The organism is Winogradskyella pacifica, from assembly GCF_013403915.1.
Classification (GTDB): Bacteria; Bacteroidota; Bacteroidia; order Flavobacteriales; family Flavobacteriaceae; genus Winogradskyella; species Winogradskyella pacifica.
In genome coordinates this window covers 115,344-173,014 of the sequence record NZ_JABFDI010000008.1, presented here as the reverse complement: position 1 = coordinate 173,014, position 57,671 = coordinate 115,344, and the positions used below count along the sequence as shown (strand labels likewise).

Below are 57,671 nucleotides of genomic sequence, written 5' to 3'. Positions count from 1 at the left end.
GGTGTCGAATTCTGTTTTTTTGGCTAACATATCTCCTTTTAGAATCCACGATCCGCCGTTGCTATGAATAAACGTTCCGGTGGTCGCATTATACGTGGTTAGTACTTGATAGCCCTCAGTAAAAATAACCACGGTTTTTAACTGGTCTCCACTTTCTGAAGTGCTGTAGTTTTCCCAAGCGCCAACGATACTTTGAGCTTCAACTCCGAAAGAGATTAATGTGCAAATGAGTAATACTATTATGTTTTTCATGATTCTAAAGTTTATGACGTGTTATGATTTTATTTTCAAATTATTTCGGGTGAATTTTATACTAAATTTAGTGAATAAATTGATGATAGCTTATTATGTGCAAATTTGCTAAAGTCCAGTAAGTTTAGCTATTTCAATGGACGGGCTAAATGCAAATGAGGTAGATAATTAGAGTATTGTTAATACATATTTTGTCATTTTGTATTTAGTAATTAATTGCAGTACCATTTAATCAAATTATTTTGTTCTTCGCTAAACCATTTGTTGCCATTATTGTAAATAGTTAATGTAGTGTGAATTGGTTCGTAATCAGTAAAATCGTATTTGGAAAAAATGTCTTTTATATGCTCTAAATAATTCAATTTTATATGTTCTAATGTGTCAATATTTGAAAAATACTCACTCCAGAAATTTAATAAAAAAGCCGACCAATCATAAATTAAGTGGTTCTTGTTATTGTTTTTTGCTTCGTTTATAATTAGATATCCTAAACCATACGGATTCATTTTTTTATAGGTAAAGCTGCTATCCAATTCACTTTTTATAAAATTTCCGGCATCAAATTCATACACTTCTGGTATATTCTCCAAATTCCATACTATGTGTTTTTTTAGTTCAGGATTCAGTTTAGAGTCGCTAATAAGTTCAATACTACTTTTTAAAAGGGTGTCTATTTCCCACATCGCAAATGTGTTGTTTTCGTTTTATTCTTATTATGTCTATCGTGTTTAAGTATTAAAGTTAGCAAATAAAAACGTATGAAAAAATTTGTGAAGAATTTTGTGCGTAGATTAGAATTGGCAATAAATTATATGACTCAAGTTTACAGTGCACTAAATTTAAACAGAGGTAAGAAAGGATAAAGTAGAGGAGTAAGGTTAATATATGGTGTAAACTATAAAAGTACTTTAGTGAAAAATTAATGCGATTTTACTTTTTTTGCCACAGAACTTTGTTTTGATGCTTTTTTATTTTAATCTAAATCTTGATAAAACCTCAAATACTTCACTCGCTTTTTTCTGTTCGTGATAGTTAAAGTGAATATGGTCAAATTCAACGAAACCGCTCATTCCATGATAAGGATAATCAGGAAGGCAAATCAGTAATGGTTCTTTGGGGTTTTGTTGTGTCAAAACGGCTATTGGTTCATTAATAGCTACGCTCCAAGTTGCTTTTCTACCACTTACTTTCGGCAGATAATTAATATTAAAAATATATTTTAAAATTTCAGTTATTGTCCAATTTGGTTCTATTTCAATTTCCAAAAAATGAGGTGCATCAATATCATCCTCCAGCGCGACGCTTTCACGTGTCAATTTAATTTTTTTCATATTCAAATTATGATTTCCGTGAGATTTAAGGTTGTTTTTTCGTTTCAGTCAAATGCGTTACAGCAGTTTTGTATAAGAATAGTTTTGGGTTTACGTACGAGAATTTTTCGCAGTAAAATCAGATGTTACAAACACGTTACGCCCTTTGATTAAGTACTAAATCGCAATTATTTTTATACATTGTTGTCTACCGTTTTTATTCAGTTAGTATTTTTTTTATTTCTTCAATCGGATTTGTATAATCAGACATTTTTCTTCCTTTTCCAATGTGAATTGAACTTGTATTCAGTCGATTGGTCAAATCTTTAATAGGCATATTTTCTAAATTGCCAAACTCACGTTTCCACCAGTCCAAGGATTCTAAATTATGATTTTGAAAACCAGTAGTACTTCGGTCATTATTAGTCGGCAGAAAATCAATTCTGCCAATAATTGAATTCAGATTTTCAAAATTCGTTATTATTCCGTCATAAATTAACTGGCTTAAAAGAGCATCTTTAAAAATTTGTTCAATTTTAATCAGGTCAGATGATTTTATATCAGTCAGAATTACATTGTATTTGGTCAGTCCGTTTGTGATTAACCAGCATTTTTTTCTGTCAACATAAAATACTGTAGCGTTCCACTTTCCAAGAATTCCAGAATCCGTATTTTGGTCAGTTGTGATAAGCTTTTTAACTAATTTCTCTAGTTTTTTAGATGTATGTATTTTGGTTCGTCTCAAATGGTGTGCAATGTTTTTTATAAGATTAGTTGCGGGTTTGTATACGAGGAATTTCCGAAGGAAATTCAGACGTTACAAACACGGAACAACCTTTGATTAAGTACTAAAACCGCAATTATTTTTATACGGTGTTGTGTGCCGTTTTTTCTTCATTATTTTTCAATTCTTTCGATAAAAAATATCCACCAATTATTCCGTGAATTATTCCAAATATTCCGTAAATCCAAAGTTGATAAATCGAATATCCAGCAAGCGATTCCAAAATTCGTATTCGCTCAAATTCAAATGAATTTATTATTCCGATTACTAATGCTTTAAAGTATAATATTAAAATCCACGAAGCAAAAAGAGCAAAAAATGATATTCCGAAATATTTTTGTTTTTCTTTTCCAACATACTTGATCAAATATTTAAAAGCTAATATTCCGATTAATGGTATCGAAATTATTGTCGTAATCCATTCAATCCAATCTCTTTCGATTGTGTACCAACTTGGAATTTCTCCAATAATGGCATAAAAAACGAAAATAAAAATCAGTCCGAAAAAGTAATATTTGGTTATTAAAAATTTGATGTTTTTCAATTCAGCGTTCAGTTTTTCTTAAATGACACACAACTCACGTATATAAGCACTATAAAAATACAATAAAACCCCGTTTCATCAACAATTACCCATTTACAAACGAAAACAAATAATTACAAACGTATGTAAGTAGGTAACTACCGAATAATATTTGGAAGCTATCAGATCTTTGTAGTGTCGAAACATTAGAACTCGATAGTATTAACTGTTAACCATTAAAATTTAGAAATTATGAACACACTTAAAAACAAAGTACAGTTGATTGGTAACTTAGGAAATGACCCAGAAATCACCAATTTTGAATCCGGAAAAATCTTAGCAAAATTCTCTGTCGCTACCAACGATAGTTATAAAAATGCACAAGGCGAAAAGATCACAGACACACAGTGGCACAATGTGGTTGCCTGGGGGAAAACAGCACAGATTATTGAGAAATATATTACTAAAGGCAAAGAAGTGGCCATAGAAGGGAAGCTAACATCACGGTCTTGGGAAGATAAAGATGGCATAAAGCGCTACACTACAGAAGTGGTTTGTAATGAGCTGTTAATGTTAGGGAAATAAATAAAAGCTTCATTGATAACACAAAAAGAGCAACTAATTGGTTGCTCTTTTTTTATTTAACGCTATAATGTAATTACTTACTTTACAGTTAAAGTGTACTGTGGTGTCGGGTTTAGAGGGCAAAAATAGACGTATTCTCCTTTTGTCAATTTTGTGACTTTCGACCTTTCTTTGGTGTTATTTTCTACAGCTTTAGTAACATAAGCCGTTTGAATATGATTTTCTGGCTTAGAGGCGTCAGCTCCCTTAGGAACTAATACAAATCCGACTTGGTGACCAACATTATTATTGGCAATTTCAAAAATGTAATCGCCTTCTGTTAAGGTCAATTCAGTTTGTGTAAAGACTCCTTTTGTTTGTTCTAAAGAAACTGTTGTTGCTTTAGAGGTCATTGTGTCTTGTGCATTTCCTGTTAATGTAAAGGTTAATGCGATTGCGATAACGGCTATAATTTTTTTCATCTTTTTTAAATTTTATCGGTTATAATTATTAATTAAATAGTTTCTAATTCTAAAGGTTGCGCAACAGGAAAATCTACAGGTACTTGCGTGGTGCTGTGAACATAGTTAGAGATGGTTTTATCGCCAACTAATGAAATGGTATCTATTAAATTTCCTTTTGTATAACCAGCATTAAAGTAGTTTTCTAAGACGTCTTGGTCTGTTTTTCCTCTGTTCTCTGTAATGTTTTTCGCTAGTTTTGCTAAAGCATCAAATTTTTCGTTTACACTAGAAAATCCAGCTCTTAATTCTAAGATTTGTGCGTCTGTAAAGCCGTTCATCTTTCCAATGGCAGTATGTGCAGAAAGACAATAAATACAATCGTTTACCTGACTAACAGCAAGGTTTACAACTTCTTTTTCTTTAGCAGATAATGAGGTTTTTGCATTGGCAAACGTTAAATAGTTTTCTAAAGCAGTGTCACTATTTGCATAAGTTGCATATAAATTAGGTACAAAACCTAATGCTTTATTTAGGTTATCGAATATCGCTTGATTATTAGCGCTAACGTCTTCTCTTTTTAAAATATTAAATGTGCTCATGTTTTTAATTTTTTTATTCTGATTTAATACAGAATTATTATTAGTAATTGTTTTGATTTTTTTGTTGGTACAAAGTTGCGATATATCACAGTGCTAAAGAATGTTTGTTATTCCCTTTGGCATGTCATTTTTTCCCTTGTTGTTAATTTAGCTTATAAATGGCTTTTCGGCATCACAGTAATAATCATGAATATGTTTTTCTTCACAATACGATTCTGTGTTAATGGTGTTTACTATTTTTTTTGGACTGTTTGTAAATATCTCTATGAGATTAAATATGGATTTGATTTTTAGTGTCATCTTGTTATTGTTTTAATATTACAATGCAAAGATGCGAGAGAAGTGGCTACTTTAAAATGAAGAATTTGCCCAACGGCATGTCAATTTTTCCTAACTAGAGGTATTTAAGCGCTTTTTGTAGTCTGAAGGTGATATTGACGTATTTTTTTTGAACAAACGACTTAAGTGAGAGGCGTCTTCAAACCCGATATCGTAAGCAATTTCTTTTGCTGTTTTATCGGTATAAACTAATTGACGTTGTGTTTCTAATACAATACGGTTATGTATAATTTGTAATGGACTTCTGTTTAGTTTTGCAAAATTATTAGATAAGGTTTTCGGAGATTTAAATAGTTTTTCAGCATAAAACGCGACGCTGTGTTCTGTTTTAAAATGTTGTTCTACTAAGAAATTGAATTCACGTAGTAAATCTACTTTAGAGCTCTTCGGAGATTCTGTAATACCTTCTTTGGCTTTTAATAAACGCGTACTCTTTATAATAAACCGAGCCATTAACATTCTAAGCATTTCGGCTTGTATGTTGTCTTCGGTTTCTAATTCGTCTATAAAAACCTCGTGAAGGGTGTTGTACTTTTGTTGCTCGTTTTGATTTAAATGAATAATTGGGATATTAGTATTTCCAAAAAATAGAATACCAACACAGCTTACTTCTTGGTCGTGATCTTTGATACAGTAAAATTCACTGTTAAATTGATAAACGATGACGTCCTTACCGCCATTGTATTGAAGATATTGAATAGGCGTTAATGCTAATATGCTATGGGGTGGTACTGTAAATGGGACGCTGTCAATTGTGAGATCGATAGCTTCAGATTTTGCCCAAATAAAAGTATATAACTCACATTGTTTCGCTTTTTTAAAGGAAAGTAAATCAGTTTCATTTCCAATATTGAAAATAGCGTTGGTAGAAAATTCTTTAAAAGTGTGAGTCATAGCTACTAAGTCTAATAAGTAGAACAAAAATTACAAATCATAAGGTTATTTATAACACATTCTTGGCGAAATATAAATAGGGTAAATAATGAGTACTGTAATCATTGAGGTTTTAAATCCTATAAACCCAAATACCTTTAATTTTTAATAACCTTTCTTATAACACTTGCACCTGTATTTTTATTTCGAATTTTAATAAAATAGAGCGCATCCTCTAATTGATCTAAATTAGAAATAGTAAGCTTTCCGTTACTAATTTTTTGAGTTAATTTTAGTATTTGTCTACCGTTTATATCTGTAATACTAATATTAAATGTATCGGCGCTGTTTGTGTCTGTTAGAATATTTATAGTAGAATTAAAAGGATTAGGGCTTACTTCAATTGTGGTTAAATTGAAACTAGGAACGGAAAGTGTTCCTCCACAAATACTCCAACCCATATCTTCCATAAATCCGAGTGTAACTAATCCAGGATTATGAATAGCTTCTCCAAGTCCAATAGAGGGTGTCATTAATGAATTAGGATGTCCAGGTGGGTACGTGCCCTCGTCCCAATGACTATAACTTGAGCCACGCCTATAAATTGCAGGTGCATACGTCGATGGTTTTATGCCACCATTTTGTGCTGTAGTTATTGGACCATTGCTAAATAAATTATTTCCTGTGATTTCTAATAGTAACTCAGCCGACGGATCTTCAAAACTTGTAATAGCTGTAGGTGTACCATTCTCAATAAAATTATCCCAAACACCAATAAAGCCTTGTATTCTAAGTACACCTTGTGTTGGGGCGTCATCATCATCAACACCTCCAAACCCTATTATTCCCAAGCCGTGGCCAAGCTCGTGTAAAACGACAGAAACAAAGTCTACTTGGTTGCTAGGTGTATTACCGTCTAAACCAAAATAAAAATTTGCAGTACTGCTGAATGTCGCTTGGATGTCTGTAGAGGTTTCTTCTCCTGAATCAGGGAGTTCTTCACCTACTAGTTTTTCGGCTAAAGCCAAAGGAAAAGCAATATTGGGTGGGAGTCCATCTACTGAAATAGTGCTAAAATTTGTCGGGCCGGCTCCTCCAAGTACTCCTTCATCTAGTTCAGAAAAATTAGCGGAAACTCTAATGGGGATTGGTGATTCAATAGAATTTGACCAAATATCTACTGCAAACTGAAAAGCGGCCTGTGCTTCTGGAGTAAAACCATTATAGTCAACTATAAACGTTGAACAATTTTCGCCACCTCTAGCCATTTTTTGAAATACGTTAGCTGGCGGTTTTATAGATGAGGACTTAGAATTTATAACTGGGTGATATTTACAAACATCCCAATCTACGGGGATAATTGTCCTGCTTATATCTTGTGCCTGTCCGTAAATAGATATGGAAAAAACCAATGAGATACTAAAAGAAATACTGATAAGCTTAAGAAAATAAATTGATCTCATGGTCCAAGAATTATATTAAAATTTGTAAATATAATTGACTTAGTCTATAAAATTTATCATTCCTTAAACACAATCATGTTTATTTTACAATTTAAATTATAAAACGTCTAAAAAAGTATGATGAGTAGAGATTAAGCGACCTTCTTTAATAAATCAAAACAAGGGCATTTTTTACAACGCTTATTTTCGGCTTTTTTATATTTTTTACAGCACTTAGTTTTTACATTGCCAAGTGTTTCAATACCAGAAGCCTCAAGCACTTTAATACGTTCCTTTTTTAGTTTTTTATTTTTCTTCTTTTTGCCCATCTTTAGTTTTCCTGCAAAAGGAAATCTTTAAGTTTTCAAGACAAAAGTAGTTATTTATATTTAATCTAAATAATATTTAACATTTAGGCTCTAAGAATTAATCGGTTAGGTGTTTTTCTTAGAATTATGGAACTATTAATTTTAACTTAATTCATTTTAGGGTCAGATCTCAGCACACCAGAGTTTGTGTGTACATTTCCAACCTCAGTAATTACCACTCCTTCTGGGCCTGCCATTTGCCAATGTGGTGATTCGGCTTCTGCCAACGAAGCAAAATCTCCTTCATTTGCTTCAATAATATAATTGGTAGTCGTTTTTCCTTCCCAATGGCTTTGAGGGGTTACCACTTGCGGAAATTGATCGCGATTGTTTTCTCCTACGCCAACGATGTAACTTTTTCCATGTCTTACTAACCAACCTTCCATCTTTACAGGATTACCTTCTGCTGCGAAATGCATATGCTCTCCTAGCATTTGACCAGGTAATAGAAAGATATCCATTAACATGTATTGGTCTTCTTCGTTATTAACAAACATTATAGATGCTAATCCTAATTCAGCATAATTACCTTGATTGTAATCGGTAAGCCAAATTTTTTCACGTAATCCTTCGAAAACAGGATAATTATGATATTCAAGCATTTCCATTAATGCGTCTTTTGCTTTTTCTTTTAAAAACTGCCCATCGGCATCATAAAATTGTTCATTAGTGAAATTCAATTCTTTTTTTATGCTTTCATTAACTTCTTCTGTGGTATCTGTAGTTTTGTTTTTTTCGCTGTTATTAGCGCAGCTATTAAATAGAATGGTAATTAACAAAACGCTTAAGAGACAAAGTTTTTTCATAAAAAAAATAGTTTTTAAATTTAAAGTTCGTTGTAATAACTTTAAAGATAGTATAACCAAATAGGAATAAATTACACTTGTTTCATTTTATAATGCGATTTTGAGAGTCGACATTATTTAGGGTAATTTATTTTTAATCTCTGAAAATATTAAGTTAAAAATGATTTTATCGATAATTGATGATTCGAGTTTTAATTAACTACAATAAACGACTATAATCCCTATAAAATATAGAGATATGAATTCAGTTGATATTATGTTTTACTATAATAGAAGTGACGTGTATGGTAATCTCAGCTCATTAGCACTTAGGCTCCAGGGGTATCTGCTGCTGAGTTAACCGTTAGTTGTTGGATATCTCTATCAAATAAATATAAACCACCTTTGTCGTCACCAATCATTTTTACTTTGTCTAAGATTGTTCTCGCCATGGCTTCTTCTTCAATTTGTTCAGAAACATACCATTGTAAAAAGTTGTGAGTGGCGTAATCTTTTTCTTGTAAAGAGATATGAACAAGTTCGTTAATGCTCTCAGAGACAAAAATTTCATGTTCTAAAAGTTTTTCAAACATGGCCTTATAAGATGTAAACGTTACGTTTGGCGCATTCAGTTCTGAAACATGTGCATGTCCACCACGTTCGTTTATAAATTTAACGAGTTTTAGCATGTGTTCGCGCTCTTCGTCAGATTGGCTGTACATAAAGCTAGAAATACCTTCTAAACCTTTTACTTCTGCCCAAATAGCCATAGCTAAATACGCTTGAGACGATTCAGCTTCAATTCTAATTTGTTTGTTTAATGCGGCTTCTATAGATTTTGATAACATAATTGATTGTGTTTTAAACAAAGATAGGAATAGTTAATCCGTTGGTAAAATATTTGTGAACAATTGCTTTTCAGATTAAAAGTATATTTCTTGTGCTAATCGGAATGTGTTAGCGTGCGCGTCTACAATCGTTTTGATTTTTGGGGAATAACCACCTCCCATACTACACATAACAGGAATTTGATTGACTTTGCATTGCTCTAAAACGAAACGGTCTCTAGCTTTACAACCATCAACGGTGAGACTTAGTTTTCCTAATTTGTCGGTTTTAATTACATCAACTCCACACAAATAATAGATGAAATCTGGTTGTTGTTGTGCAATGAGTTTTGGTAGTGTCTCTTCTAATAATTTTAAATAAGCAGAATCATCAGTGTCATTTTCTAAAGCGATATCTAAATCACTAATTTCTTTTTTAAATGGATAATTGCTTTTTCCATGCATAGAAAAGGTAAAAACAGAAGGGTCATTCTGAAAAATCTCTGCCGTTCCATTGCCTTGATGCACGTCTAAGTCTACAATTAAAATGTTTTGTGCTAAACCATTTTGTTGAAGGTACTTTGCGCCAATTGCTTGGTCATTTAACATACAAAATGCTTCTCCACGATTTGAAAAGGCATGATGCGTACCACCTGCAATATTCATAGCAATGCCATGTTGTAAAGCAAATTCACTAGCTTTAATGGTGCCATCTGCAATCAATAGTTCACGTTGCACTAAAGCCCTACTTAACGGAAATCCTATTTTACGAGCAGCACGTTGATCTAGAGTTAAATTTACTAAATCATAATAATATTCAGGGTCATGTACCGCAACAATATGTTTGTCATTAGGTTGTTCTGGTTGAAAGAAATTAGCAGGAGTACAGGTGCCTTCGTGTAAAAGTTGCTGTGGTAATAATTCGTATTTTTCCATAGGAAACCGGTGTCCTACAGGAAGTGGATGTTTATATATGGGATGAAAAGCTATTTTTAGCATCTAGTTGTGAAGCTTTAATTGAATCCGTTTCCTTGCTACATCAACCTCCAAAACCTTTACAATAATTTGCTGATGCAGATGCACATGTTCATTAACGTCTTTCACAAAATTATCCGATAAATTTGACACATGAATCAGTCCACTTTCTTTAATCCCAACATCTACAAAGCACCCAAAATTGGTAATGTTATTAACAATGCCAGGCAACAATTGCCCTTCGTGTAAATCTGTAATGGTTTTTATATTTTGGTTGAATGTAAACACCTTGGCTGTTTCTCTAATGTCTAATCCAGGTTTTTCTAATTCTTTAATAATATCTTGAAGCGTAGGCAAACCCACTGTTTCTGTAAAATATTTTTTTAAATCTATTTTTTGAAGTATAGTTTTATTTGCAATTAAGTCTTGAAGCGAAACCCCTTCATCTTTAGCCATTTTCTCTACTATTTTATAGGTTTCAGGATGTACAGATGAATTGTCTAATGGATTTTTGGCATCGCGAATCCTTAAGAAACCAGCCGCTTGTTCGTATGCTTTTCCACCTAAGCGTGGCACTTTTTTAATCTCGTTTCTCGATGTAAAGGCTCCGTTTTCGTTTCGGTAATTAAAAATGTTTTCTGCTAATTTTGGTCCAATTCCAGAGACCGAACTGAGTAGTGGTATGCTTGCGGTGTTAATGTTAACACCAACGGCATTCACACAATTTTCAACCACAACATCGAGTTGTTTTTGAAGCTTTGTTTGATCCACATCGTGCTGGTATTGCCCAACTCCAATAGATTTAGCGTCAATTTTTACCAATTCAGCTAGGGGATCTTGTAAACGTCTTCCAATGGAAACTGAACCACGAACGGTAACATCGTAATTTGGAAATTCGTCTCTAGCAATTTTTGATGCCGAATAAATACTTGCTCCAGCTTCACTAACCACAAACACTTGGATATCGTTTTTAAATTGAATTTTTCGAATTAAAGCTTCAGTTTCGCGAGATGCGGTTCCGTTTCCAATGGCAATGGCTTCAATTTTATAAGCTTCAGCTAAAGAGGAAATCTTTTTTATAGCACCAATACTATCGTTTTTGGGAGCATGTGGATAAATCGTTTCATTATGTTTTAAAGTTCCTTGTGCATCTAAACAAACGACTTTACAACCTGTTCTAAAACCAGGGTCGATGGCTAAAACGCGTTTTTCGCCAATAGGTGAGCCTAATAAGAGTTGCTTTAAATTTTTGGCAAAAACAGTAATCGCAGACTCATCGGCTTTTTCCTTTGCTTTTTGAAGGGCTTCATTGCTTAAGGATGGAAATAATAAACGTTTGTAAGCATCTGAAATAGCGAGTTCAATCTGGTCTGCACAGGCGTTTTTGCTGCGTATGATTCTATGGTCTATTTGTTCTAAAGCACGTACGTCGTCAATTTCAATCTTCACACGAATAAAGCCTTCGCTTTCTGCTCTTAAAATAGCTAATAGTCGGTGAGAAGGAATACGGCTTAAACTTTCGGACCAATCAAAGTAATCTCTAAATTTTTGCGCTTTTTCATCGTCTTTTTTAGTTTTTATAACCTTAGTAGAAATTTGAGCATGACGCTCTAATTGGTTTCGTAGATTGTTTCTAATATCCACACGTTCATTGATCCATTCAGCAATAATATGTCTGGCTCCTTCTAAAGCCTCATCAACAGATGAAAGGTCGCCTTTTACATATTTAAATGCAATAGATTCGATGTCATTTGCCTTTTGACTCATGATGATTTTAGCCAAAGGTTCTAAGCCATTTTTACGAGCCGTTTCGGCTTTGGTTTTTCGTTTTTTCTTGAAGGGTAAATACAGATCCTCAAGCGTGGTGAGGTCTTGAGTATTTACAATCTTTTGTTTTAAGTCTTCGGTTAAAACGTCTTGTTCTTCTAAAGCTTTTAAAATGGCAATTTTTCGTTTTTCTAAAGCTTCAAATAACTCTTTGTATTTGACAATATCACCAATTTGTACTTCGTCTAAATTTCCTGTAGCTTCTTTTCGGTATCGCGAAATGAATGGAATGGTACAATCTTCATTCAGTAATTGAACGGTACTTTTTATATTTTTTTCAGCTAATTGCGTGTGTTGAACTATATATTTAATCATCATAAAAAAAGACCTTATAAATTTAAAATTATAAGGTCTGTAATATATTTAACTCTATTGTAATTGCCGAATAGTTTTAGCAAAAGTTATTAATTAGATCCGGCTTCTTTTTTCGCATCATTAACCATTGTTTCGTTCGGCACAATAGCAATATTGACACGTCTGTTCTTAGAACGGCCTTCTACTGTTGTATTATCGTACATCGGTTGTTCTTCTCCAAACCAGTGTGTTGTAAATCGTCCGTAACCTAAACCTTTTCCGGTTAAGTAATTAGTTACAGCTTCAGCTCTGTTTTTAGACAACGTCATGTTGTAAGCATCATTACCAGAACTATCTGTATGGCCAACGACTAGAATGTTTGTATCTGGATATTCTGTAAATACACTTGCTAATTTATTTAGTGTTTCTTGCGATTTAGCATTGATGTTATACTTTTCTGTATCAAAATAAACACCACTTTGTTCATCAAAAGTGACTACAATTCCGTCATCTACACGTTCTACGGTTGCTCCAGGGATTTCAGTTTCAATTTCTTGAGCTTGTTTATCCATTTTGTTTCCAATAAGCACACCAGCTCCGCCACCAACAACTCCTCCGATAACAGCTCCTAATTCTCCTTTGCCGCCTTTACCAACGTTGTTTCCAATGATAGCACCAAGGATGGCTCCACCTGCAGCTCCAATGGCAGCTCCTTTTTGTTTGTTATTAGCGTTATCTACAGCCTTACAACTTGTCATCAGTACTAAAAGTAGTGATAATGTTATGGCTAAATTCGATTTATAATTTAATAGTTTCATATGTTTTTATTTATTGTTTTTTAATGGTCAGATGCTGTTCGCTTTTAATCATTCCTTTAGGTGATAAAATTTTGAACATGCTCGTTTCATAGTTTAAAATTTTGTAAAATTCATAGTAATAGTGATGGGCTTTCCGTCTAAATTCACGGTTTGTTGCCATTGCATAGCCGTATCAGAAAGTGCTGTTAATTCTAATCGAAATCCAGCATTAGTTTCCGATTTGCCCTTTTCGTTGGTCGGTTTTAATAGGAAATTATATAAACCAGTATCTTCATTAACTTCATCTATGGTGAATGCGAAAAATCGTTTATCTGAGGAACAATTCAATCCAGACAGGGTATAAGTTCCTGTATTGTTATTGGGAATAAATTGCCATGAACTATTCTCGAAGCACGCTTTTTCGGCATCATTAAGAAGTGTGATTTTTAAATCGCCAATGGCCGAAGATTTTACAGAAGCTAAGGTCCAATCTCCTTTAATCGTTTTTTTAGATTGACGAACGATCTTTGACGCTCCACAAGCTAAAAAGCAAACGGTTAAACATAATAGTGCTAGTTTTTTCATTGTCTTTAAGTAATGTGTGAATTCAAAATTACTTAAAGTATAGCGCGTGGCTTGCTTGTAAAGAAAAAATTATTGATGCATTAGCAATTTTTGTTTTTCAACAGAATGTCTTGAGGGTTTAGTTTTTGAAATGAAGTATGAGTTTTGGTTCTTAGAAATCTAATGTTAATTGATTCTGAATTACTGGATAAAATATTCCGATAATAACAAAAGGGTTAGTAGCTCTTCGTCTATGCCATTGCATCGTTGTTCCTAAAAACAAATAAATTTCATGCTTTGAAACGAAAGAAGTAAAGTATTTTTGTCTTACTTTCTTAATGGCATTATTCTTATCTCCATTAGAATTTTTGAGGCAATTCCAATAGAGTTGAAAGATTTCCCAGTCTTCAATCATTAATCTACTCGATACTCCTTCATCATCTTCAAAAATATAGTAAAACTTGAATGGGACTTTTGGAATAAGCTTTTCGGGATCACTTTCAATTTCGGCAAATAAATCTGTTTGTTTTCTAAGTTCTTTCCATTCATCTTTCCATTCAGCAGCATCTTCCTCAATAACGAAATCAATTATTTTTGATGGTTTAAACGTAGCCAGAGAAACATTTGTCGGGCTTTGGGAATCTAATATTAATTTAGCTTTATTGGTATAAACATTTCTGAGACAAAATTCTTTACGTTCTTTCCAGTAATCTTTAGTGTTTAATGTGCTAATAATTTTAACATTGTAGCTTTTTGGTGAATGACTTTCAGGTCGAAAATCATCGGTTCTTGGTATTACATCTAATTCAATCCAAGTGTATTTTTTAAAGCCTGTACTTTTTTTAATTTGATTTAAAAAACTTAGAGGAATAGGATAGATTCTAATCCAAGTACCATTTTCTAAAATTCCAGCAGTACAAACTAATTCATCATAACTTCTTGAAGGAAGAGGATAAGTTGTAACTGTTATTAGAATTTTCTTTATTGGCATATTTTATAAATGCTCTACTTGGTATTTGAATTCTTTGAAATTAGATATTGCTTCGGCTAAATGAGTTCTGTGGCATTGGCAGTTGTCAGCTTCAAAACAGGTAAGAGCTATTCTTTTATACTGTTTCAATAAATCAATAATCTCTTTTTGATTGCTAGTTGTTTTAGAAAGATTGGTAGATATATATTCTTTGAATAATTTATCATAATCGGCTTGAGTGTTTAGTTTTTGACGTTTATCAGAGTTAATTCCAACTTCTGGTATATGTATGTAATTTATACCTACACCTTCGCATGCATTTCTTAATTGGTTTTTACTAAAGCCGTATTTCATGCTTAAAGCATTTTTACGAACATCACATAAAAGTTTAATGTTGTTTTTTATAAGTTTATTTAAATAATGCTCAAGTGATATGCCTTCATAGCCAATTGTAAATAAAGTAATATTATTCTCAAATGATCTAAAATTATCAAGGTTTTTTAAATTATCAGAATTTAGATACTTATGAGCAATAGTACTGTTAATAGCATAATATGGATATCTCTTATAAGTTAAGTCAATCAAATCATCATTTGTTTTATTTTTATAAATAATGGCAAAATCAGAAATAATCTTTTTATCTTCTTTATCTAATTGTGATAGATAGTTTGTTTCATCTAATTTTGTCCAAGATTTGGATGATTCAGAAACAATACCATACTTTTTTAAAGTATTTAGATCAGCATTTGCTTGAAAAGAAAAACAACCGAATTTATATGGAACAAAATCATATGTTTTCTTTTTAGTTTTATATCGACTATGAAGAAATAATAATTTTTGAATTTGAATTTTATCAAGTTCATTATTAAATACTTGTAAAAGTGATAGTGCTACTTTTCTTCTATAATACATCCATTAAATATATGAAATTCTTAACTAATCTGCAATCCATTCTTAACTCCATCACTTGTGCTGAGCGCAGTCGAAGTATCAGGATTCACAAAAACCAACTTTCCAGTTTCGTCTTCCGTCATTAAAATCATACCTTGACTCTCAACTCCTCGTAAAGCTCTGGGTGCTAAATTTACTAAAACAGTAACACGTTTACCTATGACGTCTTCTGGTGAAAAGCTTTCGGCAATACCAGAAACAATGGTTCTTGTGTCAATGCCAGTATCTACTTTTAAGACTAAAAGTTTTTTGGTTTTTGGCATTTTTTCTGCTTCGATAATAGTACCAACACGCAAATCTAATTTGGTAAAATCATCAAACGTAATTTCTTCTTTTTGAGGTTCTACTACCTTTTTTTCAGCTTCATTAGCTTTTTTGCTAGCTTCTAATTTATCGAGTTGTATTTGAATTTCAGAATCTTCAATTTTAGAGAATAATAACTCTCCTTTTCCAATTTGATGTGCTGCGGGAATTAAAATATCTTTTGTTGAAACGTCTTTCCATCCGTTACCATTCGAATTTAAAATACCTTTTAACTTGGTTGAGGTAAATGGTAAGAACGGTTCTGATAAAACAGCTAAGGCAGACGCAATTTGTAAAGCCACAAACATTACGGTTTCGGTGCGTGCTTCATCTGTTTTAAACGTTTTCCATGGCTCTTCGTCTGCCAAATACTTATTTCCTAGTCGTGCTAAGTTCATCAATTCTTGACTCGCTTCTCTAAAACGATAACGTTCAATAGAACTCGAAATCACAGCAGGATACGCTTTTACAGCTGCTAAAGTTTCTTCGTCAATAGTAGAATAGTCCGATGGTGCCGGAATAATGCCGTCGTAATATTTATTCGTTAAAACCACCACACGATTGATAAAGTTTCCGAAGATAGCCACCAATTCATTATTGTTTCTAGCTTGAAAATCTTTCCACGTAAAATCGTTATCCTTAGATTCTGGGGCATTTGCCGTTAAAGCGTAACGCAACACATCTTGTTGATTAGGGAAATCGATTAAATAATCTGGTAACCAAACCGCCCAGTTTTTAGAGGTTGATAATTTCTGACCTTCTAAATTTAAAAATTCGTTAGCTGGTACATTATCTGGTAAAATATAAGAGCCTTCAGCTTTTAGCATGGCAGGGAAAATAATACAGTGAAATACAATATTATCCTTTCCTATAAAGTGTACCAATTTGGTGTCTTCGTCTTTCCAATAATCTTCCCAGTTTTTACCTTCGCGTGCTGCCCATTCTTTGGTTGCAGATATGTAACCAATAGGAGCATCAAACCAAACGTAAAGCACTTTGCCTTCGCCACCTTCAACAGGTACAGGAATTCCCCAATCTAAATCTCTGGTTACGGCACGTGGACGTAAGCCATCGTCAATCCAAGATTTTACTTGACCGTAAACATTAGGTTTCCAATCTTTTTTATGACCTTTTAAAATCCATTCACGTAGAAAATCTTCGTGTTTATTTAAAGGTAAAAACCAGTGTTTGGTTTCTTTTAAGCTTGGTACATTGCCTGTAATTGCTGATTTAGGATTAATTAAATCTGTGGCATTTAAACTCGATCCACAGCTTTCGCACTGATCTCCATAAGCTTCTTCGTTGCCACATTTAGGACAGGTTCCTGTAACAAAACGATCTGCTAAAAACTGATTTGCTTCTGCATCGTACAATTGTTCAGTCACTTCTTCTACAAATTCGTTTTTGTCATAAAGGGTTTTGAAAAACTCTTGAGCCGTATCGTGATGAATTTTAGCTGTCGTACGCGAGTAGTTATCGAAAGTAATACCAAAGTCAATAAAAGATTGCTTGATAATCGCATGATATTTATCCACAATATCTTGGGGAGTGACTCCTTCTTTTTTTGCTTTGATGGTAATTGGCACACCGTGCTCATCACTTCCGCAAATAAAAGCAACATCATTGCCAGTTAATCTTAAGTATCTAGAATAAATATCTGCAGGCACATAAACACCAGCTAAATGTCCAATATGAATTGGGCCGTTTGTATATGGTAATGCTGCTGTTATGGTATATCTTTTCGACATGGCTTTCATTTTTTTGAAGCTACAAAAGTACGCAATATATAAGGGATTTAGAAAAAAAATGTACTTTTACCAAAAGTAGTTTTTATGAATTTAAGACCCCATTTTGTATATCTATTTTTTGTGATCCTAATAGTTGCAAATCGTAATGCCCTTGCTCAAAACAAAACTAATAAACCAACGGAAATGACTTCACAATTAATACAACCACCCTATTTAAAAGCAGGTGATACTGTGGCTATTGTTGCACCTTCAGGGATTTTAAAAAGTAGAGTAGGCGAAGTGCAAGATGCTGTAAAACTTCTAGAAAGTTGGGGATTGCATGCCATTGTTGGGGACCATGTTTTTAACCAGTTCAATCATTTTGCTGGTACAGATGCCGAGCGTTGCGAAGATTTGCAAAACGCTATGGACGATCCTAAAATTAGCGCGATTTGGTGTGCGCGAGGTGGTTACGGAACGGTTAGGATTTTGGATAAATTGAATTATACTAAATTTAAGAAAAATCCGAAATGGATTATTGGTTATAGTGATATCACAGCATTGCACAATCAGGTTCATAATGAAGGATTTCAGTCCTTACACGCTATAATGTGTGTGAGTTTAACCAAAGATTTGAATGCTATAAAGGAATCCGTTGAAACGTTTAAATCGGCTATTTTCGGAAATCCTGAAAACTATACTTTAAAAGGCTCAAACTATAATAGAGTCGGAGAAACATCAGGAGAATTAGTCGGAGGAAATCTAACGATGTTACATACCATGTTGGGTTCTAAAGAGAGCATAGATACCTCTGGAAAAATTCTGTTTATTGAGGAAATTGGTGAGTACAAATACCACATTGACCGTATGTTACAAAGTATGAAGCGCGCTGGTTATTTTGATAATTTGAATGGACTTGTGGTTGGTGATATGTCTAGAATGCGAAAGAATACGACACTTTGGGGAACTTCGGTAGAGCAATTGATTCTTGATGCTTTAGAAGACTACGATTTTCCAATTACATTCAATATGCCTGCAGGACACGAAAAAGACAATCGAGCTTTGGTTTTGGGACGAACTCTAGAGTTGAAAGTTGGTAAAGAACAATCGACTTTAAAATTCTCAGAATAATTGTTTTTGAAACTTGAAAAACAAAATGGCTCCTAAAAAGTAAAGTCCAACGTCAATTATATCACTAGTATAACGTGTGTTTATTTGAGGCATTAGCCATTCAAAATAAATTAAAAAATAGAGCGTTAGTGCTAAAACCACACTAATAGGTACGTAAAGTGCTTCGGTTTTCTTTAGGATTCTTAAAATGGCTAAGCATGTACCTAAAACAATTGGCATACATAAAAAGTCATTGATGTAAAAATACATCCAATTAGGAAGCGGTACTTCAAAACGGTTTGCGATGTATAATGCAGAAGCGACTAATACACTGATATAGAAAATAGGGTGCTTTAGAATGCTCATGCAGCAATAGCAGTTATTAGCCAGGCAATAAACATCCCGATGGCTATAAATCCCATCCAAATAGAGTGAATAACTTTAACAAAAACACGCACTATTAAAAACCGGTGATCTTTATGCTTTTCATAAAACGATGGAGATGCTTCTTTTTGAATACGCTCGCGTTCACGACGCTCTTTTTCATCTTGAGCAAACGTTAGTTCTCGTCTTTTTTTATAAGATAGAAGCGTGTTGCAATTGGTGCAATAGTCTTGATTTGTATTGTAGAGACCACAATTTGGGCATTTAATATGACTAGCCATTTCGCATGTTTTAAAGCGTTACAAAGATATGGCTAATTGTAAGATTTTATGTGCTTCAAACAAAGATGCTTTGACTCAGATTGACTAAACATCCTTTATGATACTGCAATTTTTGTATATTGAAGCGAACTCTAAAGTATGCCTAATTTTTTTGACAGAAAACAGAGAACTGAAGACTGAAAAATGGCACAACACAACGAACTCGGTAAATTAGGTGAGCAACTCGCAGCAGAATTGCTTATAAAAAAAGGCTATGAAATCATTGTTCGTAATTACGTGTTTCAAAAAGCCGAAATTGATATTATCGCCAAGCACAATGATTTTATGATTTGTGTGGAAGTGAAAACGCGAAATTCTGAATTTTTCGGTGATCCACAAGAGTTCGTCACACCTAGTAAAATTAAATTACTAGTGAAAGCTATGGATGCTTTTGTAATTGAAAATGATATCGATTTAGAAACCCGTTTTGATATTGTTGCTGTTTTAAAGAATAAAACAACAGAGCAACTCATTCATTATGAAAATGCTTTTTATCATTTTTAAGACTCACGAAAGTGGATATCTCATCAGCTTAAAAAACTATACATTAAAAGTGTCAAGTGATTACAAAAGAGGTTCCTGCGTTCGCAGGAATGTGTTACCTATAAAAATTCATCTCATCAATAAATTGCCACACATGTTCTGGCAAGATCGGACGCACATTTTTTCCGTCTTTAATTTCATTTCTAATAAACGTTGAAGAGAGCTCCATAATGGGGGCGTCAACTTTTGTGATTTTAGAATGATTATTAAATTGCGTGTCTATTTTGCCTTCAGATATTCTAGGGTAAACGTAAATACTATGATTTTCGAGAATGAGTTCATAGTTTTTCCATTTATGAAGACTTTTTAAATTGTCCTCTCCCATAATTAAGGCAAACTCATAATTCGGATATTTTTCAAAAAGATACGTGAGCGTATCAATAGTGTAATTCGGTTGTTTTAGTCCAAATTCAATATCGCTTGGTCTCAGTTTGTCGTAATCCTTTGTCGCCAAATGAACCATTTCTAAACGGTGGTAATTGTCTAGTAAGCTGCTTTTCTTTTTAAAAGGACTTAATGGGGTAACTACAAACCAAACTTGGTCTAAATCACTATGCTCAGCTAAATGATTGGCAATGGTTAAATGACCAACATGAATGGGATTAAACGTACCAAAATATAGACCGACCTTCATATTACTTCGCTATAAATTCTGAAACCAATTTGTAAGCATCCTTTAAAGCTTTGTCTAAATCAGAATTAACAACAATTTCATCAAAAAGTGGAGCCGTAGCCAATTCTGCTGGTGCTTTTGCCACACGCATACTTATTTTTTCTGGACTTTCTTCACCGCGATCTTTTAGTCGTCTTACCAACTCATTCAAATCTGGTGGTTTTACAAAAATAGCGATAGTCTGTTCTGGGAACTTTCTTTTAATACGTAAGCCACCTGATACATCAATATCAAAAATAACATGCTTGCCTTTTGCCCAAATACGTTCAATTTCAGTTTTTAGCGTCCCATAAAAATTGTCTCTATAGACTTCTTCCCATTCTAAAAACTCATCGTTTTTAATTCGGTTTTTAAATTCTTTAAGCGATAGGTAATAGTAATCTCGCCCATTAACCTCATTACCACGTTTGTCGCGCGATGTCGCAGAGATAGAAAATTCTAGATTGAGTTCTTGCTGTTTTAATAGGTGGCGAACTATGGTTGTTTTTCCAGAACCAGATGGTGCTGAAAAGACAATGAGCTTGCCTTGTACTTCGTTTTTAATTTCTGACAAAATAACTTGTTTTACTTTTTACTGTATACCGCGACCGAGAACGTCAACTAATTTAGAGCACGTTTAATAATTGTTCCTTAATTTTTTCAAGTTCATCCTTCATCTGAACTACTAATTTTTGCATTGGTGCATAATTAGATTTTGAGCCAATAGTATTGATCTCTCTTCCGATTTCCTGAGAAATAAAACCTAATTTCTTTCCGTTAGAATCTTCAGAATCTAAAGCTTTAGTAAAATAATCTAAATGATTTTCTAATCTTACTTTTTCTTCTGTAATATCAAATTTCTCTATGTAATAAACCAATTCTTGTTCAAAACGGTTTTCATCTACTTTTTCTTTAATATCAGAAATGCCTTTTTCTAAACGCGCTCTTACGCCATCAATACGTTCAGGATCCATCGTAATAACTTCGTTTAATAGACGTCTTAATGTGCTAATTCTATCTTCAAAATCTTGCTTTAGTGTCGCTCCTTCATCTTCTCTATAAATAACAATGTTTGCTATGGCTTTATCTATTTCTTCACTAATTAAAGACCATTCTTCTTCATCGATATCATCGCGTTCTGTAGTTATAGCATCTGGCATACGAATCGCCATTTTTAATAACTCAATAGCATCACCATCTACAACCTCCTTAAGTTGTTTAATGTATTCGTTAACTACTGTTTTGTTAATCTTAGTGCTGGTATCTTCACCTGTAATTTCTACATATAATGAGAAATCCACTTTTCCTCTAACAAGGTTTTTAGCAATAAGTTTTCTTATGTCTAATTCCTTTGCTCTATACATAGAAGGCATACGAGCGTTGAGGTCTAAGCTTTTGCTATTTAAAGATTTTAATTCTATAGATATTTTTTTAGTTGGGAGCTGTAGTACAGATTTCCCATAACCTGTCATGGATTGTATCATTAAAACTTTGCATTTAAAGTTGCGCAAAGGTACAAAAATCAATGGTTTTTAAATAGTTTAGAAAGCGCCCAATTCTCTCATTAGACTTTTATAACTTTGCAAACCTAAATTGAAGGTAAACTTATGTACAAAAAACAATTTGAAATTCGTTGGAGTGATGTGGATGCTAATGGTCATTTAGCTAATTCTGCGTATACCAATTTTATGAGTCATGCACGTATGGCATTCTTTACTGAGAAGGGATTTACAATGCCAGAAATTATGAAATTCAATGTAGGGCCTGTTGTGTTTTATGAACATATGTACTATTTTAAGGAATCATTTTTAGGAACTCCAATTACGGTAACTATTGAAGTGTCTGGCTTAAGTGAAGATGGTATGTTGTTTATGTTTGAACATAATTTTTACAACCATAAAGGTGAAAATTTAGCGTATTGCGAAATGCAAGGAGGTTGGATAGATCTTAAAGCAAGAAAACTAACAGGTTTACCAGAACCATTATTAGAATTGGCTCATAAATTTCCGAAGTCTGAAAGTTTTAAGGTTTTGACAAAAGAGGATACGCGTAAGCATGGAGTACGACCAAAGCCAATGAAGCTATAGATTTACTTAAAAACCGAGTGCTGCTTAAAGGATTTTATCTGCACATTTTTTATGAATGGCTTTAAAATCTGATTTGGTAAATACCGTTTGTGCTTGCAATAACAAGTTAATGCTTCTGGTTTTGCACCTAATGTACTTTTTATTTCAGAAGCAGTTCTACCTAAGTTAATCTGTGTTGATTTTGTAGCTATCCCGAGTCTTACGTAATCGTTTAGTATTCTCGGATAGATGCCAAATTCTTTATTTTGAGAATAATCGATACCAATGAAATGCGCATCGAGATGTGTGTCGTTTTGCATGGCAGATAAAAAACCGACTAATTTATCTTCGAGAAAATAGCCCTTTACTATAAATAAATCTTTAAAAGTTCTTTTAAGATGAATATAAGTATCGAGGTTTAATATTTGGGCATTAAAATCAGCATTATCAATCGTATTTTGATATAATTCTTGAAGTGCTTCTTTATGAATTTCTATATCGTCTTCAGAAAATAATTTAGCATTTAAAGGAGCACTTTTAGCATCTGCTCTATTTGCTTTTACACGATATTTAGATTTTAAAGCCGTTGTATAGTCTTCAAAGGAATGCCATTCTGGTTTTAGCGTAATAATCATATTAGGCTCAACTTGCATGGCTGCGTAATCGTAAGATTCTAAATGATTGGTAATAGGAAGGGATTCGTTTTTAAAATCTTTTATAAAAATAGCACTTAGTTTTTTTGTAGATTTTGATAATTGTTTTACACCTTCTGCAATGGCTTTAAACGTGTCGACTTTATCTTCACCATCTTTCAGAAAGGTACCATATTCTCCACTTAAAAATACATTTCCACAGAACAACACACAAATATGATTGTTGCAGAACATGTTGTTAACCCAATGTCTTATTTTATCGGACATTTTAATGTTCTTTGTAATGGTTTCAACACCAATGGTTACAATCTGTGTATTGGCAAAAGCAACAGCTTCCTGGTCTTTAAGGATGAAAATATAATTGAATTCTATGTCTGTATTGGCAAGTTCAAAAGCTTTTAAGAATTCGGGTGAATAATAAATATTTGTACAGCAATTAACACTATCCCAATAAGGTTGAGGAATAGTATCAATGCTTTTAAAAACTTTAGATGTTAGAGGCAAATTAAATGGCGTTTTTAGGTTTTTTAGATACAAGAAATACTCCTAAAAATATGAGTAACATGGCTCCGATTTTTACGGAGTCTATAAAATCTGCACCTATTGAAATAGCAAAAAGTCCAGCAACTACAGGTTGAAGATAAATAAATATACCTACAGTAGATGCTTTTAATTTGTTTAATGCTAATGGATTAAATAAATACGTTCCGAAAGTCGCGCCGACAACAACAAATACAACAGACCAAATGGCATTAGGTGTAAACGTGTGCCACTCTACAGCTTTTAAATCATTATAACCAAACGGAATTAACATAATAAGACCAAACAAAAACAACCATTTAATAAATGTAAATGGATGGTATTTTAATGTGAGTTTTTTAATCATTATCACATAGATGCTGTATGAAATAGCATTTAAAAACACGAGTAAATTACCTAATGGCACATTATCGCCAGCTCTTGCAGATTTACCATATATAGTTAAAACCAATGCGCCTATTAAGCCCAAAGTAACTCCAACTATTTTTAGCTTAGAAACGTTTTCCTTTAAAATTATAGCAGACAAAATTAAAATGATAATAGGTACTGTAATGGTAATGGCTGAAGCATGGATTGGAGAGGTGTATTCTAAGCCTTTAAAAAAGAAAAGCATATTAATCATGACTCCAAAAATGGCGGCTACAAAGAGTTTTAGATAGTCTTTTTTGTCAATTTTTTGCTTTGGTAAAAAGAGACTCATAATCCAAAACAACACCGTAGCACCGGCAACTCTTATTAGAACAAATCCAAAGGGTTTAATGAAATTTTCATTCATTACTGTTTTTGCAATAGTGAAATTGAGACCATATAATAGTTGTACCATGATCAATGCGAAAATGGCAAATTTTCTACTATTCATGTATAGCGAGTTTGGCAGCTTCTACTGTTTTCTTAGAATTGCCAATAAAAATAGAATCATTATATAAAATTACAGGACGTTTTAAAAACGTATAATGTTCTAAAATATAATTTTTGTAATCATCTTCAGTCAGTGATTTCTCTTTTAAACCCAATTCTCTATAAAGTCGCGCGCGCTTACTAAACAGACTTTCGTAGCTATCTGTTAGTGCTCGCATTTCTTCAATCTGTTGTGTAGTAATTGGTTCTGTCTTTATATCTTGAAGTTGAAAACCTTCAGGAAGATTAAGCTCATTTATGATACGGGTACAAGTATTACAGCTACTTAAAAAGTATATTTTGTTCATAATCAAAACGGTTTAATTTCAATATGCAAAGAAACCGTATTTCTAATGAATTTTATTACTTTTAATAAAAATATGATTTTATGGATTTTGTTTTCGACGTCGCACTTAAGAATAGAAAATTATTAAAAAGTTTTATTGAAAACCACACTTTAGAAGAGTTGAATAAAGTGCCAAAAGGGTTTCGTAATAATATCATTTGGAATATTGCACATACTATTGTTACGCAACAATTATTGGTATACAAATTATCAGGATTGCCAATGGTTGTTTCTGATGAGATGGTAGAAGCTTTTAAAAAAGGAACAAAAACGGAACGCGATTTATCGCAGTCTGAAGTAGATACCATAAAAGGCTTGTTATTTTCTACTATTGAAAAGACTAAGGAAGATTACGATACTAAAGTTTTTCAGACCTATAATCAATATACCGTGACTACAAAAAGTACACTGAGTAATGTTGAAGAAGCTATTGATTTTAATAATTTTCATGAAGGTATTCATTTAGGGTATATTTTAGCACTCCGAAAATCACTATAACTATGGACTACTATTCAATTGCTACTATTTTAATCGTTCTTTCTGCGGGCTTTGGTTATATAAACGAGAAGTTTTTAAAGTTGCCAATCACTATTGGTTTAATGGTAATTACCATAGTGTTTACGGTTGTTTTAGTCGGAATTGCTCAATTTGATGATACCTTGTTAGTGCAAGAACGAGAATTTATAGCATTGATAGATTTTGAAACGGTTCTCTTAGATATTATGCTGAGTTTCCTGTTGTTTGCAGGTGCTTTACATACCAATTTTAATCAGCTTAAAGTGCAGCGATGGCCAATAATGGCTTTTGCTACTGTAGGTGTTTTGGTATCAACATTTTTAGTTGGTATTGCGATGTTTTACGTCTTAAAGTTAATGGATTTAAATGTAGATTTTATCTACTGTTTATTGTTTGGTGCTTTAATTTCTCCAACGGATCCTATTGCTGTTTTAGGGATTTTAAAAAAAGCAGGGGCTCCAAAAAAACTAGAAACTAAAATTGTAGGAGAATCATTATTTAATGATGGAGTAGGAGTTGTAGTCTTCTTAACCATTTTTGCAATAGCAGCGAAACCTAATGCTGCTATTGAGTTGGCTGATATTGCCACCTTATTTGGACAAGAGGTTATTGGTGGTATTGTTTTAGGGCTTTTTCTAGGGTGGATTACCTACCGTTTAATGCGATCGATTGATAGCTACGAAATTGAAGTGATATTAACCCTAGCAAGCGTTATGGGAGGTACGATGTTAGCGCATAAATTTCATTTGTCGGCTCCTTTGGCTATGGTAACTGCCGGACTTATTGTTGGAAATGATACGGTTAGAAATTCTGCTATGTCTGAAACTACAGAGCTTTATGTCGATAAATTTTGGGAGCTCGTAGATGTCTTATTAAACACTATTTTGTTTGTAATGATTGGTATGGAAATGTTAGTATTAACATTAGACGGGAAATACATTTATGCCGGTCTTTTAGCGATTCCTTTAATCTTAATTTGCCGTTATATTTCGCTTTGGTTGCCCATTAAATTCTTTGAAAAACGATTGGATTTTGTGCCAAAAACAAATTTAATAATGACTTGGGGCGGCTTACGAGGTGGTATTTCTATTGCATTAGCACTTAGCCTGACAAAGGACATGCATAGAGAACTGTTTTTAGTAATAACTTACGTCGTCGTTGTGGTGTCTATTGTTGGACAAGGATTAACGGTTGGTCCAATTATAAAGCGATTAACCAAAAAAGTAGTTTAGTTCATCTTTAAATAAGACTCTGCCTCACTAAAAGGAATCATAAATTCGGTATACCCTAAATCGTAAGAAGCTACTTCATAAACATTGTAGATTAAAACTAAGCCTTCTTCACTAAAACCAATATTTTCAGGTAAATGAAAAGGTTTTCCGAAGAAGAAATTTTCAATAGTTAATTGGTCTTCGTTCTCTTCTAAAGATTTAATGAAATGAGTTTTGGCTAAGGTTGTAAAACCCGCTATGTCTGTAATAAAATCCGTGACTTCTAAAGTTTTTCCAGTTTTAGCATCAAGATTTAATAGTTTTATTTTGTCATTACCATGAGCACCACCTTTAAACTCATACGTACTAATAACTAGTGTAATAATAGCTTCAGACTGGTAAACGAGTTCTGTTTCAATATGAAGCTCCCAAGCCGGTTCATCTATTTTAGAATAATCTTTTTTAAACGTTAGATATTCTTTATTAAACGCTTTTAAAACTTCAGTTAAATTAGTTTTGCTTTCAGACGTGTTTAGGGTTGCAATAATTGCATTTTCGACGTTTGTGTTTATGCTTTTACTAAGGTCACTACTTCCTGTTGCTTTGCTATAGACTGCTGAAATTTCGGCCTCGTAAGATTCTTCGACAGAAATAGTATCAAATGTTGCGGGTTTAAATTCAGAGCTACATGAATTTAAAACAATAGCAAATATCAAAAATGGAATTATATGTTTCACAGCGTTTGGTATTAAGTTTAATAAACAATAAAGGTATTATATAGATTTGAATAGAACGAATTATCCGTTAAATTTGTTAGGGTACAAAAGCGATAATTCTGTTAATTTTTTCGTGGGTTTCGTTTAACTCCTTTTATTATGAAATTTAATACAAAAACAATACATGGTGGTCAAAAACCAGATGCTGCTTATGGTTCTGTAATGCCCCCAATTTATCAAACCTCTACTTTTGCACAATCTACACCAGGCGGACATAAAGGCTATGAATATGCACGCTCAGCGAATCCAACACGTCATGCGTTAGAGAACGCTTTTGCAAGTATCGAAAATGGAACACATGGTTTAGCATTTGCATCTGGATTAGCAGCTATAGACGGCATTCTAAAACTGTTAAAGCAAGGGGATGAGGTTATTTCTACCAACAATTTATATGGTGGAACGTATCGGTTATTCACAAAGATATATGAAGACTTTGGTATAAAATTCCATTTTATAGGCATGGAAAATGCAGCGCATATTGAAGACTATATAAATGATAAAACAAAATTAATCTGGGTAGAAACACCGACCAACCCCATGTTAAATATTATCGATATTGTAAAGACAGCCGAAATTGCAAATAAGTATAAGGTGTTATTTGCAGTAGATAATACCTTTGCGACGCCGTATTTACAACGACCATTAGATTTGGGGGCAGATATTGTAATGCACTCCGCAACTAAATATCTTGGTGGGCATAGTGATTTGGTGATGGGAGCGTTAATTGTAAAAGATAAAGAATTGGCAGATCGGTTATATTTTATTCAAAACGCAAGTGGTGCTATTTGCGGTCCTCAAGATGCATTTTTAGCTTTGAGAGGTTTAAAAACCTTACATGTTAGAATGCAGCGTCATTGCGAAAATGGTAGAGCTGTAGCTGAGTATTTAGAAAGTCACCCAAAAATAGAAAATGTGTATTGGCCAGGTTTTGAAAACCATCCTAATCATGCTATTGCAAAAGCTCAGATGAGCGATTATGGAGGTATGGTGTCTTTTACTACCAAAGGTAATAACTATGAAGAAGCTATTAAAATGGTCCAAAATCTAAAGGTTTTTACATTAGCGGAATCGCTGGGTGGTGTGGAGTCATTAGCTGGTCATCCGGCAAGTATGACGCATGCGAGTATTCCAAAAGAAGAACGCGAAAAAACAGGTGTTGTAGATTCGCTAATTAGGTTGAGTGTTGGTATTGAAGATGAAGCAGATTTAATAGCAGATTTAAAACAAGCTATAGGATGACATCGCTTAAATGCAGCATACAAAAAGACCAAATCATATGATTTGGTCTTTTTGTATAAATATGTTTTATTGATTTTAATCGAACATGAAAATGTAGCCCACATTTAACCAAGCTAACCAATCATTTGTTTTATTAGATTCTAATTGATGGTCTAAACCATCCGTTTTGTCATTAAAGAAACGTTGTATTCTTAGATCAACCATTAAATTTGAAATTGCACTAAGGTTATACCTTACACCTACACTACCAACAACAGACCAAGTAGATCCGGCTTCAACATCTATAGATCCTGGTTCCCAGCTTGGATAAAAATTATTGATATTGTTTATGTTTTGATCACCATAAGTAGTGGTTACGCTCGGACTATAAAACACGTAATGCGCGCCTAAGCTTACAAATGGTGCGAATTTATCACCTCCACGCGAAAAATTTCTTAAACTCATAGGGTAAAATTCCAATTGCGCTCCTAAATCAAAATTTTGCGCTTCTCCTGAGTGTGCTCTTAATTTATCCGCAGAAGTACTTGTTCTATCTTCATCTACCCATATACCATAATGATCAAGTCCTGTTTTGTTCCAAGAAAGTTCAGCGCGTACTTTAAAATGTTTTGTGAAAAAATTACTTCTCGAATAAGAATAGTAACCACTAAGATATTCAAAGTTCATATAGTAAACGAGACCTATACCAAAACCTATATTACCAGAATTTGTTTCAAAGTCGTATCGTTCACCAAAGTCAGATTGGTAAACTATAGGGCCAGCAATAATTCCAACCTCGTGAGAAAAGGCTTGCGAGAAACTCAATTGCATCGATAAAAGCAATAGAAATGCAACAAATATATTTTTTATTTTTTGTGTCATGTAATTTTAGAATTGATGCTTTTACCCAGCAAATATATAAAAACCCGATAAACTACCAAATAAAACCGACAAAATGCATGTTTTTTATTTTCTTCATAAAATATAATCCTTTTTATATTGAATAAAAACATTTAGAATATCATAATAACAAAATTGATATATGTCTAATTATTAAAGTGATAAGGACGCCACAATATATCAAAATATTCTTACAATCGCAGGTTTAAAATAGAATATCCTATTTTTTTGACAAAAATAGATTAATATTTAGAAATGGTGAATGAATTATTTAATTTCGAGAATAAATAAATACTTATGAGAGAGAAAATTGATGCTTTTTTAGCAGAAGTACAAGCAAGAAACAGTCATGAACCAGAGTTTTTACAAGCCGTCCGAGAAGTCGCAGAATCATTAATACCTTATATAGCTCAACATAAATTGTATAGCGGTAAAAATATCCTATTAAGAATGGTCGAGCCCGAAAGGCTAATATCATTTAGAGTTAGTTGGGTTGATGATGCGGGAGAGATACAAGTTAATAGAGGTTATAGAGTTCAGATGAATTCTGCAATAGGACCTTATAAAGGAGGTTTACGTTTTCATCCGTCTGTAAATGCAAGTATTTTAAAGTTCTTAGCTTTTGAACAAGTATTTAAAAATGCCTTAACGACACTGCCGATGGGGGGAGGAAAAGGGGGTTCTGATTTTGATCCCAAAGGAAAATCGGATGATGAAATTATGCGTTTCTGTCAATCGTTTATGAGTGAATTATTTAGACATATAGGACAGTTTACCGATGTCCCTGCAGGAGATATTGGTGTTGGAGCGAGAGAAGTTGGTTTTATGTTTGGAACTTATAAAAAGTTGAAAAATGAATTTACAGGTGTTCTAACTGGTAAAGGACCTACTTGGGGTGGCTCTTTAATTAGACCAGAGTCTACAGGTTATGGTACTGTTTATTTTGCTCAGAATATGTTGAAATTAAAAAATGAAATATTAGAAGGGAAACATATTGTGATTTCTGGCTCCGGAAACGTTGCGCAATATGCTACCGAAAAGGCAATAGAGTTTGGAGCAAAGGTATTAACATTGTCTGATTCTGGTGGGTATATTATCGATGAAGACGGTATTGATACTGAGAAGTTAAATTTTATAATGCATCTTAAAAACGTAAAGCGTGGTCGTATAAGCGAATATGTAGATGAATATCCTAATGCAGAATATTTTTCGGGTGAAAGACCTTGGTCAGTAAAATGTGATATCGCTTTACCTTGTGCTACTCAAAATGAACTAAATGGAGAGGAAGCAAGGCAATTAGTTAAAAATGGCTGTATTTGTGTGGTCGAAGGTGCAAATATGCCTTCAACTCCAGAAGCGATAAGTGAATTTCAAAAGGCAAAGTTATTGTTTGCGCCAGGGAAAGCTTCAAATGCAGGTGGTGTAGCAACTTCAGGATTAGAGATGAGTCAGAATTCGCTTCGTCTAAGTTGGTCGAGAGAAGAGGTGGATACACGTTTAAAAGATATCATGGAAGCCATTCATGACTCTTGTGTTAGATACGGTAAAAATGAAGATGGCTCTATTGATTATATTAAAGGAGCTAATATTGCAGGCTTTGTGAAAATTGCAGATGCTATGTTGGCACAAGGAGTCGTATAATTAAGCTTATAAAAATAATTTTAGCTTCTGTTTGTTACAGGAGCTTTTTTTATGACATTATATATGATAAGCACATAATTATCGTTAGTATTAAATATATTTGAGCAAACCTTATTTTATCAATGAATACTACTGTTTTTAAAATCCTCATTTTAGTATTTGGACTTACGGCGTCGGGCTATAGTCAAGATTTTTCATCCTTGTGGCAAGGTCATTATTCTTATAACGACATTGTGGATGTAGTTAGTGGTGAGAATAAAATTTATGCAGCAGCACAAAATGCTGTTTTTAGATATGATACACAGACTAATGAACTCACTACAATTACTTCGGTAGAAGGACTTTCGGGTGAGGAAATTACGACCATATATTACAGTGAGCTTTATCAATATTTGCTTATTGGATATGAAACAGGATTAATTGAGGTCTATTCTGAAACGGAGAATTCTGTATTATCTGTGGTAGATATTTTAGATAAGGTAAATATTACTCCAGTTAATAAGCGTATTAATCACTTCTTTGAACATGAGGGGCAAATTTATATCTCAACAGATTATGGGATTTCGGTATACGATTTAGAGCGCTTAGAATTTGGTGATACTTATTTTATTGGGAATGGTGGTGCACAGATTACAGTGAAACAAGTGTCTGTTTTAAATAATGAAATCTATGTGGCCTGCATGGATAATAACGGTATAAAGAAAGCGGATTTAAACAATCCTAACTTAATAGATTATCAGCAATGGCAAAGCCTTTCAACAGGGAACTTTTATACGATGAATACGATTAATAATAAATTGTATTCTGTCGGAATTAATAGAGTGCTCTACGAAATAAACGGTACGTCTTTAAGTTCGTTATTAACTTTTCCTTTATTGCCTTTAGATTCTGATATGTCTGCGTCAAATCTTATTTATTCAACCAGAAATACCGTATATGTATATGATGAAAATATACAATTGGTAAAAAGTTTTCAGCCCTCAGCTGATTATGATTCTAATTTTACATCCGCAATTACCTTAGATGATTCTATTTATATAGGTACAGAGGCTTTTGGTGTGTTGCGTAATTCAATTGTAGCAACAGGAGATTACGTTGAAATAAAACCCAATGGTCCGTTATTAAACGAAACGTTTAGGCTAAATGCCGAGTCTGGTATCGTCTGGTCTAGTTTTGGCGGGTACACCGAGGATTTGGTTCCTGACCCAATACGAAGTAGAGGTATAAGTTATTATATAAATGAAGCATGGGAGACTATTCCTTTTGAAGATGTGTTAGGAGCAAGAAATCTGTCGCAAATTGCGATTAATCCCTTCAATCCTAGTCAAGTATTTGTGAGTTCTTTTCAAGATGGTCTTTTAGAAATAAATAATTTGGAACCTACTGTACTATATGATGACAGCAATAGTGGGTTAGAGTCATTAGTATTACCAGGTTCACCAAACTTTAGAAGTTTAAGAGTTTCTGCTACAGCTTTTGATAGAACCGGACTCTTATGGTCTATGTCATCGCTTTTATTTGAACCTCTAAAATCGTACGATCCCAATACTGGCAATTGGAGAAGTTATGATTTTTCGAGTATTATACAAGATGCTATTAGAGATGAGTTTGGTTATTTTGACCTTGCCATTGACGATACTGGTACCAAATGGATTGGCGCTTATAAAAACGGAATTTATGCTTATAATGAAACAGTAAGCGATAATCCACTTCGGAATATTAAAACTGAAGAACAAGGTTTGCCATTCCCGAGAGTGAATGCTCTTGCAGTAGATAACAGAAATCAGCTTTGGGTAGGGACTTTTACAGGACTAAGGGTACTTTATAACACTGCGGGATTTTATGACGATTTAAACCCAACTTTAAGTTCTATAATTATTTTAGAAAATGGTATTCCGAAAGAGCTTTTAGAAGGGCAGACTATTACCGATATTACAGTAGATGGTTCAAATAATAAATGGATTGGTACGGTAGATTCTGGTGTTTTTTATCTATCTCCAGATGGTCAAACTACTATTTATCATTTTACTAAGGATAATTCACCATTACCCTCAGACCGAATTAATGACATTTCAATAGATGGTAATAATGGTATTGTTTATATCGCAACAATTAAGGGATTGTTAGCATTTAAAGCCGGGGGTTCAAAAACAGAAACCACCCTAGAAGATGCCTTTGTGTATCCTAACCCTGTACGACCAGAATACAACATTCTCGGTTTTAACGATCTTAACGATATTAATAAAGGGGTAAAGATTAGTGGGCTAACAGAACGTGTGAATATAAAAATTACAGATATTGAAGGTAATTTGGTTGCAGAAGCACAGTCTAACGTTAATTTAAGATCCTCTAACTCAAATTACAACTTTGCTATTGATGGAGGAACTGCTGTTTGGAATGGGAAAAACCTTGGTAACAATGTGGTGAGAACTGGTGTGTATTTGGTGTTGATTTCCGATTTAGATTCCTTTGAGACCAAAGTGCTTAAAGTATTAATAGTTAGGTAAACATGCTTTCAAAAAATAACAGCATTGTTCTGTCTAAGTTAAAGTATAGAGACAACGACCTTATCGTAAAGTGTTATACAGAGCAACGCGGAGTGGTAAGCTATATGCTGAGAGGTGTCCTTAAATCCAAAAAAGGACTTTCTAAAACTGTTTATTTTCAAGCGTTATCGCAACTTCAAATAGAAGAAAACTACAAACCTAATCAGTCACTTCATTTTATAAAGGAGACTAAATTTAATTACATTTACAAAAGTCTTCATACCAATATCTACAAAAGTGCCATCGTGTTATTTCTATCCGAAATTCTTTCAAATGTGTTAAAGGAAGAAGAAAAGAATGAAGATTTATTTCATTTTATAACAGCAGCACTTCAGTATTTAGATAATGAAGATCAATTTTCAAACTTTCATTTATTGTTTTTGTTGAAGCTGACACGCTATTTAGGATTTCTACCAGAAAACTTAGATAATGATTACGCATTCTTTAATTTAGAGTCTGGAATTTTTGAGGCTTCTAATCATGGGATTTACTCCGTTTCGGGTGAAAATTTAACACTCCTAAAACGTTTGTTAGGCACAAGTTTTGATGCACTAAACACCATAACAATTAAGGCAAAACAAAGGCAAGAGTTTTTAAATATGCTCTTGTATTATTTTGAATTACATTTGGGAAGTTTTAAAAAACCTAAATCATTACAAGTACTTAACGACGTGTTTCGTTAGATCACTTTTTACCAAAATAAAATATAATGATTGTGAGTTCATACGTGAAGCACATTAGTGCGCATATTATTTTTATATTTCTTTTTTTGCAGCTTAGCACTGCGCAAACGATTACTGTTTTAGAAGCAGATAGCCATATGCCTATTCCTGGCGTGGCACTAGTTAATCAGAAAAAAAACAAAACTATTATTACCGATTTAAAAGGGCAAGTATCCTTATCGATCTTTAATGATTACGAAGTCATCTTTTTTAAAGATTTCTTATATGAAGAACGGCGTTTAACAAAAGCTCAAATAGCCAAAAATAAGGGTATTGTTTATCTCACGCCTAAGGTAGAAGGTTTAGATCAAATTCTAATTTCGGCGTCTAAGTTTGAACAACACAAACGCGATATTCCACAAACCATAGTGAATATCAGTGCTAAAGACATTGCGCTGTCTAATCCACAAACGAGTGCCGATTTGTTAGAGAATACCGGTAATATTTATATTCAAAAAAGTCAATTAGGTGGTGGAAGTCCTATGATTAGAGGGTTTTCTACTAATAGGCTTTTAATTGCTGTAGACGGAGTACGTATGAATAACGCTATTTTTAGAGGCGGTAATCTTCAAAACGTGATTGCCATAGATCCCTTCTCGGTGCAGCATACTGAGGTCACTCTTGGTGCAGGCTCTGTGGTTTATGGTAGTGATGCGATTGGGGGAGTGATGAGCTTTTATACTAAGAAGCCTCAATTTTCTGAAACTGATGCTTTAGATTTTAGTGCGACAGCGTTAACGCGATTCGCCTCTGCAAATACAGAAAAGACAGGTCATCTGGATTTTAATTTAGGGTATAAAAACTGGGCATTTTTAACGAGCGTGAGTTATACGGACTTTGATGATTTAAGAATGGGAAGCCATGGTCCGGATGATTATTTGCGGCCAGAATATGTATCGCAGCAAAATGGTGAAGATGTTATTGTTACCAATCCAAACCCTAAGGTACAAACCCCAACAGGTTATGATCAAATTAATGCAATGCAAAAGGTGCGTTATAAATCATCGGATAATTTAGATTTCGATTTAGGCTTGTATTATTCTAGTACCTCAGATTTTTCTAGATATGATAGGCTTATTCGCTATAGCGGAGATGAGTTACGCTCTGCGGAATGGAACTATGGACCACAACAATGGTTTATGGGGAATTTTCAGTTGACTAAATTGAGTAGTAGTTCTAATTTGTATGATAAAATTCAAACCACGTTAGCATATCAGAACTTTAAAGAAAGTCGGGAGGATCGTGATTTTCAATCTGATATACGTGCTGTAAGAGCAGAATCGGTTGATGCCGTGTCGTTTAATTTAGATTTAGAAAAAAGCGTCAATACTAAAACTAGTATTTTTTATGGTCTAGAATATCTGCATAATACCGTACATTCAACTGGGTATGATAAAAATATAGAAACCGGTGAAGATGCGGTAAGCATTACACGCTATCCAGATGGTTCTACGTGGCAGTCTATGGCGGCTTATGCGAGTTTAAAGCATAAACCGAATTCTAAGTTTGTGTTTCAGTCTGGACTTCGGTTTAATCAGGTGATTGCGAAAGCAGATTTTACGGACAATAATGTATTTTTAAATTTACCTTTTGATGATGCTGAGGTTAATACTGGTGCCTTAACAGGTACGGCTGGTATTACATGGTCTCCAAGCGATTTAATTCAATGGAAGCTTAACGCCTCTACAGCGTTTAGAGCACCAAATATTGATGACATCGGTAAGGTGTTTGATAGCGAGCCTGGTGCTGTTGTGGTACCCAATAAAGACCTAAAAGCAGAATATGCGTATAGTGGTGAGTTGGGTTTAAAGTTGAACTTTGAAAACAAAGTCATTATCGATTTAGCGACCTATTACACGTTTTTAGATAATGCTTTAATTCGACGCGATTATGAGCTTAATGGTGACACCGAAATGGTTTATAATGGTGAATTAAGTACTATTCAGGCGATACAGAATGCGTCTAAAGCTTGGATTTATGGCTTTGAAGCAGGACTAGAAATTAACTTCACCAAACAATTAAAACTGCGTTCTCAGTACAATGTTATCGGAGGTACAGAAGATAATAATGGAGTAGAAGAACCCGTACGGCATGTGGCACCCAGTTTTGGTCGTACCCATTTGAGTTGGAAGAAAAATAAATGGTTATTGGATGCTTTTGTGGTTTATAATAACGAATTAGCCTTTAACCAATTATCACCTTCGGAAGCGTCGAAAGCTTATATCTATGCTTTAGATGCTAATGGAGATCCGTATGCACCCGCTTGGCATACCTTTAATCTTAGAACACAATATCAGTATAATGATCAACTTAGTCTAACGGCTAGTTTAGAAAATATAACGGACCAACGTTATAGACCGTATTCTTCGGGAATAACTGCAGCGGGTCGGAACTTTATTCTTGCCTTAAAATATACACTTTAAAAGGCGTGAGTTTGCCCTAAACATAGGGTGTTTAGGAAGTGTTACCTCATCAACGTTGGTTTTTTGGTTATCCTGAATGTCACTCAAGGTATATACGGCTTACATACGGAGTACATACGGAGGAGATACGGAGTAGCTACGGGTGAACCCTATTTGAGACTTAGTTGTGATTCTTGCCAAAGCCTTGCCAACTCTGGTTTAAAACAAAATAAGCCGCATGTTTTAGATGCGACTTATTTTACATAATATAGAGAGCGTTTATTTAGTGCTTTTTGATGGCTTTTTTGCTGATGACCTGTCCATTGGACAACGTGATCTTAGCAATATAAGCGGCTTGACTCAATTTTGAAAGGTCGTAAACCTCAGTAGAATCATGGCCTGGTAAGTTGTAAATGATACGACCTGTTACGTCTATAATAGCGACGTGTTTTATGGTGTGAGTCTTTCCAACTTTAATTTGAACATCCCCATTTTGAAATTCAGTAATCGTTACCGCATTAGCATCAATTATATTATCGTCTATTGAAAGCGTCGATTGTGTAAATACAATTTGGAAACGGTCGTTAAATTCGCCTGTTTCTGAGGTGAATTCATAAGGTTGATTGGTTAAATTATGAGTAAAATTTAAAGTATTGTCTTTCAAATAAATTATTTGATTCTCACTTTCAAATAATCCATCAACTGCTCCTATGGCAATGGTGTAATTACCCATTTGACTAACCTTCAATCCTAAGGGTATAACATCCGTATCAACAAATGGTAGAGCTCGTCCTTGAATTATATAGGAATTATCGCTTATTATAGAATATAAAGCATCAGTTGATTCTTCTAAGCTCAATTTTGCATCAAACATGCGGTCATTGGCCGTTGTTGCGCCTTCTAAATATCCAACAAGAATTCTATTAGTTGGAGTTTCAGGTGTGATTAAATCTAGCCATATTCTATGCTTCTCTTCGGGTGAAGTTGCGTTTTCGGATGATCTAAAAAATTGATTGTTTGTATAACCTTTGTCTCGCATGCTATTATTAAATACAACAGTTCCGGTTGCTGCATTTGCCCCATCAACCATGTTAACCATAAAACTTTGACCAGCTGCGATGTATCCGTTAAAGCCTGAAGGTCCGTCTGTATCTCCAACACTATTATAATAGAAATAATCAGATTGATGATAACTTAATGCAAAGTTTTGATAAAAGGGTGGTATTGTACTGTCTAAACCTAAGCCGTGTTTCCAAATATTTAAATACCCATCAATGTTTGATAGTAGAGCTGCATTGTTGTTTAGAAATTCATCAGCAGATATAGCAGATGGATACGGATTTCCTATAAGATTCCAATTGTCATCAATGTCATTATCACTTGTTACGTTGTTTCCTCTTTTTATTTCAACAATGATTTCCCCATTATTCGGTACACTTAATCCAGTATCACTAGTATAAAACGTGTTTGTAAAGTTTAAATCTCCAGCTGCTGGAGGAGCCGTTTGACCATTAGGTGCTCTAACAATATACCCTTTGCCAACTTCCATAATTTCATTTACGGCAGAAACCCAGTTTCCATGAGTTCCAAGCGTGTTAATTACGGTTGGATCCCATTTGTAAATATGACCTGTTGCGGTAATGTCACTTACGTTAAAACCTGTAATTGGTGATGACCAATACACATAATCGAGGTTTTTTATTGAAGCTTGTCTAATCATCGATATTTTTCCTGTGTTAACGCTGGCATCATTTATTTGAATTAAGCTTCCGGAGTTGTTTATCTTAAAACTCGCTGCGTCATTAACATTAACACTTTCATCAACAGTTATGGCTTCGTCTGTTTGTATATTTAATGTACTCGATAAGACATTTAAATTTTCACCTACTAAAATATCAGTTGGATGACCCAATGATTTTGTCTCAGAGCCTGAAATGGTAAGATTTTTATATTCACTGGTTGTTATTGGTGTAATGATTTGATTCGCTCCAGCATAATTTATAGTAGATTCATCTAACAATTCAATTGTTGGGTTATTCGTATTACTAATAGCGGTATTTGAAAGACCAGAAAAACCAAAACTATTAGAATGTTTAAAAGTACCATCTCCTGTTACTGTAAAAGATCCGTTAGGTTGAAACTGAATAAAAGAATTTGCACCTGTACCTAATGCTACTGTACCAACATTTGATCCAGAAACTACAATGTTAGCATAATTTGGAACTGGATTAGTTAACCTTATTTCTTCTAAACCTGTATTATTATTATTATTATTAAACTCAATAGTTGTGTTGGGCTCAAGAGTATAGTTGCCAGTAGCATCTGGTTTGGTTCCTGTACCTGCGGTTATGAAACGCGCATTGTCTTCCATAATTAAATTAGTGGTTGAACCTCCAAACGTGTTGTTTTCAATATCAACAATTGCATCTCCAGTTATGGTCACATTATTAACTATGTCAACAGCAGTACTAACCCCTTTATAGTTATAGGGCTGTGGAGGTAATGGTGGTTCTGTCGCTAACGTATTGGTTCCACTATAATCTAAATTATAATAAGTTGGTAGCCCAGATAAAATTTGAATAGAATGACTGCCATTTAAATGTACAGTTCCATCTGTTAAGGAGTAATTGATATAACCGCTTAGTTGTGGTAAATAATCAGATGATGGGTTGTTAGTAATGGTGCTTATTTGGTATTCTCCTCCTGTCATAACCAAACGGCCTGAACCATAGAAATCTTTATCATTAACACCAGCTTCTTCTCCAATTACAATACCTCTTTGAATTTCTAATTTTCCACCATTAGAAATACCAGTTCTGTTTGTTAATCTTAATTCTTTAGTATTATCTATTAAATTAACATATACGTTCTTTATCGAAGAACCTACTGTTAAAGCATCACCTGTCTCTTGATTTTCTTTTCCAATGTAATGAAATGTTGCTGCTTGCTTAAAGGTTTTGTTACTTACAGAAAGCTGTACATTACCGGCATTTGCCGTGTTCTTTATTAAGCCATCTGGGTGGGTAATTTTTAAAATAGAACCTTCTTCTGAATCAAAGGTGTTAGAACCGCTACCACCGTTAGTAATTAATAATGGCGTAATATTATCTATTGCCCAGTTAAAATTAAAAGAACCACCATCTTCAACTGTAAATGTTGATGAATTATTTAGCTTTAGATTATTGTTTAATAATTGTACTTCTGCATTATTTTTCACAAAAGTATTTATGTTTTTATAAGGAACTGAATTATCTACATTCATATTTTGAAGTGTACTTCCGGTAAAAGCTATTCCGCAATCCCCATCCGTACTTGTTAGCGTTCCTTCAATTCCGATTAAATCACCTTCTATATTTACTAATACTGAGCCTGAACCTGAGCTTGTTGTATTTAAGTCAATTATCGCTCCAGTTCCATTAACAATTACATTGCCTTTTACTGTATGTGTAACGTTTGAACTTCCAATTGTACCGAATGAAAATTTATTTTTCGTTACAATTACATTACCACCAATTTCAACATTTGTATTTCTATTTATTAACTGTACCTGCTCAGTTGTTGTGTTATTGTTAATAGTTAAATCACCACTGCATAGCTTTTGTGTTCCTGGAAGTCCAACCAAAGTAAAAGCTTTATCGTTAGAAGGTAAATTAAACGTGAAATTTATAAATAGGTTTCCGAAATAATACCCTTCAGAGTTTAGTGATATTGCGCTATCGCTATCTATTAAATCATCCTCACCAGGACTTGTGTCGTTATCATACTGTCTCACTTCAACTGTTGAGTTTGGTTCAAAATTTTCGGTGCCATCAAATAAGCCATCACCGTGGTTTAATGTACTAGAATTAATGACTAGAAGACCACCATTTTCGACAGTTAGTGTTCCTGTTGGATCAATATCTACTGCAGAATCTGAGGCAATAAATTCACCTCCACTTTGTATTAATAAACTTCTAAAGGTACTATTGTGTCCATCATCGAAAGATCCACCGCTTTGTACTATCATTGATGTGCGAAGGGGAGCAGGAGCAGCAAAAGAAGCTCTGGATGTTATAGTGTGCCTTATTATCAACAAATCGTTAGTATTAGCTGCAGGTGTTGCTGCATTCCAACCAGTCCCTGTTAAGCGTTCCCAGGTTGCTGTTCCGCTTGGCCATGTACCATTACTTGTGGTTCTATAAGTACCTACGGCAACATCTAAAATATCAAAGTTTGTAGAATTAATACTATTACCAACGGCTAAACCTGTGGTTGTTGCGGTAAGATATATGTTGGTTTGGCTAATATTAAACTGTACGTCCGAAATTGCCAACTCACCATTAATTAAATTATAAGGTGATGATGAGCTCATGCCGGTTCCAGATGTTGTTAAATCAATACCTAAAGAGGTATCCGAATCGATATTTCCGTATGCATCAACTGCCGAAATATTGAATGTATTTAAATTAGTGTTTAAACTTGTATCAGATGGTTGCGTAGTAAAGGCCAATCGATCAGCTCTAACATTTAAACGGTTTCTGTTATTATTGCTAGTATCCGTTTCTGCACCACTAGCATCAGTAGCTGCAAATGATGAGCCACTTGCATCTGCAGTGGCTGACGTGACTTTAAATACTAATTTAGTATTATCAATCACTTGTGTTTCGTCTATGGAAACTCTTAAATGAAATATTTGCTCACCATCATCACCTGCTGTTAATGAAGCACTATTCATTCCAGAGAATACTAACTCATTTCCTACTTTAGAGGCGGTTGCTAATGGTGTTCCTCCAGTAGTTGTTAGTATGGCTGTTTTTATCATGGCTAAATGGTTAACATTTGCAATATCTTCAACTGTAAATGACATGTCTGTCAATTTTGTGTCAAAACCATCAGCATCTGGACCATCTTGTATTTTAAGTTTCATAGGGATAAATTTCCCTATTGCCGTTGCAGAGGCATTGATGAAATTAATATATTCTACATTAATATTAAATTCTGGGGCGGTTGTGCTGTAGGTGGTGTTGTTTATTATTGTTGATTGGTTGCTGTTGGTACCATTACCAGTAATATCAAATGTATACGTAGCTTCATTAGCATCATCGCTTATAACGGTAATAGTGGATGTGCGTGGCCCTATAGTATTAGGGTCAAACGTAACAGTAAATGTAACGAAATTACCAGGATTAATTATACCTAAGGTTGTGCCACTTACTGCGTATTCTGTAGCATTACTACTAGCTATACTTGTGATATCTAAATCAGCCGTTCCGGTGTTGTAAATCGTAAAAACATTAGCATTTGTACCACCAGCTACAGCTACATTTCCGAAATCGGTGTCGTCTGCTGTGTTTGGAGTTGTATCTCCGTCTGCAATCTCTGTGCTATTACCTAATATTTCAATTTCGGGTTCTGGGATTGCAGAGTAGCAAGTCCAATTTAAATCGTCGATTGAAATGCGAGCACTATTGTTACTTTCAACGGTTATAATTATAGTACCTCCAATGTTAATATTTGATATAGTTGTAGTTTGTACGGATGATGAATATGGAATAGTCCCGACTGTACTACCGTTTATTTTTACTATTAAATTTCCATTAGAATCACTAAAGGGTAAATTTGTAGTCATTGTTATATCTCCAATACCATCAGAAAATGAAGGAGAGGTTAATGTACCATTTCTAATAGTAATTGCTTTACCATTTATTGTTCGATCGCTTCGGGCATCTGTAGCTGCCCATGTGCCACCTTCCCCAGACCATGTTCCTGAACTGTAGGCTGATATAGAGCCAATGGCACTAAAATCTTCAGTGTGGCACGGCCCAACAAAAACATCCCATTGTGCATATAGTGTAATATCAGAAGCAAAACTATACGATGCGCCATCAGCATAAGTTGTACCACTACCGTCACTAGCAGTATTCCAACTATTAAAGGTAAAACCCGCATTGGTAAACGTGTTGGCAGTAAGATTTTCTGCCACACAATTAATTTGAGGCGACATTGTACCTGTACCTCCATTACTGTTAAATGTTACTGTATTTCCTGTTGGTAGCCACTGCGCATATAATGTCGTATTTGCTGTAATATTAAAAGTATCGGTAGCAACATAGAACGTGCCTGAACCATCAGCTTCTGTATTCCATCCATTAAATGTATTGCAAGTATTTACTAAAGACCCTGTGTTCCCTAGAATGGTTACTGTATCTCCTGAATCATAGGCATTACTATCTGTTGGAGTTGCTCCACCTGTATTGTCGTTGCCGTCGTAAGTTACAGAATAGGTAGTAGGACCAGCTATACCAAATGCCGTTAATACTAAATCTCGCAGTCTAACACCTCTGCCACTTGTTCCATTGTTAGAGATTCTAATTTGTACTTGATTAGTTACACTATTTAAAGTAAAAGTACCTCCATCTATATATGATGATCCTGTAGTTGTAGTACTTACTTCTGTTTGTGTAAATGTAGAACCACCATTAAAGGAAATCTCAATTTTTGCTTGATTATATGTACCGCTTTGAAAGGATGCAACATCTAAGCTAAATTCTGCAGACGCATAAGCCGATAAATCATAAACAGCTGTAGTAATAATATCTGAAGGGCTTCCTGCATCTATTAAATAATAAGAGCCTTTATCAATAGGATTAAATGTTACGTTGTTATTGTCGGACCAACCAGTAGATGGGTACGCTCCTCCGCCTGAGGCATTAAAAATAGTTGTCTGCCCATAACCAAACAAACTAAAACACAAGAATGCTATAAAAATAAGGGAGTAATTTTTTATCATAGGGATAATAGGGATAAAATAGATTCAATTAACAATGACCAAAGATATATTAAATACACTGCTGGTCAGTGCCTTGTAAAGTAGGTATTTATTAACAAATTGTTAAGATTTCTTACAAGTTATCTACTAAGTGCAGAAAACGACGATAAAGTGTAGTTTTTGTTAGAGCGATGGATTTGTATTGCTGGTTATTTTTAGACTTATATACGACTTTATTAATACGTTTTAAACCGCTGTTTTTTCTTAATCTATTGTATTTTTGAACGGCATGGATAGCAATAAAACATACACGGTAAACGAAGCACAAAAAAAGTTAGAGCATTATTGTGCCTATCAAGAGCGCTGCCATAAAGAAGTGCGACAAAAGCTACGGGATATGCGTATGATTCCTGAAGCCATTGATGTGATTATGGTGCATTTAATTCAGGAAAACTACCTTAACGAAGAGCGTTTTGCTAAAGCGTTTGTTAGTGGGAAATTTAGGATTAAGAAATGGGGTAAAAACCGTTTGCTACGTGAGTTGAAGTTTAGAGATATTTCTAAATACAGTATCGACTCGGCTCTAAAAGAAATAGACTTAGATGACTATTATAAAACTTTAGATGATTTGGTGCAAAAACGTATTGCTCAAGTTAAAGAACCAAACGTGTATAAGAAAAAGAAAAAGGTGGCGGATTATTTGTTGTATCGGGGTTGGGAATCGGGTTTGGTTTATGAGAAGTTGAATGAGTATTTTGGTTGATGGTTGTTGGTTGTTGGTGATTGGTTGTTGGTGATGGTTGAGAATATAGAATATAGAGAAGAGAGTCAAGAGTCTAGAACCAAGAGCCAAGAGTCAAGATTTGAGAATTAAGACTTAATATTGGTATTGTAAATTATGATAGTCTTTGTTTTGGTAGCATTTAGTGCCATAAAAAAAGCCTTTACACGTGAATGAAAAGGCTTTAGAATATAAATTAGTAACTGTTTACAAATTAAATGTCATACCAATATTTAGAACAAATTGGTTATGTACTACTGTGTCGTCATTGTCATATTTAGCTAAAGGGAAGTTGGCTTCTGTAAAAACACCAAAACCTTCTGTAAAGAAATAACGTGCACCTACATGGCCGCCAAAGTTTTTAAGGCTTAGGTTTAAACCTGGATACAAATCAAAGTTTTCATCAATATTAATCACGTTACCTAAGTTAGCGTTAAAACGTGCTTTTAAATCGAAACGATCTCCGAAATCTAGATCTTCAATACCACTAGCTCCACCTAAAGCGTAAGAAGAGGATACACCAACAGAGATGTTTTCTCCTAAACCGTGATCGAAACTTACATTAATTCCTGTAGCGTAATCTTGAATATTAGCTCCGACTTGAAATTTTTGATCTCCTTTACCTTCAAAGGCTTGGGCGTTACCAAAACTAAAAGCTAATAAAGCGACTACTAATACAATGTTTTTCATGTTTTTAATTTTAAAAATAGGGGTCAAATATACAAATAGTATTTTATTAATGTCAGAAAATTAAATATAACGATTGGTATTGGAAATAGCCTTTTTGTTTTTCCAGTCAATCCATTTTTGCCCTTTTAGACGTCGCATGAGATTATCGTAGTTTCTCATTATGAAGATATTGTAAATGGCTTTGCTGAGGTTTTTAGGATTTCGAGCAATGGCTCTTAAGCTCATAGAAAACCCAGGAGTAATGTAACGCATGTAATGCCAATAGCCTTCGGGCATATAGAGCACTTCTCCATGGTTTAAATCGCAGATCCAACCTTTTGCTTTTTTGAGGGCTGGCCATTTTTCAAAATCTGGATTAGAAAAATCAATATCTTCTCGGGTAATTAAGGCATGTGGTACTTTATATAAGTACTTGTTTTGGTTTTGATCGAATAAGATGCATTGTTTTTTGCCTTCAAAATGAAAATGAAAAATATTAGCGAAATCTATATCGTAATGCATAAAGGTGTATGAGTCGCGTCCGCCAAAGAATAACATCGGTAGCTTTTTCATGAGACGCAATCCGAAATCAGGGAATTTAAAATCCTTTTGTAGTTGCGGAACTTCCTTTAATATGTTCCATAAGAAAATGCGATATCGTGTGGGTTCGCGTTGCAGTAAATCGACATAATCGCTCATTTTCATTTTGGCATGCGCCTGATTAAAACCATCTTTATAATCTACAGGTCTATCGTCGTAAAGTGGAACTGTTTTGTCGCCAGCAGTAGCTTTAATATAGTCTAAATTCCATTTGGTATAGGCAGGCCAATCTTCTATAAAATGCTCTATCACCACAGGTTTTTGTGGTTTAAAATAGTGCTTTATAAAATCTTCCTTTGTTATCGTTTTAACACGAGGAATATCTTGAAGATTGAGTTTCAAATGTGAGCAAAGTTTAGGTTGCGAAGTTAAGAAAAGGTTAGTAAAATTTATGTATTCTGTTTTCGGTTTAAGGAATGGGGTGGTGGATGGTTCTCGATACGATTTTCTCGTGCTTCGAAAATCACTCGAACTGACATTGATTTTTGTAACACCCCTAAGGGTTTTGTTCGGTAGATTCAAAAATAAATAACACCCCTAATGAGCTTCGCTCGGTAGCTTCAAAACAAAATATATTTTGTTTTTCACTAATCCTCAAGGGGACAATCTACAAATTAGACATTTTAGTTTTGATTAGCTTTTTTCTTGTAATTATTTGAATTTAAAACCCCTAATGAGCTTCGCTCGGTAGCTTCAAAATAAAATATATTTTGTTTTTCACTAATCCTCAAGGGGACAATTTACGGATTAAGCTTTTAGGGTTTGATTGTAGGTTGTTTTTTTATTGGTTCTGGATATGATTTTTAAAACTTCGTTATGGTTTGTCATTCCTGCGTAGGCAGGAATCCACTTCATTATTCATTTTTTTATTATTGAGATTTTGCGCTAACTAGGCTCGAACTCTCTAAAAATTGAATGAACTGAAAGGTTTTAGATGGAATAGATTCCTGCCTGCGCAGGAATGACAGTTGGTGTTAAATTATAGCCATTTGGTGTCTCGCGATGTGGCGTCTAAAACATCAATCTGTAAGGCTGTTGCAATTTGGTTGGCGATATCAAAAGCGGTATCTGTATTATCTGTTTCATAAGCTTCAATTTTCTGATTGGTATTATAAAACAAATTGATTTTGACCACAGTTGTCGTTACGTTTGTGCTTGCTGTGGACACCCAAACGCGTGTGGTTTGCGTGGTTTTAAACACAGAAACGTATTCTATTTCAGGAAAGTCTTTCCATTTTCCAAAAGTGAGGCCAAATAGGTTAATGGTATTCCGGTGTTTTTTTGTTGTGAGGTCAATTTCAATACCATCGGTATAGAAAAAGAAAACACCTGCTCCCAAGAATAGCACACCAAAATAGGTGTCGATACTTAGTATTCCGATAAAAAAAAGACCAATACCATAAATGAATTTTAATTTAGGTATTGGTCTTTTGTAGCTAATTATGCTCAAGAAAAGATAATTTTGATTTTACAATTTATCTATAGTCGCGTCGTCTGCTGCGATTTCTTTTTTGTCTTTTCCTTTTAAATATTCTGGTAAATCCATACCAGCCATATTAAACATTTCTTGTAAAGGTGGTACTGATTTGTACATGCCAGATAAGAAATTAGCGGTTGACGATTTTCCGTCTTCTCCGCCGCTACCATTATCCCAAACAGTTACTTTATCGATTTTGATATTCTTAATCGCTTCCGATTGAATTCTTACCAATTCTGGTAATTTATCTGCAATTAATAATAATACCGCATCTCTACTATTGTTACCGGCAGCTTTTACAATTTGCTCCATACCCGCAGCTTGCTTGGTTAAGATTTCATATTGTCCTTGTGCTTCGGCCTGTGCTTTAAAAAGTATGGCATCTGCTTCACCTTTTGCACGTCTTCTAATACGTTCTGCATCTGCTTCAGCATCAATTTCAACTTTACGTTTATCAATTTCAGCTGGGATAATAACATCTGCCATTTGAGACGAACGCTCACGTTCCGCTCTTGCTGTCTCTGCGATTTGCTCTGCAGCATAAGATTCTGCTAAGGCGTTTGCTGACTGTACTTTTTCAGACGCATTTGCCACGCGTTCTGCTTCCGCTTCACGTTGACGACGTAATGAATCTGAATTTGCAACGGCAATTTTTGCTGTGTTTTCACCTTCTACAGCTTGAGCGTTGGCTGCTGCTACTTGCGTTCTTTCATCTTGTACAGCGTTCGCTTCACCAATAGATCCATCTCTCGTTTTTTCTGCAACCGATTTACGTGCTGCGTTAATAGCGTGTGCTGCAGCTTCTTTACCAAGTGCTTCAATGTAGCCCGACTCATCAACGATATCTGTAATGTTTACGTTGATTAACTTTAAACCTACTTTCTTTAATTCGGTTTCAACAGATTCTGAAATGTTGGTTAAGAATTTATCTCTATCGTTGTTGATTTCCTCAATATCCATTGAAGCCACTACTAAACGTAATTGTCCGAAAATAATTTCTTGTGCTAAATCTTGAATTTCATTTTGACCCAATCCTAATAAACGCTCTGCAGCATTTTGCATAATACCTGGCTCTGTAGAGACCCCAATGGTAAAACGCGATGGTACATTAACACGAATGTTTTGTTTAGATAAGGCATTAACCAAATTTACTTCGATAGAAATAGGTGTTAATTCTAAGAATTCATAATCTTGAATAACAGGAATTATAAAAGCCGCTCCACCATGAATACATTTAGCCGATTGTCCGCCACCCACTTTTCCATAGACCACTAAAATTCTATCTGAAGGACAACGTTTGTAGCGTTTTATTAAAATAATTAAGGTAAGTACTACAAATAAGGCTACAAAAATGAGTAGCATGGGACCGCCTATGCTTTCCAAATTAAAGTTGTTTTGAATGGTTAGTAATTTCATAGTCATTTAGATTTGATTGGTTGGTTATAAAGCTTAATATTAGTGTGACTTAATTTTTGAGATATCGGTCTTTTCCTTCATGTAATTCTTCCGTATGTAATTTTGAAGGTTCTATCGGTTTACGTGTTTGATCTACAATGAGAATGCCGTTAGAGGTGACATCGACGACTTTTATTATTGTCCCGGTTTTTAAGGGTGTTAATGAATCGGTAAGCGCATCGAGTTCTCGCATTGTGCCTTGCACACTTACATTTACTTTTCCCATTTTTGAACGGTCTGCTCCGATAGGTAAATAGACTTCACCAACAGCATCGAGCGCATTTTTGTAATTTAAAGTACCACTATCCGAAAGTTTACTAATAAAGAAATAGAGTGCTGCCATAATCACCATCATTAACAAACCACAAATTACAGATATAAATATGGTCAGTGCTGTAGAGAGTCCGGCATCGATACAAGCAATACCGCTCCAGCCAAAAATAGTAAAGAAGCCTACGAGGTTTTTAAAGGATATAAATTGAAATCCGGCTTCAATATCGCCATCAATATCATCAGCTTCTCCACCTGCAAAAGCCATTACCATGACTACAGAAAAAATAAGAGAACCAATAATAGCGACTAACCAATAGAGTTGGGATAGAAATTCTAGATTTGAAAACCATTCTGCCATAAGATGCCGTTTAAATTTGAGTTACTAAATATACGACCATTGTAATAGTATGCAATTTTTTGTGAAAGTTAGTCGACCCAAATTTAACCAGCAGACAGACGTTTGAAGTCTCAGTTTTAGGCCGCGTTTGAATTATACTAATTCAAGCTTGGAATACTAATTGTATTTTGATGGTTATTGAAGTACGGTCGTTTTTATACTATTTTGAGCCTCAAAAAAGTTTTGAGATTTGGACCACTTTCAAGATATAGGTAGTGGATGGAGGCATTTTGTTACAAAAAATTTGGGGAATATTTTTTAATTACACCTCAACGCCTCTAGTGAGCTGCGCTTGGTAGCTTTAATAAACGTTAAACACCCCTAAAGTCCCCTCAAGGGGACAATCTACAGATTAGACATTTTAGTTTAGATGAAAATTAGTGCTAATGATCTATTTTGTTTCTTGCTAATACTGAAGGGGGCAACCCTACAAATAGCTTTGGTTTTTTTGATTATGATTTGGTTTTTATTGGTGTCCCGCAGATTCTTTAAGATTTTCGCAGATTTTGGTTCGTGGTTATTTTTATACCTACAAGGTCGAAAAAAGACCTTGCAGGATAGTTGTGATGGGCATTTAGTTTCAATTTATGAGATTCCTTTTTTCAAAGGAATTTGTAACGCATACCAAATAATATGTTGCTTGGTGGCATTGGTGTAAAACCGGATTCGATATAGTCGGCATCAAAAATGTTGCTTGCTGTTATGGATAATTCTACTTGTTTTAATTGTAACATAATTGATGCATCCCAAACGTTATAGGTTTGTCCTGTGGTGCGTTCGGCATATTTGTAAACAATACTTTGGCTCACATTTTTAAATAATTGTGTGCTTAATCTCGTGGTGTAATGATGCTTTAAGGTGTTTAAAGCATAGCGCGATAATTCTTCGTTTTGCTCTAAAATATCATCTTCTAAATAGGCGTAACCAAAAGCTAAGGTTTGATTGAAGCTATTCATGTCAAAATTATAAGCCACATCCACTTCTAGGCCTTTGGTATTGACTTCTGCAATGTTGGTTGCTGTAAAGATTTCTTCAACAGTGTTTGGTCTTATAAAATCAATCAGGTTTTTGGCATCACGATTAAAAACAGATAGACTTGCTCTAATGCTTTGGGAATTGTATTTAATACCAATTTCTTGAGCAAAGGCTTCTTCTGGTTCTAAATTTTCATTACCGTTTGTTCTTGGATCCGTGTAATATAAATCGGTATAGGTGGGGATTCTATACGTAAAACCAATGTTTCCGTAGGCTTTAAGGTTATTCGTAATATCGAAACCTACATCTAATCCTGGGAATCCATTAAATTTAAAATCTGAAAAATAGGTGACGGCAACACCAGGTGTAATATCTAAACGGTTATCGATAAACTGAAAACGGTGTTCTAAAAATACAGTGGTCATAAAACGGTTACGATTCCCTAAGTTATTACTTTTTAAATAGGTTTTAGAGAGGTCTATTCCAAAGCCTGTAATTCCAAATTTAGAGGTGTATGAGGCATTAGCTTCGGCTCCAATTTTATTAGACAGGTGGAAGTTTCTGAAGAATTCAGGTTCAAAACGTTTTAGAAGGAACATATCTTGGTTACGTTTCCAGTAGATACGCGGTTGAATTTTGAATTTTTCAGATTGAAATTTTGTGGTGAATGCGATTAAGCTGTTTTGCGTTTCTTCGTATTCATTATATGCAGGATTGGTGGTGTAAAAATTTTCGGCACCAAACTTACGTTCAGAAAATGTCGCAATCATTTCAATAGCTTGGGCGTTTTTATTGAACACACTTTTTAGGAAATAATTAGAATTGTCGTAATCTGAATTGTTTCGGTAGCCTTCAGACGTCATTTTTCCCACATGAAGTATGTGTGTTGAGTTTTCTAATTCACTTCCAACAGTTACTGAACCATTAAGTTGACCAAAGGAACCGGTTTCAAGATTTGCAGATACGGAATTATCTAAACTCGATTTTGTGACAATATTAATAGCTCCTGTAAAGGCATTTTGTCCAAAAACACGTGCCGCAGGTCCTTTTATGATTTCGATACGTTCAATAACTTCTAGAGGTAAAGCCGCATTTAGAGTGTGATGTCCTGTCTGTGCGTCGTCCATTTTAATACCATCAATTAATAAAAGTGTCTGATCAAAACCACCACCTCTAATAAATAAATCGGCTTGACTTCCTCCTGTGCCACGACGTCTAATATCGACACCTGCAACTTGCTGTAATACATCTGAAATGGTGACCGCAGCACTACTTTTAATATCTGCAGAGGTAATAATGTTTATGGTTCGGGAATTGTCTTTGAAGGGTAAATCAATTCGCGTTGAGGTAATGATAACCTCTTTTAAAGAATCTGTTTTTATAATGGGTTGTGTGTCTTGCGCGTTAAGTTGGCAAGTGGCCATTAAAATGCATGTAAAAAGTGAGACTATGATTTTCATCTATTTATGTTTTGTAATACTTTGTTTTTGTGTGGTTTAATTTTAACGCTGCAAAAGTCGTAACTTTCCGGACGATTAAAGTAGTCCAGTTTTAAAACAATGAATAGTCCGGTTAGTCAAATACTAAAACAGCTTATCACATTCGATAAAAGTATTGTGCAACCTGTGTATGTACAAGTGGCGCAACAAATCGTAAATGCGATACAACGTGGCTATTTAGAAAAAGGGAGTAAGTTGCCTGGGACGCGTGTTTTTAGTCAGTTGTTAAACATTCATCGTAATACGGCTGTTGCTATTTACGAAGAATTAGCCTCACAAGGTTGGGTAGATATTGTAGCCAATAGAGGGACTTTTGTTTTGGTGCCTGAAGAATCAACGGCAAAAATAAAAGCCACAACACAACACTTGCAACAAGCGTATTCGTATCCTAAAGTGGCTGGTTTTCCGTTTCAGAAATCGTTTCATTTGGCTTCCACAGCACAAGAAACGACTGCTAAATATTCTATAAATGATGGTAAGCCCGATTTACGTTTGCATCCTGTGCACCAATTTTCGAGATGGTATAGTGCTGCCATGAAACGGAAACCGCTAATTAATAAATGGAATAGGACGACGGCTTTAAGACCTTCGGTTTTTAGTACACAACTCTGTAATTATTTAAATGCCACACGTGGTTTTCATATCAATCCTCATCATTTAATAAATACGCGTAGCACAGAAATGAGCCTTTATATGGTATCGCAACTGCTCATAAAACAAGATGATTTGGTGTTGGTTGGGCAGTTAAGTAATTATGCTGCTAATATGATTTTTCAGGAAGCTGGGGCGACAATGCGGACCATTCCGGTTGATGATGAAGGTTTAGATGTGGATTATATAAAAACCCATTTTGTAAAGAAAAGTATTCGCTGTGTGTATATCTGTGCGCATAGGGATTATCCGACAACGGTAACCTTGAGCGCCAAACGCCGTTTGCAATTGTTGCAACTTGCCAAAGCTTACGGATTTGCTATTATCGAAGACGATTACGATTACGATTTTCAATTTGAAGGTTCTGCGATGTTACCTATGGCAAGTGCAGATGCAGATGGGATGGTGATTTATCTCGGTAAATTAGGGCAATCGTTATTTCCTAGCTTTCATACTGGGTTTGTAGTCGCACCCGAAAACTTTATTTCTGAAGCCAAAAACTATTTACAATTACTAGATAAGCAAGGAGATTTAATACAAGAGCAAATGTTATCTGAGCTTATTTCGGAAGGTGAAATCTATCGCCTTAAGAAGAAAAATATTATCACTTATAAACAGCGACGTGATTGTTTATGTCAATATTTAAACTATTATTTTGAAGGTATTATTACTTGGGATATACCCTTAGGTGGTTTGGCGCTATGGTTGCAATTTGTGAACACCATTTCCTTGGTGAAACTGGCTGAAGAAGCTGAAAAACTAGATTTGTTCTTACCAAAAACGATTTTATATCAAGATAAAACGACTTGTGCCATTCGTTTTGGTTTTGGACATTTAAATGAAGATGAATTAGAAATCGTGATTAAAAAACTGAAACGTGCTTATGATAACGTCCTTAATTCTTAATGGGAAATTCCGTCTTACAATCCTCACATTTGTATTGGTAGCGCGCGCTAAAAGGTAGTGTTCCGGTAATAAAAGCAATAAGAAAAGAGACTAAGGATTTAAAATTGGTAATGGTAGAATACAGCTCAATACGATGTTTTCCGCAATTGGGACAGACAATAGCTTCACCGTCATCATTTAGAGAATAGGCTTTAATGGAATTTAAAATATCTTTTGCTTTGGCTTCGTCCGCAGCTAATACTTTTAATTTTATACCGCCAATAGCATTACTTACTAAGGGATCTGTATCAATAGTGATATTGTCTTTTAGGAATACTTGGATGCCATCAGACTCTAATCTGCCTTTTATGATTTCGGCTTCTGTTGAATATTGAAATTTGGCTATGGTAACGAAGGTGTCTTGCATGAGGTAAAGGTACTGTATTCTTGTGGAGACCTGTCAGGTTTTTAAAACCGGACAGATCTGAATACTATAATTTTTTTCGTTTCTTAATATTTAATTATTGTTTATCGATAATTTTTATATATTTGTTATTGTAAAACGATAATTATGAATTCTGCAAAGACACTTTATGCGATACTAAATGTTATTATTTTCCTTTTACTAATTGGTATTGGTTTGGGAATTTTTGTTTTAGCAATGGTTCTATTTGGTATAGAACAGGATTTGATTGGTTTAAAACACGATGCATTAGTTTTTAAAACAGAGAGAATGCTTTATATTTTTACCTTTTTAGAGCTTTTGGTTTATGCTGTTTTTGTCGATGCGCTTTGGAAATTAAGAAAGGCGACAAAATTGTTATTAAAAAATGATTTTTATAATATCGAACTTATAAGTGGAATGTTTAATTCTGGAAAACTTATGATTCTTTCTTCAGTAGCTTTATGGTTTATTGATGAGATTGGCAATATGTTTTATAAACGGCAAGTTATACTTGGCTTAAGTGAAAAAACATTGGTCTATTTATTAATAATTGCGATGGGATTATTTTTAATGCTAATGAGTACAGTGCTTAGAGATACTAAGGCAATAAAAGAAGAGAATGATTTAACTGTTTAATTATGTCCATAATAGTCAACTTAGATATCATATTAGCCAAACGTGGCATGAAGAGTAACGAACTCGCTGAACTAGTTGGGATCACAACCGCAAACCTTTCTATTTTAAAAACAGGAAAAGCAAAAGCCATTCGGTTTTCAACCTTAGAAGCCATTTGTAAAGCTTTAAATTGTCAGCCTAGTGACATTCTAGAATACGTAGAAGATTAAAAGGTTTTAAAAATTAGTATCTTGGGTGTCTAAAAATTGAATAGATGCGAAGCCTAATTTTATTACTGTCATTTTTATGTTTAGTGAATTGCAACGAAGACAAAACTTCTGAAACAGAATTAACAACTACAGTAAGTTCAAACTATACCATTTCATTTGAAAATGCAGTGCATCATGAAGCTGAAATCACGGCTACTTTTAAAGGTTTAAAATCCGGTGAAGCCGTATTTAGAATGTCCAGAAGTTCACCAGGACGCTATGCTATTCATGAATTTGCTAAGAATGTTTACAACGTAAAAGTTACAGATAGTGAAGGCCATGTGCTAGAAACAACACGTCCCGATCCGTATTCTTGGACCGTAAACAATCACGATGGCACTATAGTAGTTAATTACACCTTATACGCTAACCATGGTGATGGTACGTATGCGCAAGTTGATGAAACCCATGCGCATCTTAATATGCCTGCAACCTTTATGTATGCTCCGAGTTTGGAGAATGACACTTTCAACATTGAATTTAAACCACGCGAAGACTTAAACTGGAAAATTGCAACGCAGTTAAAGCTCGTAGAAGGGAATACTTATTCCGCTGAAAACTTACAGTATTTTATGGATAGTCCAACTGAAATTAGCGACCATATGGTACGTTCGTTTGAGGTGGATGGTCAAAAGATCAATTTTGCATTGCACCATAATGGAACCGCAGCTGAATTTGATGCCTATTTTGAAAAGGTTAAAAAAACAATCTTACAACAAAAAGCGGTTTTTGGAGAATTACCAACCTTCGATTACGGAGAATACACGTTTTTAGGGTGTTATATTCCTAATGCCACAGGTGATGGTATGGAACATCGAAACTCTACCATTGTCACCAGTACGCGAAGTTTAGCCGATGGAGCAGATCGTAATATAGGGACGGTGTCTCATGAGTTTTTTCATTGCTGGAATGTAGAACGTATACGACCACAAAGTTTAGAACCTTTTAATTTTGAAGAAGCCAACATGAGTGGAGAGCTTTGGTTTGCTGAAGGATTTACCAGTTACTATGATGATTTAACCTTAACCAGAGCCGGACTTATAGCACAAGAAGATTATATAAAAGGATTGACAGGCACTTTTAATTACGTTTGGAATTCGCCAGGACGACAGTTTTTTAATCCTATTGAAATGAGCTATCAAGCTCCATTTGTAGATGCCGCACGTTCTGTAGATGATATCAATCGCGACAATACTTTTATTTCCTATTATTCGTATGGCAGTATGCTAGGTCTGGCTTTAGATTTATCACTTAGAACAGAAAACTTGAATCTAGACGATTATATGAAACAGGTTTGGAAGACCTACGGAAAAACGGAAACCTATTATACCATTGCGGATTTACAGCAAACGTTAAAGGATTATGCTGGTGCTGAATTTGGTGATGCTTTTTTCAACAATTACATCTATAAAAGCGGCATGCCAGATTTTGAAACCTTGTTTAAAACGGTTGGTGTGCAATTAAAACAAAACACGGAGCAGCCTGCTTTTGGATTGCGTTTAAATAATCAAGTGATTACAAGTAATACAATGGTCGGTTCTGGAGCTTATACCGCAGGACTCGAAAAAGGAGATAAATTACTTAAAATCGATGGTGTTGAACTCAATGAAACTTCAGACTTAAATAAAATTTTAGGTACTGTGAGACCTAACCAAACAATCGATGTGATTTATGAGCGCTTCGGAAAACAACGCACTGTAAAACTCACTTTAGATGCTGATACGTCTTATGCTATTTCAAGTTTAGATGATTTACCTGAAGTGACTAAAGCAAATCGTGATGCTTGGTTGGGAAGTAAGTAGGGTTTGACAACTTTAGGTGTTTTAGCGGTTTCTAATATCCTAAAGGTTCTTGTTTCGTATGCCGAACACGAAGTATTCTAATTTCGGATTTGTTTATTTGATAGGCTATACGGTAACAATAAATTTCAAAAGCACTAAAGGTTCCATCGTTATTTTTGCGATACTTGTCTAAAGGATGAATTTCAGGATTGTATTTTAAGTTGTTCGTTGCAGAAAAGATTTCATTTCTTACGTTTTCAGCAGATTGCAACGAGTCTTTTTTTATATAATCGAAAGCTTCTTTTAATTGCAATAATGCTAATTTCCGCCAAACAATTTTTACCATTGATCAGCTATTTTCTTAGCCTCGTTTTGGGTGTAAAATTCTCCTTTTTCGATATCTTCAATTGCTTCATCTATCTCTTTATTATAGTCCTCTAAAGTAATTCTTTCAGAATTTTGTAATCCATTTTTTAGGACGTATTCTAATTTATCTAAAAGTGTTTCATTGACTTCAAATAGCTGTTGTATAAACTTTTGTTTTCTTGCTTCTAAATCCATCGTTTTAATTCTCGTATGTTATAAAAATACAATTTCTCGTTCATATGTTTTGTTTTTCGAATTTTTGTCACCTGAGAGGTTGTAATTTCTAGCGACGTCGATTCGGCAATAGCGGAGGAGGTTCGCCATTAAACGGGTTAAAACGACTAATGGTTTTTGCTTCCATACCAGCAGCACTCATTACAGCTCTGTCGCCATAACGTTCGCGCATTTTATCCATGGCTTTGCTGAGGTTGAGGTGCATTTCATTGTCTTCAAACAGATTTATTTGATGGCCTCCTTCTACCAAATGACTAAACTTTACGCCAATCAATCTCACCAAAAGTCTGCGATGGTATAGTTTTTTGAATAAATCTAATACCACAGGAATAAGCATATGATCCATGGCGCTATAGGGAATACGTTGTTGTTGCGTGTACGTCTGAAAATCGGAATACCGAATCTTAAACGTGACGCAAGCCGTTAACTTATGACCACGACGTAATTGGTAGGCTAAATTTTCTGTCATAGCAACCACCATCCCTTTAAGTTTGGTAACATCTGTAGTGTCTTGATTAAACGTACGCTCTGTAGAAATAGATTTACGCTCGTGGTACTGTACTACAGGAG

General features: G+C 34.4%; 57 protein-coding genes (2 of these 57 cut by a window edge). 16 read left to right on the top strand and 41 right to left on the bottom strand.

From position 1 onward, the window contains the following. From HM984_RS09315 to HM984_RS09295, 5 genes are all read right to left on the bottom strand, one after another. Nucleotides 1-252: the 5' portion of a DUF4488 domain-containing protein gene (locus HM984_RS09315; RefSeq protein ID WP_115811324.1), read on the bottom strand. The gene continues 459 nt to the left of window position 1, outside the view; only the first 252 of its 711 coding nucleotides appear in the window; the start codon lies at nt 250-252; its stop codon lies off the left edge, out of view. A 212-nt stretch (nt 253-464) separates the two neighbouring features. Further along, complete coding sequence (locus HM984_RS09310; protein ID WP_179348977.1) at nt 465-935, bottom strand: hypothetical protein; 471 nt, start codon at nt 933-935, stop codon at nt 465-467. A 285-nt stretch (nt 936-1,220) separates the two neighbouring features. Beyond that, nucleotides 1,221-1,583: a hypothetical protein gene (locus tag HM984_RS09305; RefSeq protein WP_179348976.1), complete on the bottom strand. Its 363-nt coding sequence runs from the start codon at nt 1,581-1,583 to the stop codon at nt 1,221-1,223. Between the two features lie 196 nt (nt 1,584-1,779). Next, on the bottom strand, nt 1,780-2,307 hold the full coding sequence (locus HM984_RS09300) for a DUF6933 domain-containing protein (protein ID WP_179348975.1): 528 nt from the start codon (nt 2,305-2,307) through the stop codon (nt 1,780-1,782). Between the two features lie 121 nt (nt 2,308-2,428). Further along, nucleotides 2,429-2,890: a hypothetical protein gene (locus tag HM984_RS09295; RefSeq protein ID WP_179348974.1), complete on the bottom strand. Its 462-nt coding sequence runs from the start codon at nt 2,888-2,890 to the stop codon at nt 2,429-2,431. A 231-nt stretch (nt 2,891-3,121) separates the two neighbouring features. On the opposite strand from HM984_RS09295, the gene HM984_RS09290 reads away from it, so the two are divergent. Then, nucleotides 3,122-3,454: a single-stranded DNA-binding protein gene (locus HM984_RS09290; RefSeq protein ID WP_179348973.1), complete on the top strand. Its 333-nt coding sequence runs from the start codon at nt 3,122-3,124 to the stop codon at nt 3,452-3,454. A gap of 77 nt (nt 3,455-3,531) precedes the next feature. Here the strand turns inward: HM984_RS09290 and HM984_RS09285 are convergent, their stop codons facing one another. The 15 genes from HM984_RS09285 to metG all read right to left on the bottom strand — a co-directional run bounded on the left by HM984_RS09285 (nt 3,532) and on the right by metG (nt 17,559). Next, a complete protein-coding gene (locus HM984_RS09285) occupies nt 3,532-3,915 on the bottom strand; it encodes a cupredoxin domain-containing protein (RefSeq protein WP_179348972.1) in 384 nt (127 codons plus the stop codon). Between the two features lie 32 nt (nt 3,916-3,947). Then, nucleotides 3,948-4,496 carry a carboxymuconolactone decarboxylase family protein gene (locus HM984_RS09280; RefSeq protein ID WP_179348971.1) on the bottom strand — a complete coding sequence of 183 codons (549 nt, stop codon included), beginning with the start codon at nt 4,494-4,496 and terminating at the stop codon, nt 3,948-3,950. Nucleotides 4,497-4,643: 147 nt separating this feature from the next. Continuing rightward, nucleotides 4,644-4,796: a hypothetical protein gene (locus HM984_RS09275; protein ID WP_179348970.1), complete on the bottom strand. Its 153-nt coding sequence runs from the start codon at nt 4,794-4,796 to the stop codon at nt 4,644-4,646. Between the two features lie 90 nt (nt 4,797-4,886). Then, complete coding sequence (locus HM984_RS09270; protein ID WP_179348969.1) at nt 4,887-5,729, bottom strand: helix-turn-helix domain-containing protein; 843 nt, start codon at nt 5,727-5,729, stop codon at nt 4,887-4,889. Between the two features lie 137 nt (nt 5,730-5,866). After that, nucleotides 5,867-7,171 (bottom strand): T9SS type A sorting domain-containing protein, encoded by a 1,305-nt coding sequence (locus tag HM984_RS09265; protein ID WP_179348968.1) that lies wholly within the window; start codon nt 7,169-7,171, stop codon nt 5,867-5,869. 131 nt (nt 7,172-7,302) lie between these two features. Beyond that, nucleotides 7,303-7,479 (bottom strand): hypothetical protein, encoded by a 177-nt coding sequence (locus tag HM984_RS09260; RefSeq protein ID WP_179348967.1) that lies wholly within the window; start codon nt 7,477-7,479, stop codon nt 7,303-7,305. Between the two features lie 146 nt (nt 7,480-7,625). Further along, nucleotides 7,626-8,324, bottom strand: a complete 699-nt coding sequence (locus HM984_RS09255) for a cupin domain-containing protein (RefSeq protein WP_179348966.1) — start codon at nt 8,322-8,324, stop codon at nt 7,626-7,628. Between the two features lie 308 nt (nt 8,325-8,632). Continuing rightward, on the bottom strand, nt 8,633-9,151 hold the full coding sequence (locus tag HM984_RS09250) for a ferritin (RefSeq protein ID WP_115810873.1): 519 nt from the start codon (nt 9,149-9,151) through the stop codon (nt 8,633-8,635). A gap of 75 nt (nt 9,152-9,226) precedes the next feature. Then, a complete protein-coding gene (locus HM984_RS09245) occupies nt 9,227-10,129 on the bottom strand; it encodes a histone deacetylase family protein (protein WP_179348965.1) in 903 nt (300 codons plus the stop codon). Next, nucleotides 10,130-12,247 carry a Tex family protein gene (locus HM984_RS09240; protein WP_179348984.1) on the bottom strand — a complete coding sequence of 706 codons (2,118 nt, stop codon included), beginning with the start codon at nt 12,245-12,247 and terminating at the stop codon, nt 10,130-10,132. It abuts the gene before it with no gap. An 89-nt stretch (nt 12,248-12,336) separates the two neighbouring features. Next, nucleotides 12,337-13,044, bottom strand: coding sequence for a YiaD family glycine zipper/OmpA-like lipoprotein (locus tag HM984_RS09235; RefSeq protein ID WP_179348964.1), 708 nt, complete (start codon nt 13,042-13,044; stop codon nt 12,337-12,339). 93 nt (nt 13,045-13,137) lie between these two features. Continuing rightward, the gene (locus HM984_RS09230; RefSeq protein ID WP_179348963.1) at nt 13,138-13,608 is read right to left on the bottom strand and encodes a lipocalin family protein; all 471 of its coding nucleotides are present in this window, start codon (nt 13,606-13,608) and stop codon (nt 13,138-13,140) included. A 151-nt stretch (nt 13,609-13,759) separates the two neighbouring features. Beyond that, the gene (locus HM984_RS09225) at nt 13,760-14,578 is read right to left on the bottom strand and encodes a DUF8758 domain-containing protein (protein WP_179348962.1); all 819 of its coding nucleotides are present in this window, start codon (nt 14,576-14,578) and stop codon (nt 13,760-13,762) included. A gap of 3 nt (nt 14,579-14,581) precedes the next feature. Continuing rightward, a complete protein-coding gene (locus tag HM984_RS09220; RefSeq protein ID WP_179348961.1) occupies nt 14,582-15,469 on the bottom strand; it encodes a DUF488 domain-containing protein in 888 nt (295 codons plus the stop codon). Nucleotides 15,470-15,489: 20 nt separating this feature from the next. Then, entirely contained in the window at nt 15,490-17,559 is a 2,070-nt protein-coding gene (metG, locus tag HM984_RS09215; protein WP_371312286.1) for a methionine--tRNA ligase, read from the bottom strand. A gap of 183 nt (nt 17,560-17,742) precedes the next feature. Here metG and HM984_RS09210 point away from each other — a divergent pair, with 183 nt between their 5' ends. After that, nucleotides 17,743-18,669: a S66 peptidase family protein gene (locus HM984_RS09210; protein ID WP_257018477.1), complete on the top strand. Its 927-nt coding sequence runs from the start codon at nt 17,743-17,745 to the stop codon at nt 18,667-18,669. Here the strand turns inward: HM984_RS09210 and HM984_RS09205 are convergent. Continuing rightward, nucleotides 18,661-19,014, bottom strand: coding sequence for a hypothetical protein (locus HM984_RS09205; RefSeq protein WP_179348958.1), 354 nt, complete (start codon nt 19,012-19,014; stop codon nt 18,661-18,663). The two genes, HM984_RS09210 and HM984_RS09205, sit on opposite strands and share 9 nt — an antisense overlap. Then, on the bottom strand, nt 19,011-19,313 hold the full coding sequence (locus HM984_RS09200) for a hypothetical protein (protein WP_179348957.1): 303 nt from the start codon (nt 19,311-19,313) through the stop codon (nt 19,011-19,013). The genes HM984_RS09205 and HM984_RS09200 overlap by 4 nt, the downstream gene beginning before the upstream one ends. Before the next feature lie 183 nt (nt 19,314-19,496). Between HM984_RS09200 and HM984_RS09195 the strand changes: the two genes are divergently transcribed. Next, complete coding sequence (locus HM984_RS09195; protein WP_179348956.1) at nt 19,497-19,856, top strand: YraN family protein; 360 nt, start codon at nt 19,497-19,499, stop codon at nt 19,854-19,856. A 94-nt stretch (nt 19,857-19,950) separates the two neighbouring features. Here the strand turns inward: HM984_RS09195 and nadD are convergent, their stop codons facing one another. From nadD to HM984_RS09180, 3 genes are read right to left on the bottom strand one after another with little or no spacing between them, the layout of a single operon-like run. Beyond that, nucleotides 19,951-20,529: a nicotinate (nicotinamide) nucleotide adenylyltransferase gene (gene nadD, locus HM984_RS09190; protein WP_179348955.1), complete on the bottom strand. Its 579-nt coding sequence runs from the start codon at nt 20,527-20,529 to the stop codon at nt 19,951-19,953. A 1-nt stretch (nt 20,530) separates the two neighbouring features. After that, on the bottom strand, nt 20,531-21,121 hold the full coding sequence (gene gmk, locus HM984_RS09185) for a guanylate kinase (RefSeq protein ID WP_115810849.1): 591 nt from the start codon (nt 21,119-21,121) through the stop codon (nt 20,531-20,533). Between the two features lie 52 nt (nt 21,122-21,173). Further along, a complete protein-coding gene (locus tag HM984_RS09180; protein WP_179348954.1) occupies nt 21,174-22,031 on the bottom strand; it encodes a YicC/YloC family endoribonuclease in 858 nt (285 codons plus the stop codon). Nucleotides 22,032-22,154: 123 nt separating this feature from the next. On the opposite strand from HM984_RS09180, the gene HM984_RS09175 reads away from it, so the two are divergent. Then, a complete protein-coding gene (locus HM984_RS09175; RefSeq protein ID WP_115810847.1) occupies nt 22,155-22,634 on the top strand; it encodes an acyl-CoA thioesterase in 480 nt (159 codons plus the stop codon). Nucleotides 22,635-22,636: 2 nt separating this feature from the next. Here the strand turns inward: HM984_RS09175 and HM984_RS09170 are convergent, their stop codons facing one another. Genes HM984_RS09170 through HM984_RS09160 form a run of 3 tightly spaced genes read right to left on the bottom strand, consistent with a single transcriptional unit; the run spans nt 22,637 to nt 25,011 of the window. Then, a complete protein-coding gene (locus HM984_RS09170; RefSeq protein ID WP_179348953.1) occupies nt 22,637-23,770 on the bottom strand; it encodes a peptidogalycan biosysnthesis protein in 1,134 nt (377 codons plus the stop codon). Nucleotide 23,771: 1 nt separating this feature from the next. Next, nucleotides 23,772-24,665, bottom strand: coding sequence for a DMT family transporter (locus HM984_RS09165; protein WP_040757302.1), 894 nt, complete (start codon nt 24,663-24,665; stop codon nt 23,772-23,774). After that, nucleotides 24,658-25,011 (bottom strand): arsenate reductase family protein, encoded by a 354-nt coding sequence (locus HM984_RS09160; RefSeq protein WP_179348952.1) that lies wholly within the window; start codon nt 25,009-25,011, stop codon nt 24,658-24,660. The genes HM984_RS09165 and HM984_RS09160 overlap by 8 nt, the downstream gene beginning before the upstream one ends. Before the next feature lie 80 nt (nt 25,012-25,091). On the opposite strand from HM984_RS09160, the gene HM984_RS09155 reads away from it, so the two are divergent. Both HM984_RS09155 and HM984_RS09150 read left to right on the top strand, forming a co-directional pair. Further along, entirely contained in the window at nt 25,092-25,547 is a 456-nt protein-coding gene (locus HM984_RS09155; RefSeq protein ID WP_115810841.1) for a DinB family protein, read from the top strand. Between the two features lie 2 nt (nt 25,548-25,549). Then, nucleotides 25,550-26,797 (top strand): cation:proton antiporter, encoded by a 1,248-nt coding sequence (locus HM984_RS09150; protein WP_179348951.1) that lies wholly within the window; start codon nt 25,550-25,552, stop codon nt 26,795-26,797. On the opposite strand, the gene HM984_RS09145 is transcribed toward HM984_RS09150, so the two are convergent. After that, a complete protein-coding gene (locus HM984_RS09145; RefSeq protein WP_179348950.1) occupies nt 26,794-27,513 on the bottom strand; it encodes a DUF3298 and DUF4163 domain-containing protein in 720 nt (239 codons plus the stop codon). The genes HM984_RS09150 and HM984_RS09145 overlap by 4 nt on opposite strands. A gap of 138 nt (nt 27,514-27,651) precedes the next feature. Between HM984_RS09145 and HM984_RS09140 the strand changes: the two genes are divergently transcribed. Then, on the top strand, nt 27,652-28,791 hold the full coding sequence (locus tag HM984_RS09140; RefSeq protein ID WP_179348949.1) for a cystathionine gamma-synthase: 1,140 nt from the start codon (nt 27,652-27,654) through the stop codon (nt 28,789-28,791). Nucleotides 28,792-28,866: 75 nt separating this feature from the next. Here HM984_RS09140 and HM984_RS09135 read toward each other — a convergent pair whose 3' ends face one another. Further along, nucleotides 28,867-29,652, bottom strand: coding sequence for a THC0290_0291 family protein (locus HM984_RS09135; protein ID WP_115810830.1), 786 nt, complete (start codon nt 29,650-29,652; stop codon nt 28,867-28,869). A gap of 315 nt (nt 29,653-29,967) precedes the next feature. Here HM984_RS09135 and gdhA point away from each other — a divergent pair, with 315 nt between their 5' ends. The 4 genes from gdhA to HM984_RS09115 all read left to right on the top strand — a co-directional run bounded on the left by gdhA (nt 29,968) and on the right by HM984_RS09115 (nt 37,002). After that, the gene (gene gdhA / locus HM984_RS09130; protein WP_179348948.1) at nt 29,968-31,311 is read left to right on the top strand and encodes an NADP-specific glutamate dehydrogenase; all 1,344 of its coding nucleotides are present in this window, start codon (nt 29,968-29,970) and stop codon (nt 31,309-31,311) included. Between the two features lie 122 nt (nt 31,312-31,433). After that, nucleotides 31,434-33,818, top strand: a complete 2,385-nt coding sequence (gene porZ, locus HM984_RS09125) for a type IX secretion system anionic LPS delivery protein PorZ (protein ID WP_179348947.1) — start codon at nt 31,434-31,436, stop codon at nt 33,816-33,818. A gap of 2 nt (nt 33,819-33,820) precedes the next feature. Next, complete coding sequence (recO, locus tag HM984_RS09120) at nt 33,821-34,540, top strand: DNA repair protein RecO (RefSeq protein WP_179348946.1); 720 nt, start codon at nt 33,821-33,823, stop codon at nt 34,538-34,540. Nucleotides 34,541-34,566: 26 nt separating this feature from the next. Beyond that, on the top strand, nt 34,567-37,002 hold the full coding sequence (locus HM984_RS09115; RefSeq protein ID WP_179348945.1) for a TonB-dependent receptor plug domain-containing protein: 2,436 nt from the start codon (nt 34,567-34,569) through the stop codon (nt 37,000-37,002). A 262-nt stretch (nt 37,003-37,264) separates the two neighbouring features. Here the strand turns inward: HM984_RS09115 and HM984_RS09110 are convergent, their stop codons facing one another. Continuing rightward, a complete protein-coding gene (locus HM984_RS09110; protein WP_179348944.1) occupies nt 37,265-43,750 on the bottom strand; it encodes a RemA C-terminal-like gliding motility protein in 6,486 nt (2,161 codons plus the stop codon). 268 nt (nt 43,751-44,018) lie between these two features. Between HM984_RS09110 and HM984_RS09105 the strand changes: the two genes are divergently transcribed. After that, the gene (locus HM984_RS09105) at nt 44,019-44,492 is read left to right on the top strand and encodes a regulatory protein RecX (protein ID WP_179348943.1); all 474 of its coding nucleotides are present in this window, start codon (nt 44,019-44,021) and stop codon (nt 44,490-44,492) included. 225 nt (nt 44,493-44,717) lie between these two features. Here the strand turns inward: HM984_RS09105 and HM984_RS09100 are convergent, their stop codons facing one another. From HM984_RS09100 to HM984_RS09075, 6 genes are all read right to left on the bottom strand, one after another. Next, nucleotides 44,718-45,200: a DUF6646 family protein gene (locus tag HM984_RS09100; protein ID WP_179348942.1), complete on the bottom strand. Its 483-nt coding sequence runs from the start codon at nt 45,198-45,200 to the stop codon at nt 44,718-44,720. A 60-nt stretch (nt 45,201-45,260) separates the two neighbouring features. Further along, a complete protein-coding gene (locus HM984_RS09095) occupies nt 45,261-46,121 on the bottom strand; it encodes a cupin-like domain-containing protein (RefSeq protein ID WP_179348941.1) in 861 nt (286 codons plus the stop codon). Between the two features lie 637 nt (nt 46,122-46,758). Further along, the gene (locus HM984_RS09090) at nt 46,759-47,229 is read right to left on the bottom strand and encodes a hypothetical protein (protein ID WP_179348940.1); all 471 of its coding nucleotides are present in this window, start codon (nt 47,227-47,229) and stop codon (nt 46,759-46,761) included. Nucleotides 47,230-47,247: 18 nt separating this feature from the next. Beyond that, nucleotides 47,248-48,672 carry a flotillin family protein gene (locus HM984_RS09085; RefSeq protein WP_371312275.1) on the bottom strand — a complete coding sequence of 475 codons (1,425 nt, stop codon included), beginning with the start codon at nt 48,670-48,672 and terminating at the stop codon, nt 47,248-47,250. Between the two features lie 49 nt (nt 48,673-48,721). Beyond that, a complete protein-coding gene (locus HM984_RS09080) occupies nt 48,722-49,342 on the bottom strand; it encodes a hypothetical protein (protein ID WP_179348938.1) in 621 nt (206 codons plus the stop codon). A gap of 641 nt (nt 49,343-49,983) precedes the next feature. Beyond that, nucleotides 49,984-51,816, bottom strand: a complete 1,833-nt coding sequence (locus HM984_RS09075) for a TonB-dependent receptor plug domain-containing protein (RefSeq protein ID WP_179348937.1) — start codon at nt 51,814-51,816, stop codon at nt 49,984-49,986. Nucleotides 51,817-51,915: 99 nt separating this feature from the next. Here HM984_RS09075 and HM984_RS09070 point away from each other — a divergent pair, with 99 nt between their 5' ends. Beyond that, complete coding sequence (locus HM984_RS09070; protein ID WP_179348936.1) at nt 51,916-53,412, top strand: aminotransferase-like domain-containing protein; 1,497 nt, start codon at nt 51,916-51,918, stop codon at nt 53,410-53,412. Here the strand turns inward: HM984_RS09070 and HM984_RS09065 are convergent. Next, nucleotides 53,402-53,818 carry a putative signal transducing protein gene (locus HM984_RS09065; protein ID WP_179348935.1) on the bottom strand — a complete coding sequence of 139 codons (417 nt, stop codon included), beginning with the start codon at nt 53,816-53,818 and terminating at the stop codon, nt 53,402-53,404. The genes HM984_RS09070 and HM984_RS09065 overlap by 11 nt on opposite strands. Before the next feature lie 144 nt (nt 53,819-53,962). On the opposite strand from HM984_RS09065, the gene HM984_RS09060 reads away from it, so the two are divergent. The 3 genes from HM984_RS09060 to HM984_RS09050 are packed head-to-tail and all read left to right on the top strand — an operon-like array spanning nt 53,963 to nt 56,522. Further along, entirely contained in the window at nt 53,963-54,472 is a 510-nt protein-coding gene (locus tag HM984_RS09060) for a hypothetical protein (protein ID WP_179348934.1), read from the top strand. Between the two features lie 2 nt (nt 54,473-54,474). Next, complete coding sequence (locus tag HM984_RS09055) at nt 54,475-54,681, top strand: helix-turn-helix domain-containing protein (RefSeq protein WP_179348933.1); 207 nt, start codon at nt 54,475-54,477, stop codon at nt 54,679-54,681. Between the two features lie 44 nt (nt 54,682-54,725). After that, on the top strand, nt 54,726-56,522 hold the full coding sequence (locus HM984_RS09050) for a M61 family metallopeptidase (protein WP_179348932.1): 1,797 nt from the start codon (nt 54,726-54,728) through the stop codon (nt 56,520-56,522). A gap of 31 nt (nt 56,523-56,553) precedes the next feature. On the opposite strand, the gene HM984_RS09045 is transcribed toward HM984_RS09050, so the two are convergent. From HM984_RS09045 to dinB, 3 genes are all read right to left on the bottom strand, one after another. Then, complete coding sequence (locus HM984_RS09045) at nt 56,554-56,847, bottom strand: type II toxin-antitoxin system RelE/ParE family toxin (RefSeq protein ID WP_179348931.1); 294 nt, start codon at nt 56,845-56,847, stop codon at nt 56,554-56,556. After that, nucleotides 56,841-57,062: a hypothetical protein gene (locus HM984_RS09040; RefSeq protein WP_179348930.1), complete on the bottom strand. Its 222-nt coding sequence runs from the start codon at nt 57,060-57,062 to the stop codon at nt 56,841-56,843. Before HM984_RS09040 ends, HM984_RS09045 begins: the two co-directional genes overlap by 7 nt. 88 nt (nt 57,063-57,150) lie before the next feature. Then, nucleotides 57,151-57,671, bottom strand: partial view of a DNA polymerase IV gene (gene dinB / locus HM984_RS09035; protein ID WP_179348929.1) — the 3' end only. It continues 697 nt past the right edge of the window; 521 of the gene's 1,218 nt are visible here — the last part of the coding sequence; its start codon lies beyond the right edge, outside the window; it ends in the stop codon at nt 57,151-57,153.

Excerpts from the sequence above, each read along its gene's own strand:
- HM984_RS09075 (WP_179348937.1), bottom strand. The coding sequence starts at position 51,816 with ATGAAAATCATAGTCTCACTTTTTACATGCATTTTAATGGCCACTTGC.
- metG (WP_371312286.1), bottom strand. The coding sequence starts at position 17,559 with ATGTCGAAAAGATATACCATAACAGCAGCATTACCATATACAAACGGC.
- HM984_RS09265 (WP_179348968.1), bottom strand. The coding sequence starts at position 7,171 with ATGAGATCAATTTATTTTCTTAAGCTTATCAGTATTTCTTTTAGTATC.
- porZ (WP_179348947.1), top strand. The coding sequence starts at position 31,434 with ATGAATACTACTGTTTTTAAAATCCTCATTTTAGTATTTGGACTTACG.
- HM984_RS09110 (WP_179348944.1), bottom strand. The coding sequence starts at position 43,750 with ATGATAAAAAATTACTCCCTTATTTTTATAGCATTCTTGTGTTTTAGT.
- HM984_RS09255 (WP_179348966.1), bottom strand. The coding sequence starts at position 8,324 with ATGAAAAAACTTTGTCTCTTAAGCGTTTTGTTAATTACCATTCTATTT.
- HM984_RS09160 (WP_179348952.1), bottom strand. The coding sequence starts at position 25,011 with ATGAACAAAATATACTTTTTAAGTAGCTGTAATACTTGTACCCGTATC.
- HM984_RS09275 (WP_179348970.1), bottom strand. The coding sequence starts at position 4,796 with ATGACACTAAAAATCAAATCCATATTTAATCTCATAGAGATATTTACA.
- HM984_RS09195 (WP_179348956.1), top strand. The coding sequence starts at position 19,497 with ATGGCACAACACAACGAACTCGGTAAATTAGGTGAGCAACTCGCAGCA.
- HM984_RS09280 (WP_179348971.1), bottom strand. The coding sequence starts at position 4,496 with ATGAGCACATTTAATATTTTAAAAAGAGAAGACGTTAGCGCTAATAAT.
- HM984_RS09055 (WP_179348933.1), top strand. The coding sequence starts at position 54,475 with ATGTCCATAATAGTCAACTTAGATATCATATTAGCCAAACGTGGCATG.
- HM984_RS09235 (WP_179348964.1), bottom strand. The coding sequence starts at position 13,044 with ATGAAACTATTAAATTATAAATCGAATTTAGCCATAACATTATCACTA.
- HM984_RS09270 (WP_179348969.1), bottom strand. The coding sequence starts at position 5,729 with ATGACTCACACTTTTAAAGAATTTTCTACCAACGCTATTTTCAATATT.
- recO (WP_179348946.1), top strand. The coding sequence starts at position 33,821 with ATGCTTTCAAAAAATAACAGCATTGTTCTGTCTAAGTTAAAGTATAGA.
- HM984_RS09135 (WP_115810830.1), bottom strand. The coding sequence starts at position 29,652 with ATGACACAAAAAATAAAAAATATATTTGTTGCATTTCTATTGCTTTTA.
- HM984_RS09045 (WP_179348931.1), bottom strand. The coding sequence starts at position 56,847 with ATGGTAAAAATTGTTTGGCGGAAATTAGCATTATTGCAATTAAAAGAA.
- HM984_RS09100 (WP_179348942.1), bottom strand. The coding sequence starts at position 45,200 with ATGAAAAACATTGTATTAGTAGTCGCTTTATTAGCTTTTAGTTTTGGT.
- HM984_RS09205 (WP_179348958.1), bottom strand. The coding sequence starts at position 19,014 with ATGAGCATTCTAAAGCACCCTATTTTCTATATCAGTGTATTAGTCGCT.
- HM984_RS09285 (WP_179348972.1), bottom strand. The coding sequence starts at position 3,915 with ATGAAAAAAATTATAGCCGTTATCGCAATCGCATTAACCTTTACATTA.
- HM984_RS09140 (WP_179348949.1), top strand. The coding sequence starts at position 27,652 with ATGAAATTTAATACAAAAACAATACATGGTGGTCAAAAACCAGATGCT.
- HM984_RS09260 (WP_179348967.1), bottom strand. The coding sequence starts at position 7,479 with ATGGGCAAAAAGAAGAAAAATAAAAAACTAAAAAAGGAACGTATTAAA.
- HM984_RS09070 (WP_179348936.1), top strand. The coding sequence starts at position 51,916 with ATGAATAGTCCGGTTAGTCAAATACTAAAACAGCTTATCACATTCGAT.
- HM984_RS09200 (WP_179348957.1), bottom strand. The coding sequence starts at position 19,313 with ATGGCTAGTCATATTAAATGCCCAAATTGTGGTCTCTACAATACAAAT.
- HM984_RS09245 (WP_179348965.1), bottom strand. The coding sequence starts at position 10,129 with ATGCTAAAAATAGCTTTTCATCCCATATATAAACATCCACTTCCTGTA.
- HM984_RS09305 (WP_179348976.1), bottom strand. The coding sequence starts at position 1,583 with ATGAAAAAAATTAAATTGACACGTGAAAGCGTCGCGCTGGAGGATGAT.
- HM984_RS09065 (WP_179348935.1), bottom strand. The coding sequence starts at position 53,818 with ATGCAAGACACCTTCGTTACCATAGCCAAATTTCAATATTCAACAGAA.
- HM984_RS09290 (WP_179348973.1), top strand. The coding sequence starts at position 3,122 with ATGAACACACTTAAAAACAAAGTACAGTTGATTGGTAACTTAGGAAAT.
- HM984_RS09150 (WP_179348951.1), top strand. The coding sequence starts at position 25,550 with ATGGACTACTATTCAATTGCTACTATTTTAATCGTTCTTTCTGCGGGC.
- HM984_RS09310 (WP_179348977.1), bottom strand. The coding sequence starts at position 935 with ATGTGGGAAATAGACACCCTTTTAAAAAGTAGTATTGAACTTATTAGC.
- HM984_RS09050 (WP_179348932.1), top strand. The coding sequence starts at position 54,726 with ATGCGAAGCCTAATTTTATTACTGTCATTTTTATGTTTAGTGAATTGC.
- HM984_RS09085 (WP_371312275.1), bottom strand. The coding sequence starts at position 48,672 with ATGAAATTACTAACCATTCAAAACAACTTTAATTTGGAAAGCATAGGC.
- HM984_RS09250 (WP_115810873.1), bottom strand. The coding sequence starts at position 9,151 with ATGTTATCAAAATCTATAGAAGCCGCATTAAACAAACAAATTAGAATT.
- HM984_RS09165 (WP_040757302.1), bottom strand. The coding sequence starts at position 24,665 with ATGAATAGTAGAAAATTTGCCATTTTCGCATTGATCATGGTACAACTA.
- HM984_RS09220 (WP_179348961.1), bottom strand. The coding sequence starts at position 15,469 with ATGTATTATAGAAGAAAAGTAGCACTATCACTTTTACAAGTATTTAAT.
- HM984_RS09180 (WP_179348954.1), bottom strand. The coding sequence starts at position 22,031 with ATGATACAATCCATGACAGGTTATGGGAAATCTGTACTACAGCTCCCA.
- HM984_RS09105 (WP_179348943.1), top strand. The coding sequence starts at position 44,019 with ATGGATAGCAATAAAACATACACGGTAAACGAAGCACAAAAAAAGTTA.
- HM984_RS09175 (WP_115810847.1), top strand. The coding sequence starts at position 22,155 with ATGTACAAAAAACAATTTGAAATTCGTTGGAGTGATGTGGATGCTAAT.
- HM984_RS09080 (WP_179348938.1), bottom strand. The coding sequence starts at position 49,342 with ATGGCAGAATGGTTTTCAAATCTAGAATTTCTATCCCAACTCTATTGG.
- nadD (WP_179348955.1), bottom strand. The coding sequence starts at position 20,529 with ATGAAGGTCGGTCTATATTTTGGTACGTTTAATCCCATTCATGTTGGT.
- HM984_RS09240 (WP_179348984.1), bottom strand. The coding sequence starts at position 12,247 with ATGATTAAATATATAGTTCAACACACGCAATTAGCTGAAAAAAATATA.
- HM984_RS09115 (WP_179348945.1), top strand. The coding sequence starts at position 34,567 with ATGATTGTGAGTTCATACGTGAAGCACATTAGTGCGCATATTATTTTT.
- HM984_RS09225 (WP_179348962.1), bottom strand. The coding sequence starts at position 14,578 with ATGCCAATAAAGAAAATTCTAATAACAGTTACAACTTATCCTCTTCCT.
- gdhA (WP_179348948.1), top strand. The coding sequence starts at position 29,968 with ATGAGAGAGAAAATTGATGCTTTTTTAGCAGAAGTACAAGCAAGAAAC.
- HM984_RS09040 (WP_179348930.1), bottom strand. The coding sequence starts at position 57,062 with ATGGATTTAGAAGCAAGAAAACAAAAGTTTATACAACAGCTATTTGAA.
- HM984_RS09230 (WP_179348963.1), bottom strand. The coding sequence starts at position 13,608 with ATGAAAAAACTAGCACTATTATGTTTAACCGTTTGCTTTTTAGCTTGT.
- HM984_RS09210 (WP_257018477.1), top strand. The coding sequence starts at position 17,743 with ATGACTTCACAATTAATACAACCACCCTATTTAAAAGCAGGTGATACT.
- HM984_RS09155 (WP_115810841.1), top strand. The coding sequence starts at position 25,092 with ATGGATTTTGTTTTCGACGTCGCACTTAAGAATAGAAAATTATTAAAA.
- HM984_RS09060 (WP_179348934.1), top strand. The coding sequence starts at position 53,963 with ATGAATTCTGCAAAGACACTTTATGCGATACTAAATGTTATTATTTTC.